Raw genomic sequence first — 56,029 nt, 5'->3', positions numbered from 1 at the left:
GGACGCTGACGCCGAGGCCGACGGTGAGCCGGACCGCGGCCAGCTCCTCCAGGACCTGGAGGTAGACCTCGTACGGCTGCTCACCACCGCCGAACTCCTCCGGGTACGGCAGCCCGAGCAGCCCGGACTCGGAGAGCAGCCGGAACAGCGGGCGCGGGAACTGGCCGGCGGCCTCCTCCTCGGCCGCCCGCGGTGCGATCTCCCGCTCGGCCAGTTCGCGTACGAGCGAGATCAGGTCCCGGGCTTCCTCGGTGGGCAGCTGGCGTTCCACCGGCTGCCGGCCGTACTCGGTCATAGCGGCGCTCTCCTCCTCGTCGAGGCTTGACGGCGCCCGCCTTGAGGGTGCGGCGGCGCCGGGTCGGCTGCCCAGCCAAGTCTCCTCCCCCTCGGGTCTCGATGGGGGTGACCTGCGGCTGTGGCCGGTTGGAGTATGCCCGATGCGGGGCGTCCCGTCACTGGTCGGCCGATCTTCGACGGTGGCCGGTGCGGGGTGCCCGGGCGAGGCCCGGGCCCCGCCCGCGCGGCCCGGCCGGCGCGCCACCGCCGGGCCGCCGCCACCGGCCGGCGGTCCGCGGCCGCCGGCCCCGCCCTGGGTAGCAGGGCGACGGGGGGCGTGCGAGCCTGAACGTGTCTCCCGGCGCCGGACACGGAGGTCATCCCACCGTGCCGTTCAGGGTTCGTGCCCGCGGCCATGCGAACAGCATCTTCGTGGCGCTGCTCGTGTACATCGCGCTGACCGTGGTCGTCGACCGGCTCACGCCGCAGTCCTTCCGGCTGGACGTCTACGCGGCGGTCGCCCCGCTGGTGGGCGCGGCCCTGTGCAGCTACCGGCAGGCGATCGTGCTCGCCATCATCGACTTCGTGGTCATGGCGGGCCTGGGCGGGGTGGCGCCGGACGACCCGCACGCGCTCAACCGGATCTCCGCCGTCGTCGGCAACGCCCTGCTCACCGGGGCCAGCGTCATCGTCGCCCGGCTGCTGCGGGACCGGGACGCACTGCTGGAACGGCTGAAAGTCACCGGGGAGGCCGCGCAGCGCGCCCTGTTGCGGCAGTTGCCGCTGCGCAGCCGGGACGTGACCGTGGACGGCTTCTACATCTCCTCCCAGCAGGACGCCCTGGTCGGCGGGGACATCTACGAGGTGCTGGAGACCCCGTACGGCACCCGGGTGCTCATCGGTGACGTGCAGGGCAAGGGGCTGCGCACCCTGGGCGCGGGGGCCGCGGTGCTCACCGCCTTCCGTGAGGCGGCGTACTACCTGCCGGGGCTGGTGGACGGGGTGGCCGCGATGGAGCAGGGGCTGCGGCGGTACGGGCTGTCCGGCGCCGGCCCGGGCCCGGACGGCGGCAGCGGGGCCGAGCAGGAGCGCTTCGTCACCGCGCTGGTGCTCGCGGTGCACGGTGACCAGGGGCCCCCGGACGGGCGGAACGTGCCGCTGGCACTGGTGGACTGCGGGCACTGCGCGCCGTACCTCATCAAGGCGGACGGCACCGTCTCGGAGCTGGAACCGGCGGAGCCCGGACTGCCGCTGGGCCTGGGTGAGCTGGCGGACCGGCCGCGGACGGTGCAGCACCTCGTCGTCCCGGCCGACGCGCGGCTGTTCGCCTGCACCGACGGGGTCACCGAGGCCCGCGACCCGGACGGCGGCTTCTATCCACTGGCCGCCCGGCTCGGCAGCTGGGCCGGGCTGTCCACCGCGGAGCTGCTGCACCGGCTCCGCGACGACCTGGAGGCGCACACCGGGGGCCGGCTGCAGGACGACGCGGCGGTCCTGGTCGTGGAGCGGACCGCGCCGGAGGCCACGGACCCCGGCGACGGACCGGGCGGAGCGTACGCCGTCGGCCGCTGACGCCCGCCCGCCGACCTCCACGGCCGGGCGGGGCCGGCGGGCGGTCGGCCGGTCGCCGGATAGCGGGTCGGCGGGGACGCCCGGCGGCGGTCAGCGGCTGAACACCTCGAAGGCCACCGCCGGGCGGCCGCCGAACCGCGCCCCGGCGGAGCCCATCGCGCCCTCCAGGAAGGTCCGGCAGTACTGTTCGGGGTCCTCGTCGGTGAGCGCCTCGATGTACGTCCGGTGGGCCAGCAGCGACCGCACCGCCCGCTCGGCGCCCGCCGACGCGTCGACCGCGTGGGTCGGGTGCGGTGAGCCGGCCACCGCCACATGGCGGACGCCGTCCCAGGGCTCCAGCCCCTCGGCGGTCAGCTCCGGGAAGATCCACCGGTTGCCGGCGTCCCCGACCGCGTCCAGCACCGCCCGCCCCACGGCCCGGTGGTCCGGCGTGTTCCAGGCGACGCCGCCCCAGGTGTCGTGGTGGTTGAGGGTGATCACCAGCTCCGGCCGGTGGCGGCGGATCGCGGCGGCGAAGTCCCGGCGCAGCGCCGTCCCGTACTCGATCACGCCGTCCCGGTGGCCCAGGAACTCGACGCTGGTGACCCCGACCTCCGCCGCGCTCGCCAGCTGCTCCCGGGTGCGCAGCGGACCGCACTCCTCCGGGGCGATGCCGTCGATCCCGGCCTCGCCGACGGTCGCCAGCAGATAGGCGACCTCACGGCCCTGGTCGGTCCAGGCGGCGATCGCCGCGGAGGCCCCGTACTCCAGGTCGTCCGGGTGCGCCACGATCGCCAGCGCGCGCCGCCAGTCGTCCGGCATCGGCTTCAGCGGCTCGGCGCCGCCCTGACCCACCGGACTCGTCCGCTCGGTCGCTCGTTCCGTGCTCATCGCTCCTCCTTCAAGATCCCGACGGCGGCAGCGTAAGCGGTGCGGGGGCGGGCGCCCGCCCCCGCTCCTCCCGGCGGGTCCGCGGGCCGGTCCGCCGAGCCCCGGAAGAGATCGCCGGGGCCCGGGAACCCGGGCCCCGGGCGGCCCGACTACCTGGTCCGGGCCCGCCGCGACGGCGGGCCCGTGGATCGTCGAGTTCTCTGGAGAGTCCCATGCGCCCTCGCGTGTTGTGCGGTGTCCTGGCCGCCGTCGCCCTGTCCGTCACGGCCTGCGGCGGTGGAGGGGACGACGGGGCCGGGGACACCGCCGACGGCACCCGGCCCGGCTTCCCGGTGACGGTGAGCGACTGCGAGGGGAAGAAGACGACGTTCCACCGGCCGCCGGAGAAGATCGTCACCAGCAACGCCTCCGGCCTGGAGATGCTGTTCTGGCTGGGCGTCGGGGACAAGGTGGTCGGCACCGGCTTCCCGCCCGGCGAGGGCACCCTGCCGGCGCGGTTCGCGGACCGGGCCGAGGAGGTCCCGGTGCTCGGCCGCACGGTGATCGCCAAGGAGCGGCTGCTGGGCTCCGGCGCCGACCTGTACGTCGACGCCTTCTCCTCCATGAAGAACATGGGCGGCGCCGCCGAGGGCCCGCGGGCCGAGGAGTTCCAGGCCGCCGGCATCAAGCACGTCTATCTGCGCTCCACCGCCTGCGCCGGCCGGTCGACGGGGAAGCGCGAGGACCTGTCCGGGGTGGAGGAGGACATCACCGAGCTGGGCAGGCTCACCGGCACCTCGGAGCGGGCCGCCGAACTCGTCTCCGGGATGCGGAAGAAGACCGGAGCGGTGCGTTCGGCGATCGCCGGCGTACCGGCGTCGGAGCGGCCGACCTACTTCTTCTTCGACTACGACGCGGGCACCAAGCAGCCGCTGGCGGTGTGCGGCCGGCAGGTCGCCAACGCGGTGATCACGATGGCCGGGGCGCGGAACGTGTTCGCCGGCTGTGACGGCGATTTCAAGCCGGTGGGCTGGGAGGACGTGGTCGCCGCGAATCCCGACTGGATCCAGCTCGGGGTGCGCAACCGGGGCAGCGAGCGGGCCAACGAGGAGGCGTTCGACGAGGCCGCGGACTTCCTGCGCGGCCACCCCGCGACCAAGGGCCTGACCGCCGTGCGGGAGGGCCGGCTGCTGCGGATCGGCTCGGAGCGCACCACGATCGGCGGGGTGCGCAGCGCCGACACGGTCCGCGAGATCGCCCACGCCCTGTACCCGGACCGGGTGAAGCGGTGACCGAGGTGGCGGACGGCCCCCGGGCCGGGATGGGCTCGGGCTCGGGCTCGGGCTCGGAAACGGGCTCGGGGGCGGAAACGGGCGCTGGGACGGGCTCGGGGGCGGCCGGGGACCGGGCCGGCGGTCCGGCCGGCCGGTCCGGGGCGGCCCCGGGCGGCCGGGACGGGACCGCCGGCCGGGACGGCGCCGGTGGCCCGGACGACGCCGGTGGCTCGGACGACGCCGGTGGCAGGGAGAGGGCCGGCGCCCGGGACGGGACCGGTGGCCGGAACCACTCCGGTGGCCAGGTCGACGCCCGTGGCCAGGGAAAAACCGGACGCCGGGAGGAGAGCGGCGCCCGGGACGGCGCCGGTGGCCGGGACGACGCCGGCGTGCCGGTACCCCGCGAGGTACGGCCCGGTCCGGTCGGCGCGGTCCTGGGCGTGGCGCTGCTGGCCGCCCTGACCGCCGCCGTCTCGCTGGGCTCCACCGACGTGCCGCTGGACGAGGTGTGGTCGGCGGTGGCCCGCGGCATGACCGGCGGGGAGCCGGTGCCCGGCACCTCGGACCTGATCGTGTGGCAGCTGCGGCTGCCGCGCGCGCTGCTGGCCGCGGTGGTCGGGGCGGGACTGGGTCTGGTGGGCACCGCCGTCCAGGCGCTGGTGCGCAACCCGCTGGCCGACCCGTATCTGCTCGGCATCTCCTCGGGCGCCTCGCTGGGCGCGGTGGCGGCGATCGTGCTCGGCGCCGGCGTGGGCGGGGCGCTGGGGATCGGGCTGTCCTCGGCGGCCTTCGCCGGGGCGCTCGCGGCCTTCGCCCTGGTGTGGGCGATGGCCCGGCGCGGCGGCGGCTTCTCGCCGCTGCGGCTGGTGCTGGCCGGCGTCGGCATCGGCCAGTTCCTCTCCGGTTTCACCAGCTACCTGGTGTTGCAGGCGGGAGACGAACAGCAGACCCACGGGGTGCTGTTCTGGCTGATGGGCTCGCTGGGCGGCGCCCAGTGGGAGACCCTGCTGGTGCCGGCGGTGGCGGTGGTGGCGGGCCTGGCGGCGCTCCAGGCCCGGGCCCGCGCGCTGAACGCGCTGCTGATGGGCGACGAGACGGCGGCCAGCCTGGGGGTGCGGGTCGCCGGGCTGCGCCGGGAGCTGTTCGTGGTGACCAGTGTGCTGACCGGGGTGCTGGTGGCGGTCTCCGGGGCGATCGGTTTCGTCGGGCTGATGGTGCCGCACGCCTGCCGGCTGGTGGTCGGCGGGGACATGCGGCGGCTGCTGCCGGTGTCCGCGCTCGCCGGGGCGGTGCTGCTGGTGGTGGTCGACCTGGTGGCCCGTACCGCGCTCCCTGACCAGGAGCTGCCGGTCGGGGTGGTCACCTCGCTGATCGGGGCGCCCGCCCTGCTGTATCTGCTCGACCGGCGACTGGAGCGGCCATGAGGATCGATGTGGAGGATCTCGCGGTCGCCCTGTCGGGCCGGACCGTGGTCAGCGGGGTCGGCCTGATCGCCGCGGAGGGCGAGATCGCGGGGCTGGTCGGCCCCAACGGCAGCGGCAAGTCGACCGTGCTGCGCACCGTCTACCGCCATCTGGCCCCGCGCGCCGGCCGGGTGCTGGTGGGCGGTCGTGATCTGCGGGCGCTGTCCGCGGTGGAGTCGGCACGGCGGGTCGCCGCCCTGCCGCAGGAGCGCGGCAGCGACTTCGAGCTGACGGTGCGGGAGGTGGTGGCGATGGGCCGGACCCCTTACAAGCGGGCCTTCGCCGCTGACGACGAGGGCGACAGGGAGGCGATCGGCCGGGCGCTGGAGCAGGTCGGCATGGCCGGCCCGCATCAGCGGCGGCGGTTCTCCGCGCTGTCCGGCGGCGAACGGCAGCGGGTCCTGCTGGCCCGCGCGCTGGCCCAGGCCCCGGACGTCCTGGTGCTGGACGAGCCGACCAACCACCTCGACGTGCTGCACCAGGTGGAGCTGCTCGCGCTGCTGCGCGAGCAGCGCCGTACGACGCTGCTGGCGCTGCACGACCTCAACGCGGCGGCCTCGGTCTGCGACCGGCTGCACGTGCTGCATGACGGCACCGTGGTGGCCTCCGGCACGCCCCGGGAGGTCCTCACCCCGGCGCTGCTGGCCGAGGTCTTCGGGGTGCGGGCGGCGGTGGTGGACCATCCGCTGACCGGTGATCCGCTGATCGCCTTCGACCACCGCTCCCCCGCGCCCTGACGGCCGGTCGGGACCCGGGCCGGGGGCGGCCGGACGGCCCGGGGGGGGCGGGCCGTCCGGCGTGCCGGGGGGACCGGCCGGCGGGCGCCGGGCCCGCCGGCCGCTACCGCGCCTGGAAGTGGCTGGGGCGGCCGTCGCGCAGCACCAGCCGCCCCAGCCGCTCGGCCTCGGCCCGCCGCATCAGTCGGCTGCCGCCGTCGGCCCGGCGCAGCACCGCGGAGTGCCAGGGGGTGACCCAGACGTCCTCGGCGTCCAGCAACCGGATGCCGAACTTCGCCGAGCCGCGCCGCTGCGGGTGGATGGAGAGGCGGACCGAGTGCGGCCGGTGCGCGGCGATCAGCTCCCCCCAGGCGCGGCTGCGCGCGATGACGCCGTAGGCCCGGGAGCGGCACTCGCGCTGCAGGGCGGAGCGGGTGCCTGCGTACCCGGGGGTGTCCTCGACCAGGAAGCGGGTGATGCCCCGGTACAGCCGCAGGGTGTCCTCGTCGGTGCGGACCTCGGCGCGCAGCGCGTCGGCGGCGGGCGCGTACTCGGCCTGCACGAGCGCCCGCTTGTCGTCGTGCCCCAGATCGCCGTAGGCGTCCCGCAGGTCGAAGGTCCGCAGGTGGGTCAGGCCCTCCCGGGCGATCATCGCCCGCAGTTCGTCGGCGTAGGCGTCGATGTGCGCGTCGGGCACCCGGATGAGGTCGCCGAAGACGTGGCCGTCGGAACAGATCACCAGGGTGGCGCCGGGGCGGTGAATTTCCCCGATCCGGGCGCAGAGCCGGTCCAGGAAGGTGAGGGAGAGCCGCTCCCCCTCGTCGGGGAGGTGCCCGAGCACCTTGGCGGGGTTGGGGGACTTGCAGGGGAAGCCCGGCAGGGTGAGGACGATCGGCTCGCCGGCGCGGACGAACCGGCCGACCTGGTCGAGCTGTTCGCCGAAGGCGCCCGGGTCCTCCGGGTCCGGCGGCGTGGAGCCCGGGGCACCGCCGGGGCCGGCCGCCCCGGCGGCGCCGGGTCTGCCGGGAAGGGGGCCGGGCTCCGCCGCCCGGCGGTGCGGCAGCAGCAGTTCCAGCACCTGGGCGCTGATCCGCCGGGCCTCGGTGCCGGTGCGGTTCCGGTCCCCGGTCGCGGCGCGGGGCCCGGGCGCGTCCGGGGCGGGCCGGGCCGGGCGGGCGGCGGGCGGAGCGGCCGGGGAGGCCATGGCGTCAGTCACGGGCGCGCACCGTTTCCGTGTAGTGGACCGGCAGCCGGTCGGTGCCGCGCGCCAGGACGGCGGGGATCCACTCGATCTCCTCGGCGGGTACCGCCAGCCGCAGCCCGGGCAACCGGCGGACCAGCGTCCCGATGGCGATCTGGAGTTCGATCCGGGCGAGCGCCGCGCCGGGGCAGAAGTGGACGCCGTGGCCGAAGGCGAGGTGGTGGTTGGCGGGCCGGTCCAGGTCCAGGGTGCCGGGGTCGGCGAAACGTTCCGGGTCGCGGTTGGCCGCGCACAGCGAGACGATCACCGAGTCACCGGCCGGTACCCGGGTACCGAGCAGGTCCGCGTCCTCGGCGAGGAAGCGCCAGGTGGTGAGCTCGAAGGCGGAGTCGTGGCGCAGCAGTTCCTCGACCGCCCGCGGCAGCACCTCCGGTTCGGCCCGCAGCCGGGCCAGTGCCTCCGGCGCGCGGAACAGGGCGAGCAGTGCGGTGGTGATCTGGTTGGTGACCGGTTCCTGCCCGGCGACCAGCAGTTGGAAGACCATGGAGTCGCGTTCCTCCGGGGTCAGTTCACCCGCCGCGCAGGAGGCGACCAGCCGGCTCAGCAGGTCGTCCGCGGGCTCGGTCCCCTTCGCGGCGACCACCTCGGCGATGTAGCCCTGCAGGCCGTGCAGCAGCGCCTCGTAGGCGGCCCGGCCCGGGTCCTCGGGCCCGACCGGCTGCACGACCTTGCCCCACTCGCGGCGGAAGCCGGCGGCGAGCCGCGGCGGGAGCCCGATGACCTCGGCGAGCACCCGGAACGGGAAGCGGGCGGCGAAGCAGCGCACCAGGTCCACCGGGTCGGCGTCCCCGGCGGCCGGCAGGGCGTCCACCAGCGTGTCCGCGATCCGTTGGAAGCGCGGGCGCAGCGCCGTTATCCGGCGCGGCGCGAAGGCGTCGGTGACCAGACGGCGCATCGTGGTGTGCCGGGGCGGGTCCTGGTGCAGCAGGTGCACCTGAAGCCGGGAGTGCTGGGGTTCGGGCATGATCGAGGCGCGGGCCCGCCAGCGGTCGTTGCCCCGCTCGTGGTTCTTGCCGAGCCTGGGGTCGCCCAGCGCCTGCGCGGCGGCCCGGTATCCGGTGACCAGCCAGGCGTCGACGCCGCTCGGGAAGCGCACCCGGTGGATGGGTCCGGCGGCGCGCAGCCGCTCGTACAGGGGGTACGGATCACGCTTGTAGGCGCGGCCGCACAACGGGATGGGATCGGGCAGGGTCATGCTGCGGTCTCCTCGGTGCTCGGGGTGGCGCACAAGAAGTCGCGGCGCGCCGGGGGCGAGTTCCCCCCGCCCCCGGGGCCGTCGGCGCCGGAGCGGCGGTTCCCCCCGGTTCCGGGGGGCGGCGCGGCCGGGGCGGGCGCGGCGGCGGCGCTCCGGGGAGGTGCCGCGGGAACACCAGGAAGTCGGTTGCGGAGGCCCGCGGGTTCCCGGGCGCGGACGGGAGAATCCTCACGTGCCGGACGGGTTCCCGGGGCCGGGGAAGAGGGCCCCGGCCGTGTCACGATGACCGCTCCCTGCTTCCCCGCCGAGAGTTCTGGAGCGGTGATGACCCCACGTCAGCACAGTCCGGCCGTCGTCCTGACGGGATTCCTCCTGCTGCTCGCCGCGATGTTCGGCGTGGCCTTCGCCGTGGGCGCGGCCGCCGGGCCGGTGGCCCCCGGGCTGCACCGCACGGGCGGTGGCGACGGGCCCGGGAGCGGGTCCGGGGGCGGCGGCATGGGCGGGATGCACGGCATGGGCGGGAGCCGGTGAGCGCCCCCACCGCCGCGGAGCGGGTGGTCACCACCGAGCTGCTGGTGGGCGGCATGACCTGCGCGGCGTGCGTGGGGCGGGTGGAGAAGCGGCTCGGCCGGCTGGACGGCGTGAGCGCCACCGTCAACCTGGCCACCGGTCGCGCCCGGGTGAACCATCCCGCGCACGTCGGGGTCGGCGACCTGGTGGCCGTGGTGGAGGCCGCGGGGTTCACCGCCGCGCCGCCCGCGGCGGACCCCGCCCCGCCGGAGGACGCCGGGTCCGCGGCGGCCGGCGCGGTCCGGCTGCTGGTCACCGCGGTGCTCTCGGTCCCGGTGCTGGTGCTGTCGATGGTCCCGGCACTGCAGTTCCGCACCTGGCAGTGGCTGTGCTTCGGGCTGGCCGCGCCGGTGGCGGTGTGGGGGGCGTGGCCGTTCCACCGGCGGGCGCTGCGCGGCCTCCGGCACGGGGCGGCGACGATGGACACCCTGGTCTCGCTGGGGGTGGTGGCCTCGTTCGGCTGGTCCGCGTACGCGCTGTTCCTCGGCGGGGCGGGCGAGCCGGGCATGACGATGCCGTTCACCCTGCTGCCGTCGGCGTCCGGCGGCGTCGCCCATGTGTATCTGGAGGCGGCGGTCGGGGTGCCGCTGTTCGTGCTGCTGGGGCGGATGCTGGAGGCGCGCGCCCGGCACGGCACCGGTTCCGCGCTGCGGGCGCTCGCCTCGCTCGCCGTCAAGGACGTGGTGGTGCGGGACGCCGACGGCACCGAGCGCCGGATCCCGGTGGAGCTGCTGCGGGTCGGTGACCGTTTCGTGGTGCGGCCCGGTGAGCGGGCGGCCACCGACGGCGTGGTCACCGAGGGCGGTTCCGCGCTGGACCTGTCGCTGGTGACCGGCGAGAGCGCGCCCGTGGAGGTGGGCCCGGGGTCCGCGGTGGTGGGCGGCGCGGTGAACTCCGGCGGACTGCTGGAGGTCCGGGCCGTCGCGGTGGGCGCCGACACCCGGCTGGCGCGGATCACCCGGCTGGTGACGGAGGCCCAGGCGGGCAAGGCGCGGGTGCAGCGGCTGGCCGACACGGTGGCCGGGGTGTTCGTGCCGGCCGTGCTCGCGGTGGCGGTCACCGTGCTCGGCTTCTGGCTGGGCGCCGGCGCCGACCCGCAGGCCGCGGTCACCACGGCGGTGGCGGTGCTGGTGGTGGCCTGCCCCTGCGCGCTCGGCCTGGCCACCCCGACCGCGCTGCTGGCCGCCACCGGCCGCGGTGCCCAGCTCGGCATCCTGGTCCGCGGACCGCGGGCGCTGGAAGGGCTGCGCCGGGTGGACACCGTGGTGCTCGACAAGACCGGGACGCTGACCCACGGGGTGATGGACGTGCACACGGTGACGGTGCGTCCGGACGGGCTCCCCCGGGCGGCGGCGGTGCGGCTGGCGGGGGCGGTGGAACAGGGCTCGGAGCACCCGGTGGGGCGCGCGGTGACCGCCCACGCGCGGGCGGCCGGCGACCAGGCGGCGCTGCCGCCGGTACAGGACTTCCTGGCGACCGCGGGCCTCGGCGTCAGCGGCCGGGTGGCCGGCCACCGGGTGCGGATGACCCGCCCGGACGCGGCCGCCCCCGACGTGGCCGCCCCGGACGGCGGGGCAGCCCCGGGCGGGCCCGCCGGCCCGGCGGCCACCGGCGCCGCCGCGGCCGCCCGGCGGACGGCGGACGACCCTGCCGGGGACGCGCTGCCGCGGGAGCTGGCCGGGGCGGTACGGGAGGCCGAGGCGGCCGGGCGGACGGCCGTCGTGCTGTGGGTGGACGGCCGGGCCGAGGCGGTCTTCGCGCTCGGCGACACGCTCCGCTCCGGGAGCTACCGCGCGGTGGACCACCTGCGGCGGCTCGGTGTGCGGCCGGTGCTCGCCACCGGCGACAACCCGGCGGCGGCGCACTTCGTCGCGGAGCGGCTGGGCATCACCGAGGTGCACGCGCGGACCGGGCCGGAGGGCAAGGCGGAACTCGTGGCGGCGCTGCGGGCGCGCGGTCACCGGGTCGCGGTCATCGGCGACGGGGTCAACGACGCCGCCGCGCTGGCCGGGGCGGACCTCGGCATCGCGATGGGCGGGGGCACCGACGCGGCCATCGGCGCGGCCGACGTGACCCTGGTCCGGGAGGACATGGCGGCGGTGGCCGACGCGGTGCGGCTGGCCCGCCGCACCCTGGGCACGGTCCGCGCCAACCTGGTCTGGGCGTTCGGCTACAACCTGGTGACCGTGCCGCTGGCGGCGGTCGGCTGGCTCAATCCGATGGTGGCCGCCGCCGCGATGTCGGTGAGTTCGGTCGTGGTGGTGGTCAACAGCCTGCGGCTGCGCCACTGGCGGCCTTCCCCCTCCAAGGGCCTGGCGCCCCGCGGCCGGCGGCCGCGGGCGCGGGCCGGATCCCCGTGGGAGCGATGATGCCCGACCTGACCGCGGCCCGAGCCGCCCTCGTGCCCGTCGCCGCGGGTGCGCTCACCCTGGCCGGGCTCGTCCTGTGGACCGCGTCCGGCGCGGCCGGCAGCCCCGCCGATCCGGTGGTCACCCGGGCCCGGGTGCTGCTGCCCGCCAACCCGGACACCACGGCCGCCTTCTTCGACGTCCGCAACCGGGGTGGCGCGGACGACGTACTGCTGGAGGTGACCTCGCCCGACACCGGCCGCACCATGCTCAGCCGGGTGGAGGTGCGCGACGGCGCGGGCACCATGCGCATGGTGCCGTCGGTCTCCCTGCCGGCCGGCGCGACGCTGCGCATGTCGACGGCGGGCGTGGACGTGATGATCGACGATCCGCCGGCGGTGCGGGTGGGCGACCGGGTGCCGTTCGTGCTGCGGTTCCGGGACAGCGGCCGGGTGCGGGTCGACGCGCTCGTGGTCCGGGCCGGGGATCTGTGAGCGCCCCGGTCCCGCCCGGCCGGGCCCGGCCCGCGCCGGCGGCGGCCGGGTGAGGACGGCCCCCGCCGGCCCCGGACGGGGCCGGCGGGGGCCGTCGGTGCTCAGCCCGCCGGGCGGACCCCGGCGAGCGCCGGGACCCGTTCCCCGGGCTCCGGACCGGAGGTCCACCCGGCGGGCGGCGGCCCCGCCGCGTCGCGTTCGGCCGTGGCGAGCTGTTCGATCAGCGCCTCCCGGGCCCGGGCGACCCGGGACCGGACGGTGCCCACCGGGCACCCCATGACCAGCGCGGCCTCGGCGTACGGCAGGTCCAGCAGCTGGGTCAGCACGAACGCCTCCCGCCGCGCGCAGGGCAGCGCGGCCAGCAGCTGGGAGAGCGCCACGCCCTCGTCGAAACCGAGGTCCGGCAGCGCGCGGTACTGCGTGCGCTCGGCCACCGCCTGCCAGTCGTCGGTGTCCGACAGCCGGGGCCGGGCGGCGTTGCGGCGCAGCCGGTCCACCACCACGCGGCGGGCGATGGACAGCAGCCAGGTGCGCGCCGAGGACCGGCCCTCGAAGCGCGGGAGGCCGCGCAGCGCCCGCAGATAGGTCTCCTGGACCAGATCGTCGGCCGCCTGCGGATCGGCACTCAGCCGGGAGACGTACCGCCACACATCGGTGCGGGTGGCCCGGATGAAGTGGTCCACCGCCTCGGTGTCGCCGGCGCCGGCGGCCAGCGCCCAGGCGGTCAGCGTCTCGTCGTCACGGTCAGGCACCGGCACCTCCGGTTGAAGCGACAACCGTTCGAGGGGCGACCATAGGAGCGTGGACTGCTCTGAATTCCGTACCGCGATCTCCGCTCGGATCGACGGGGAGGCTCCGCCGCCGGACGTTCCGGACGGCGTCCTCGACGCGCATCTGCGGGAGTGCGCCGACTGCCGCGCCTGGGACGAACGGGCACGGGAACTGCGCCGCCTCACCGACCGGCTGCGGGGGCGGTGAGACGGAGGCCGGCCGGCGTGGTGGCACGGCCAGGGTGCGGGCAGGGGTCATCGCCTGCGGTCCTTCCTGGATCCGGAGGCCGCGCCGCGGCGCTCCGGTGACGTCATCGATGGCCTGGGTCGGGCAGCCGTGGTCAGACGGCTGCCGCCCGTGGCGGGCCCCTGGTGACGATCGCGTGGACCAGCAGCAGCCGGCGCGGCCGCCGCTCCGCGTGGTGCCGGACGACGCGCACCCGGGGCGCCCCGGCACCCACCGGGCGCACCCGGAACAGGAGGGTCAGCGGCGCGAAGAGCCGGACGGCCAGGGTGCGGCCGAGACGGTGCACCGCGTGTTCCCCGCCGGACAGCCAGATCCCGCACAGCAGCGCCACCACCACGTGCACCGACCACATGCCGAGGCCGCCGTGGCCGTGGTGCATAGCGTCCATCCCCGGCAGGGTGCCCGGCAGTTCGGCCGCCGCCCCGGCGTCCGGCGTGCCGCCGTGGTGGTGATGGTGCCCGCCGCCCGGGGGCACGTCCGGGTGGACGAAGGACCCGCAGTGCGTGCCGGGGGCGCCGCCCACCGGCGCCGGGCGGGCGACGACGGGTCCGGTCGCGGCCCGCTGTGCCAGCGAGAAGACGTTGTGGAGCACCAGCTGCGCGCCCACCGTGGCGGCGGTGACCAGCAGCGGGCCGCGTTCGCGCCCGGCCAGTGCCCAGGCGGCCCCGCCGGTGACGCCGAACGCCGCGGCGACGGTCCACCAGGGGACGGCCGTCCCGGACATCAGCGCATGGCCCAGCGTCGCGGGCAGCACGCAGACCGCTGCGAACACCGCGGCCCGCAGCGCCCGCAGTACCTGCCCGGTGTGCCGCGTCTCCATGACGTCCTCATGGTTGCACCCGGGCCGCGGTCGCCGACGCCGGGGGGCGCAAGACGCCCGAATTCGCATCCCGGGCCCGCCGGGCGTCCGCCGCACCGGACCTGACGGCTTGTCGGTCGACGCACGGTGAGGCGTGGGCCATCGGTCCGGTGGAGGAGTGCCGGGCGGCCGGGCCACGGTGATCCGAACAGGCCGCATTGGGCTTGTTCCCACGGTTGCGGGCCGTCCGCCGGGCACGGGAATGTGGACGGCGCAGGGGCGGTTTCCGCGCGCGGCACGCCCGCGGGCGCCGGCGCCGGGCCCGGACGCCGGTGGGGCCCGCCGGGGCCGCGGGCGGCCGGATGGCGGGGCGGAGGGGGCGGTGTGGGGTTCGGTGGTGGTCCGCGGCCGCTCGCACGGCCCCGCGCCGGCCCGGCCGGGGGCGCGTTCCGCACCCGGGTGCGGAACCGGCCACGCCCCGCGCCGGCGCGCCCGGCGGTCCGCCCCCGCAGCGAGCAGTCCGACCTACGAAGCGAGGCCGTGTGGTCAATCCCTGGCTGGCGATGGCACCGGGCACCGAGCCCGCCGAGCGTTCCCGCGCCGTGCGCCGCGCCCACGAGGCGTTCCTGCGGGACGGCTCGGTGGGCCCCGCCGTCCGTCCGGTGGTCGCCGAGTCCTGGCGCCGTTCGGCACACGCCCGGGTCCCCCTGGAGTCCGCGGTGCCCATCGATCTGGCCGGTACCGAACTGGAGGAGTACCGCGACGGGCACCCGCTGGCCGGGGTGATGCCACTGGTCCGCGAACTCCTGGGCAGCATCGCCCAGGACGGCGCGCACCTGCTCACCGTCTGCGACGAGCAGGGCCGGCTGCTGTGGGTGGAGGGGCACACCGGACTGCGGCGCCGGGCCGAGCGGATGAACTTCGTGGCCGGGGCCCGCTGGGACGAGCGCCACGCCGGGACCAACGCCCCGGGCACCTCGCTCACCGTCGGGCACGCCGTGCAGATCTTCACCACCGAGCACTACAACCGCCGGGTGCAGCCCTGGAGCTGCGCCGCGGCACCGGTCCACGACCCGCTCACCGGGCGGCTGCTGGGCGCGGTGGACCTCACCGGCGGCGACCACCTGGCCGGCCCGCACAGCCTGGCCCTGGTCCGGGCGACCGCCCGGGCCGCCGAAGCCCAGCTGACCACCGCCGCCCCGCCCGCCGCCGGTCCGCGGACCGTGCTGACCGCCCTGGGCCGGGACGAGGCACTGCTGGTCACCGAGGGGCGACGGCTGCGGCTGGGCCGCCGGCACAGCGAGATCATGGTGCTGCTCGCCGCGCACCCCGAGGGGCTCACCGGGGACCGGCTGGCGACCGAGCTGTACGGCGAGCGGGCCGACCTGCGGTCCCCGGTCACCCTGCGCGCGGAACTCTCCCGGCTGCGGCGGCTGGTGGGCCCGCTGCTCGCCTCGCGCCCGTACCGGCTGTGCGCCCCGGTGCTGGCCGACGCGCAGGCGGTGGCCGACGAACTGGCCGCCGGGAACGTGCACACCGCGGTACGTGCCTACCGCGGCCCGCTGCTGCCGCTGTCCGAGGCGCCCGGCGTACGGCGGCTCCGGCGGACGCTGGAGGACGGGCTGCGGCGCGCGGTACTGACCTGCCGGGACGGCGGCCTGCTCCGGCTCTGGGTGGACTCGCCCTGGGGTGAGCACGACCTGGAGGTGTGCGAGGCGCTGCTCGCGGTCTCCCCCGGCGACACGCCGGGCGGGCCGTCGCTGGCGCACCGCGCCGAGCGACTCCGCGCCGCGTACGGCCTGGACGGCCCCCCGGGCGGGACCCGCTGCCCCGCCGGGACGTGCGGAGCCACGGGTGCCTACGGGCCCACCGAGACGTGCGGGCCCACCGGGGCCCACGGGGTCACAGGGACGGGCGGGACCACCGGAGCATGCGGGGCCACGGGGACGTGCAGGACCACCGGGGCTTGCAGAACCACCGGAACGTGCGGGGCCACCGGGACGTGCGGGGCCCCGGAGACGTACGGGGCCACCGGGGCTTGCGGGGCCACGGGGACGTGCGGGCCGGGCCCGGCCCGCCCCGGCCCGGGCGGCGGCGGTGGACCAGGCGGCGGCCCGGGCGGCGGCGGACCCGCCGGGCGGCCCGCCGTCCGCGCCGCGTTCCCCGCCGGCCCGGGCGGAACCGCCCCCGGCCGCGGCGGGGAGGCAACGTCCGCGCAACGTGCCCGTCACTAGCCTCGCCTCGCCGCCGTACGCCCGCGCCGACGGCGGGCGGCGGTGCGGACGCGCATCGACGAGCATGGGAGGCCGCATGACCCGGTACGCAGAGCCCAACAGCGAGGGTTCGGTCGTCAGTTACCGGCCGCGTTACGACCACTGGATCGGCGGGACGTACGTGCCGCCGAAGCAGGGCGGCTACTTCGAGAACCCGTCCCCGGTCACCGGCCGGCCGTTCACCGAGATCGCCCGGGGCACCGCCGAGGACGTGGAGCGGGCCCTGGACGCGGCCCACGCCGCCGCGCCCGCGTGGGGCCGGACCGCGCCCCACGAGCGCGCCAACGTGCTCAACCGGATCGCCGACCGGATGGAGGCCAACCTCGAAGCACTCGCGGTCGCCGAGTCCTGGGAGAACGGCAAGCCGGTCCGGGAGACGCTGGCGGCCGACATCCCGCTCGCCATCGACCACTTCCGCTACTTCGCGGGCGCGCTGCGGGCCCAGGAGGGCGGCCTCTCCGAGATCGACGAGGACACCGTCGCGTACCACTTCCACGAGCCGCTGGGCGTGGTCGCCCAGATCATCCCGTGGAACTTCCCCATCCTGATGGCCGCCTGGAAGCTGGCACCGGCGCTGGCGGCCGGCAACGCCGTGGTGCTCAAGCCCGCCGAGCAGACCCCGGCCTCGATCCACGTGTGGCTGGACCTCGTCGCCGACCTGCTGCCGCCGGGGGTACTCAACATCGTCAACGGCTTCGGAGTGGAGGCCGGCAAACCGCTGGCGTCGAGCCCCCGGGTGGCGAAGATCGCGTTCACCGGGGAGACCACCACCGGCCGGCTGATCATGCAGTACGCCAGCGAGAACCTGAAGCCGGTGACGCTGGAGCTGGGCGGGAAGAGCCCCAACATCTTCTTCGACGACGTGTCCTCGGCCGACGACGACTTCCTGGACAAGGCGCTGGAAGGCTTCACCATGTTCGCCTTCAACCAGGGCGAGGTGTGCACCTGCCCGTCCCGGGCGCTGGTCCAGGGCGGCCACTACCGGGACTTCATGGACGCGGCGGTCGCCCGCACCGAGCGGATCGTGCAGGGCCACCCGCTGGACACCACGACCATGGTCGGCGCCCAGGCGTCCAACGACCAGTTGGAGAAGATCCTGTCCTACCTGGACATCGGCCGGCAGGAGGGCGCGCAGGTGCTCACCGGCGGCGGGCGCGCCGAACTCGACGGCGACCTGGCGGGCGGCTACTACGTGCAGCCCACCGTCCTGGAGGGCGAGAACGGGATGCGGGTGTTCCAGGAGGAGATCTTCGGCCCGGTGGTGGCCGTGACCCCCTTCGAGGACTTCGACGACGCCATCGAGATCGCCAACGACACGCTCTACGGGCTGGGCGCCGGGGTGTGGACCCGCAACGGCACCACCGCCTACCGCGCGGGCCGCGCCATCCAGGCGGGCCGGGTGTGGACCAACTGCTACCACGCCTACCCCGCCCACGCGGCGTTCGGCGGCTACAAGCAGTCCGGGATCGGCCGCGAGAACCACAAGGTGATGCTGGACCACTACCAGCAGACGAAGAACCTGCTGGTGTCCTACTCCCCGAAGAAGCTCGGCTTCTTCTAGTTCTTCCAGGGCCACCCAAAGGGGGCGCCTGGCCTGGGTTCTCGCCCGCCGGGCGCCCCCTGCCGGGCGCACCCGTGGCCCGGGCGTCCGGACCGGCGTCGGCCACGGCACGTACGCCGGGCAGATCACCATCGGTCGGCAGGTGTCCACGGACGGAGAGCAGGCACGAGCCGCCGTGATCACGGAGTGCTCAAGGCTCGGCGGTCACCGGGAAACTCGTGGCTGTCCTGCCGCCGGAGGCCGGGGCGGCCCTTGACACCGGCGCGGAGCCGTCGACGTCGTCGACCGGCCCCTGCGTGACGGTCCGGACCGGACCGATGCGTGAGGGCCGATGACCGGCACGAGGCGGCCCCGGCACGGGCGACCGCACCCGTCCGGCGGGGCCGGCTGGAGCCGTCCCCCGCAGGCGGGCGGTCAGGCGAGGAGTTCGACGAGTCGGGCCATCTCGGCGGGCGGGTCCACCACCGGCTGGATGAGGAGCTCGTCGACGCCTGCCTGCTCCAGGGCGGTGACGCGGGTGCGGAGGTCGTCGCGGGTGCCGACGAGGGCCACGCTGTTCATCAGCGAGGGCAGGATCAGGTCCCGGTCCTGCGGTGCGATGCGTCCGAGGTAGTTGGGGTAGAGCCTGGTGTACCGGTCCGGCGCGGTAGCGGTGGTGCCACGCCGGTGGAGGAGTCGTCGCACCGCCTCGCGCTGGTCGGGGCCGAGTCGTGCGGCGAAGTCCGGTGTGTCGGCGGCGAAGTCCAGCAGCGACATCACGAGGTGACCTGTCGTGTCCCGGGCCGCGTCGCTGTCGCGGTCCTCGTCACCGCGCAGCAGGTGGAGCGCGGTGACCACATAGGAGCCCGGGTGGGAGTCGGGGTCGCGGAGCGTGCCGTGGGCGGCCTGACTGCGGGCGTCGTGCAGCGTGCGCCAGGAGCTGGGGTCGAGCAGGCCGAAGGAGATGAGGCCGGCGCCGCGGCGGCCGGCGACGGCGGCGGCTTCGGGTCCGTGCAGCGCGGCCACGACGAACTCGATCGGATCGGTGGTGTTCACGTGCGCCCCGGCGTGCAGGAACCGGATGTCGCGGACCCGGTCTCCTTCGCGGTACTCGGTCGAGCGCCCGGCACACAGATCCTGCAGTGCCGCGGTGAAGCCCTCCAGCGCGGCCGCCGTGGCCGGCCGCATGCCCAGCGTGCGCCGAGCGGTGTTCCCGGTGCCGACCCCGCAGATGATCCGGCCCGGTGCCAGGGCGTTGAGGCTGGCGAACCCGCTCGCCGCGGCCGGGGCCGAGCGCAACGCCGGTGAGGTCACGCCGATACCGAGCCGGATGCGACGGGTGGCCTTGGCACACAGGCTCAACGCGACGAAGGGGTCACCGTGGACCATCGGGCTGTCGTTGACCCAGAAGCTGCGCAGGCCCAGCTCCTCGGCCCGCACGGCGAGGTCCTCCACGCCGGGGTGCGCGGCGACCACGACGCCTGCACGCATCAGACCTCCACCGTACGGGGACCGGATCGAGCCTGCCCATGCTGGCAGGCCCCCGGGCCGAAGCCCATGGCCGTGACACCATCGGCGGAACCACCGGGACGGCTCGCGGCGGCCCGCACGGGGAAGGACGGCTTCCAGCCCGGCGTTCCCGGCCCACCCCGCCGGTGCCGCGACCGCGGCGCCACGGGACGGCGGTGGCCGCCCCGTCAGGAGGGGGATCGTCCGGCCGGGCCGGGCAGCCACGGGTGGCGGCCGGCGGGCGGGCGGCACCGCCCGGTGTCACGCTGGGGTCAGACAGGACCCGCGGAAGGGAATCATCACCATGATCACCTCGGACTTCGCCCCCGGTTCCCCTTGCTGGCTCGACCTCGGCGCTCCGGACGTCCGCGCCGCCGCGAGCTTCTACGGCGCCGTGCTCGGATGGGACTACGAGTCCATGGGCGAGGGGGAGGACATGGAAGGCGGCATGTTCCGCAAGGACGGCAAGATGGTCGCCGGGCTCGGCAAGCTCACCGAGGAGGGCGCACGCCCGGCGTGGATGATCTACTACAGCGTCTCCGACGCGGACGCGACGACCCAGGCCGTGGAGCGCGCGGGCGGCACCGTGCGGGTGGCGCCGATGGACCTCGACGAATGGGGCCGGATGGCCCAGTACAGCGACCCGCTGGGGGGCCAGTTCGCCGTCTGGCAGCCGGGGACGAACAAGGGCGTCGAGCTGGTGGACCAGCCGGGCTCGCTGTCCTGGACCGAGCTGTACACCAGCGACGCCGCGGCGGCGAAGGAGTTCTACGGCGGCGTCTTCGGCTGGCAGTTCAGCGACACGGAGCTGCCCGGCGGCGGAGGCACCTACTCCCTCATCACCCCCGCCGGGCTTCCCGAGGAGCGGATGCACGGCGGCCTCATGGAACTCCCCGCGGAGAACCTCGCCCTGGCGGATGGGCGGCCGTACTGGCACCCGGTCTTCAACGTCACCGACTGCGACGGCACGGTCGCCAAGGTCACCGGGAACGGCGGCAGCGTGCAGATGGGACCGGAGGACGCCGAGGGCGTGGGCCGGCTGGCCGTCTGCCTCGACCCGTCGAACGCGGACTTCGTGGTGCTCACCCCGGCCCCCAGCTGAGCCCCGGCGGGCGGAGCCGACGGCCGGTCGACCTGCCCGGCGGGCTCCCCGAAGAGGCTCGGCTTGTTCCGGAGGCCCTCACGAACGGCGCCCGGCCCGCTCCTCCGCGGGCCGGGCGCCGTCTCGTCGGCTCCGCCGGCCACTGCCGCCGGGCGGGCCCCGGCCCGGCGCACCGGGACCGGCACACCGAGCCCCGCCGCCTCGGCCTCCGCCGTCTCCGGAGCCGGCACCGGCATGGGCACCGCACCGGCACCGGCACCGGTGCGTCCTCGCCCGCCCGCTGCCGTCTGCCCGCACCCGCAGCCGTCTGCTCTCCCCCGCTGCCGTCTGCCCGCCCCCGCCGCCGGGGCCCGCGGCGCCGCCCGGGACGGGCCGGCGGCGCCGCGGCGGCACGGGCCCCGTGGTGCCGGGGACCGCGACACGGTTACTCGCCGTGGCGCGCTTTGCGGTATGTCTGGTCCGGGGCGACGTCGTCGGGTCCCCGCGCGTCCGGACCGGTGTCCGGGGACGCGGGTCCCGCCCGGAGGGAGCGCAGCACGACCACCGGGCGTTGTACCCCTTGGACGGAGCGCTCCGGGTACGCGCGCCGCACCCTTGCGAGGAGGAGGACGACCCCATGGACGCCGCCGAAGAAGGACGGCAGCAGCTGGACGCGGTCAGCGTCCTCAACGCCAAGCAGACGCTCCTGCAGCTCCTGGGCCGGGCGGGGGTCTTCGCCGGCGACGCGGAGGAGCTGATCGGGCTCGTCGAGGCCGGTGCCCTCGCCCTCGCTCACGAGCAGCTCACCGAGGTCGGGCGGAGCGCGCCGGCGGAGAAGGGTGAGCTCTACGAGGCCGGCTGGCTGGACGGCACCCAGGCGGTCGGCGACGAACTCGGCGACCTCGCCGCTCGGGCGCTGCGGCAGGCCGTCGCCTCCGATCCGCGGGCGCCGGCTCCGGGCACCCGGGCTCCCGTCCGGAAGATGCAGGTGGAGCGGGCGAAGGTGGCCGTGGTGCCGCTCTACCTGTCGTTCACCACCCTTTCCGATCTCGACCCCGAGGTGTCCGAGCAGGTGCTCACCGCGGTCCTCGGCACCATGGACTCCAGACAGCGGGCCGGATACCCGGGGCGGCTGGCGGAGTTCGCCGCGGCCGACCGGGAGCGACTGGAGCGGCTGTACGCGGAGTACGGCCCGGGCAGCAGCATCGCGATCCACGGCCGCTACTCCCTGGTCCACTCCCCCACCAGCGTCGCCGTACTGGAACGGCTCGCCAACGCACCCGCGGCGCTGTGGGAGAGGTGGGACGTCGCGGAGCTGCCGCCCGCGTGGCTGGAGGGACTCACCACCGCTTGGGGCTCACCGGCCTGACCGGCGGCCGCCCGGGCGCGCGCATCGGCACGGCCCACGCACCGGCCGGGGCGGGCCCGCCGCCCCGGCACCCCGGCCGGGCCGCGACCCGTCAGGCACGGCGGCGCCTGCTTCACGCACGGCAGCGCCGTTTCACGCGCGGCGGCGCCCCGGGAACAGCCACCACAGGGCCCAGGCGCCGGTGGCCAGGAGCAGCATGTTGCCGGCCATCTCGGCCGGCGCCTCCCCGAATCCGGTGGCGGTGGACCCGTTCTGCAGCCGGGGCAGCACGGTTTCCCTGGTGATGAAGTACAGCGCCAGGTCGAGGCCGACGAAGGCCAGCCAGGCCGCCCCGGGGTGCCGGAGGGGCAGCGGCACCGCGTTGAGCAGCGCGAGCACACCCGTGATCAGCAGTACGACCGGGACGAACTCCTGGTCCACCTGGTCCAGGTAGTTCCACGGCAGCATCACGCCGACGCCCCACAGCAGCGCCAGGCACCCGATGAACCGCAGCGTCATCGCCGCGAAGGGCCCGACGGACGTTCGCGCGCCGGTCCCGCCCGGGGCCGGTATGCCGGCCGTCGGCCACCCGTGGAGTGCGGCGGCCGGCCCCGGCGGGACGGGGGCACCGGCCGGCGGCGCGGACGGCGGAAGGGGCGGCCTCGGCGGAAACCACGCGCCGCCCGGCCCGGCGGCGGCCTCCGTCGGCGGGCCCACCACCTCCGTCGGGGTCGGCGCCGCCGGGCCCGGGACCGCGACCGGCCCGGCGGCCCCGGTACGCGCCAGCTCCTCCAGGGCCGCGCGGGTCTGCCCGGCGGTGGCGCGCCGGGCCGGGTCCTTCGTCAGCAGTGCGGTGAGCAGCGGCGTCAGGGAGCCGGCCCGCACCGCGGGGCGCGGCTCCTTGGTGGCGACGGCGACGACCAGCGCGCCGAAGGTGTCGCCGTGGAACGCCGCCTCGCCCTCGACCGCGCAGTACAGCGTCGCGCCCAGCGACCACAGGTCGTTGGCGGGGGTCGGGGGCCTGCCCTCCAGCTGTTCCGGGGCCATGTAGGCGGGGGTGCCGATGACCCCGCCGGTACGGGTGAGCGCCGTGGTCGCGTCCGCCATGTGCGCGATGCCGAAGTCGGTGATGATGACCCGGTCGTCCATCAGCAGGACGTTGTCCGGCTTGAGGTCGCGGTGGACGATGCCGGCCGCGTGGGCCTGTTCGAGCGCTTTCAGCATCGCCAGGCCGATCCCGGCGACCCGGCCGGCCGGCAGCGCGCCGTCCCGGGCGATCAGGGCGGCCAGCGACTCGCCGGTGGCGAGTTCCATCACGATGACCGGCGCGCCCTCGTGTTCGACCACGTCGTGCACGGTGATGATGCCGGGGTGGTTGAGCCGCGCCGCGGCGCGCGCCTCACGCGCCACGCGCTGCAGCAGATGGTCGCGTTCGGCTTCGCCGAGACTCTGCGGGAGCAGTACCTGCTTCACCGCCACGTCCCGTTCCAGGGCCGTGTCCCGGCCGCGCCAGACCTGCCCCATGCCGCCCCGGCCGATCAGCTCCATCAGCTGATAACGGCCCCCGACCAGTGCCCCGTTCACTGCTGTCACGGCGGACACCCTAGTACTCGGCGCGGCCGTTGTCGGAGCGGTGTTCGCATCCTGGCGATCTTCGACTCGGCGGGGCGTACGGCCGTTGCGCGGTCGGTCCGCGCCACCGCGCAGCCGCGCGCCGGCCGGCGGCCGATCCTCGGGGGCGCCCCGCCCGGGAACGCGGAAGGGGCCCGACCGCCGGGCGGTCGGGCCCCTTCGTCACCGTGGGCGGGAGCGGCCGGCCGGGGCGGGGCGGCCGGGTGCCGTGCGGCACCGGTCGCCCCGCCCCTCCACCGGGCTGTCCGAACGGACGCTGCGCCGTGGTCAGGCCACCGGGGCCGGGTAGGTCGGGTACTCCACCCCGGAGACGTGCTGGACGACCCGGATGACCTGGCAGGAGTAGCCGAACTCGTTGTCGTACCACAGGTAGAGGATCGCGTTGTCACCGTCGACCTTGGTGGCGCCGGCGTCGACGATCGACGCGTGGCGCGAGCCGACGAAGTCCATCGAGACGGCGTCGGGGGCCGTGGTGAAGTCGATCTGGCGCTTCAGCGGAGAGTGCAGCGAGACGTCGCGGAGGTAGTCGAGGACCTCCTCGCGGGTGGTCTCGCGGCCCAGGCGCAGGCTCAGGATCGCGATCGAGACGTCCGGCACGGGGACGCGGATCGAGCTGCCGGTGATCGGGGCCTTGAGGTCCGGCAGCGCCTTGGCGACGGCGGACGCGGCACCGGTCTCGGTGATCACCATGTTGAGCGGCGCGGACCGGCCGCGACGGTCGGCCTTGTGGTAGTTGTCCAGCAGGTTCTGGTCGTTGGTGAACGAGTGGACGGTCTCCACGTGACCGCGCAGCACGCCGTACTCGTCGTCCATCGCCTTCAGCGGCGGGACGATGGCGTTGGTGGTGCAGGAGGCGCAGGACAGGATCTGCTCGTCCGGCTTGATGGTGTCGTGGTTGACGCCGTGCACGATGTTGGGGACGTCGCCCTTGCCCGGCGCGGTCAGCACGACCTTGTCGATACCGGGGCGCAGGTGCTGCGACAGGCCCTCCCGGTCGCGCCACTTGCCCGTGTTGTCGATGAGGATGGCGTTCTTGATGCCGTACGCCGTGTAGTCGATCTCCGACGGGTCGTTGGCGTAGATCACCTTGATCTCGTTGCCGTTGGCGGTGATCGTGCTGTTCGCCTCGTCGACGGTGATCGTGCCCTGGAACTGGCCGTGGATGGAGTCCCGGCGCAGCAGCGAGGCGCGCTTGACGAGGTCCTGGTCGCCACCCCGGCGGACCACGATGGCGCGCAGCCGCAGCCCGTTGCCGGAGCCGGACTTCTCGATGAGCAGCCGGGCGACCAGGCGGCCGATGCGGCCGAAGCCGTAGAGCACGGTGTCCCGCGGCTCACGGCACTCGATCTTGTTGGCACCGGTGGCACCGGCGACGGCCTCGGCGGTGAACGCCTCCACCGTCAGGCCGCGGTCGTCGGACCGGTACGTGGCGGCCAGCATGCCGAGGTCGATCTGCGAAGGCCCGAGGTCGAGAGTGGTCAGGGCCTGCAGGAAGGGCATCGTCTCGGTGACCGACAGCTCCTCACCGGCGATCTGCCGGGCGAACCGGTGGGTCTTGAGGATGCTGACCACCGACTTGTTCACCAGGGAGCGGCTGTGCAGCAGGACGGTGACGTCCCGCTCACGGTGCAGCTTCCCGATGATCGGGATCATCGCCTCCGCGATCTCCTCGCGGTGCTTCCAGCTTGTGAACGAGTCCTCATTGACAGTCACAGATTTATCTTTCGAGCTAGGGGGCGCTCACATGCTAACCCCCCGCTCCTTTCATCATTCAAGCGGTGGTGCCTACACGCGGTCCGGCGAGCGGCCGCCCGGGCCGGACCGGGCACGGGGAACGGACCGCGGCAGCGGTGCCGCGGCGCTCCTGCCGCACCGGCTGCGGTTGCCGGCGAACCGCCCCTGACCGGCGCTTTCCTTCCGGCTCCGGGGCGGAACCGGTCCGCGGTCGCCGGGCCCGGCGGTCAGCCGCCGACACTCCAGGCGGCCCCGTTGTCCGCGGCCATGACGAGACCGAGGACGAGAAGGTCGGCGATGCCCAGGCCGAGACCGGCCCAGGCCCGGCCCGGGCGCTCGGTGCCGCGCCACAGCGCGATGAGCGCGAGCACGACGGCCAGCGGGCCGAAGAAGATGTTGAAGACCAGCAACCCGACGAGACCGAAGACGAACGCGGCGACGGCCATGCCGTCCGCCTCCCGGAGGAAGCGGCGCCGCGAGGTCCCGGCGGGCGCGTGTTCGGTACGCGGCTTGGTGAGGGTCACGATCGGCTCCTTACGGATCGGCTGACGGCGAGCGGCAGGGGTCAGCGGGCCCGTCGGCGCGCGTGCCGTTCCCGCAGCGTGAAGACGGCCAGCCAGGCGGCGATCAGGGCCGCGCCGACCAGCGTGACGGGGACCGGGACGTGCGCGACGGTCCCCAGCACGACGCCCATCAGGAGCAGGGCGACGAGGAGGAACACCATGGGACACACCTCTCGTGTGGTCGTTGCGGACGCGCCGGTCGGGACCCGGACGCGTCGGTCGCTCCGGCTGCTGCCGTCACCGTGAAGGTCTCGGGACCCACGGGCCTCGGAGGCCTCGGCGACTCCGGCGGCTCCGCTCCGGCGAGCAGTCACGGAACAGTCGTTCACTGAACTGCTTGTGACCGCTCCCCCGCTTTCCAACCCCGCACTTCCCCCTTTTTCCTCTGTTTTTTCGTCTGCTTTTCGGTCGCTTTTCGTCCCCCTCGGCATCCGCTGCGGCCGCAGAGGACCGGCCCGCTCCGGCCCGTCCGGCCGGAGCGGTGCCGCGCGGGGCGCACCCGGGGGCCCGAACATGCCGAGGGGCCGCACACCCTTCGGTGTGCGGCCCCTCGGGGCGCATCCCGCCGGCCCCGGCCCGGCCCGTGCCCGGCGGCGGGGGTCAGCCGGGGCGGACGCCGGTGAGGCGCCGGACCGCCACCGCGCCGCCGCGGTCGACGGTGGCCTTGACCACCGCGAAGATCGCTCCCTGGAGCGCCGAGGTGAGCAGCACCTCCGACCACCGGCGGTCCTCGTCCAGCGGGTCCGGTGCGTCCCCCTGGCCGCCGAGCAGCTTCCAGGTCTGCCGGAACAGTGCGCCCGCCACCATGCCGCCCGCGGCCCCCAGCAGCAGCCCCACCGGCCGGTACGCGACTCCGGCAGCGTTCACCCGTTCCTCCTCGCACGGCCCACCGCGACCAGGACGACCAGTCCGACGACCCCCGCGACCAGCAGCGGCCCGCGACCGCGGCGTACCGCCGAGGCGGCCTTCTCCGCGCCCTCCACCACCGGCTCCGGCGCCTTCTCCTGGGCCTGCCGCACCATCTGCGCCGCTGTCTGCCGGACCTGGTCGCCGGTCTGCGCGGCCGTCTCCTTCAGCCGGTCACCGACCTGGGCGGCCTTCTCCCTGACCCGGTCCTTGGCGTCCGCGGTGGCCGGTTCCACCGTCCCCTCCAGCTGCTCGCGGGTGGCCGCGGCCTGCTCGCGCAGCTCCGCGGGGGTGGGCGTGTCCCCGTCGTCCTGGGGTGTCCTGGTCATCGCTCTCGCTCTCCTCGGTCTGGTGCCGACCCGGTCCGGGCGGCGGGGATTCCGGTGCCGCCCACCGCCGGGGTGGTGGGCGGTGCGGCGACGCGGCCCCGCCCCGGCCCCGGGGCGGGCCTGCCGGGCGCCGCGGCCGTTCCGCCGGGTCGGGCCCGGGGAACCCGGCCCGGCCCGACTACCCCGGCCCCGCCCGGTCATGCCCCGGCCCGGACGGGGGCGTGACCGGCCGGCGGTGGTTTGCCGGGCCGGAATCCGCGTGAGCCGCGGCACGGTGGGCAACCGGGAACTCATACACCGGGCAGAGAGGTTGCGGGGCGGATGCGAAGCGTGGGCGTGGAGGAAGAACTGCTGCTGGTACACCCGGAGACGGGGGAACCGCAGGCGGTGTCCGGAGCCATCCTGGCGGCCGCCGACCGGGACGGCGCCTTCGAGGCGGAGCTCCACCGCGAACAACTGGAGTTCGCCACCGAGCCGCACACCGCGATGGCGGAGCTGGCAGGCGAGATCCGGCGGTGGCGGCGGGCGGCCGCGGAACGGGCCGGGGAGGTCGGGGCGCGGGTGGCGGCACTGGCCACCTCACCGCTGGCGGTGGACCCCACCATCGGCACGGGCGAACGCTACCGCTGGCTCGCGAAGGAGTTCGGCCTCACCACCCAGGAGCAGCTGACCTGCGGCTGCCACATCCACGTCGAGGTCGGGTCGGACGAGGAGGGCGTGGCGGTCATCGACCGGATCCGTCCCTGGCTGCCCCCACTTCTCGCGCTGAGTGCGAATTCCCCGTTCTGGCAGGGGCGGGACAGCGGCTACAGCAGCTACCGCAGCCGGGTCTGGAGCCGCTGGCCGTCGGCCGGCCCGGTGGAGGTCTTCGGCTCCGCGGAGCGGTACCACCGGCAGGTACGGGCGATGCTCGCCACCGGCGCGCTGCTGGACAAGGGCATGATCTATTTCGACGCGCGGCTCTCCCACCACTATCCGACCGTGGAGGTGCGGGTGGCCGACGTGTGTCTGGAGGCCGACGACACGGTGCTCGTGGCGGCGCTGGTGCGCGGCCTGGTGGAGACGGCGGCCCGCGGCGCGCGGGCCGGGGAGCCGCCACAGGAGATCGGCGTCGGGGAACTGCGGCTGGCCGCGTGGCGCGCCGGCCGTTCGGGGCTCACCGGTGATCTGGTGCATCCGCGGACCTGGCGGCCTGCCCCGGCCGAAACCGTGCTCGAGGCGCTGCTGGACCACACCGCGGACGCGCTCGCGGAGACCGGTGACCTGGCGCTGGTCCGGGACCGCCTCGGGGAGGTGCTGTCCCGGGGCAACGGGGCCCGGCGGCAGCGCGAGACCTTCGCCCGGACGGGCGACCCCCGGGCCGTGGTCGCGGACGCGGTGGCGCGGACGGCGGTCTGACGGCAGGGCCGCCGGGCAACCGGCCGGCGCGGCGGGCGGGCCGCGGACCCGCTGTCGCACCGGGCGCCGGGTGGCCGGGATGCGTCCACCGGGGCCAGGGCCGAAGCTGGTGGCACCGCCGGCCCGGTCCCGGGCCGGCCGGACCGGCGCGGGAGGACACGACCATGGCGAAGGGCGACGAGCCGCGCAAGGGCGACGAGGTCACCTGGCGCAGCCACGGGCAGACGGTGCCCGGCAAGGTCAAGAAGAAGATCACCAAGCGCACCGAGGCGGCCGGCCGTACCGTCGACGCCTCGCCGGACGAGCCCCAGTACGAGGTGGAGAGCGACAAGTCCGGCCGGACCGCGGTCCACAAGCCGCAGGCACTCGGCAGGAAGAAGAAGCGTTCGTGACCGGCACGGACCGCGAGGAGACCATCGCCGAGTTCCACCGGGCGGTCACCATGACGGCGGGCGACCTGGAGAAGTGGCTGGACACCGAGGAGTCCCGGAACACCGGCCAGTCCTCCGGCGGGGGCGAGAGCGTGGGCCACGCCTCGGGACGGAGGATCGTGGAGCTGCTGCGGACGAAGCGGGACGACCTCACCGACGACGACGTCGCGCACATGCGCAAGGTCGTCGGCTATGTGCACCGGCACCTCGCCCAGCGGCCGCAGGGCGACGTCACGGACACCCGGTGGCGGTACTCGCTGATGAACTGGGGCCACGACCCGGCCTGACCGGCCCTACGGCCCCGCCTGTGTCCCTACGGCCCCTACCGGGCCGGCGGCGTCCGGGCGTGGGCCGTCCGGAAGCCGGGGGCGCCGGAGGCCGGAGGGGCGCCCGGCGGCTTCCGTGCGGAGCGGCGGGGCTTCGTGCACACCGTGACCGTGCGGCGCGCGGTGGTGCGGCCGCGGCCCCGTGTCAGCGGCGGCCGCCCCGGACCCGGGCGAGCACGAGGACCGTGTCGTCGTCCGGCGGGCCGGGCAGCAGCCGGGCGAGGATCCGGTCGGCGGCCTCCTCCAGCGGCCCGGGAGCCCGGCGCAGCTCGGCGCGGAGCCGGCGGCCGCCCTCGTCGATGTCCCGGCCGCGGGCTTCGATCAGCCCGTCGGTGTACAGGGCGAGGGTGGCGCCCTCCGGGAGGCCGACCTCGGTGGTGGTGAACGGCACGCCGCCGACCCCGAGCGGCACGCCCAGCACCTCGTCGATCGCGGTCACCGTGCCGTCGGGGTGGAGTACCAGCGGCGGCGGGTGCCCGGCGCTGGCGACGCGGGCCCGCCCGGTCCCGGCGTCGTAGAGCAGGTAGAGGCAGGTGGCGAGTTCGATGCCGGCCTCGGCTGCGCAGGCGTCGAGTTCCGCGAGCAGTGCGTGCGGTTCCCGGTGGTGGCCCGCGAGGGCCTTGGCGGTGATGCGGAGTCTGCCCATCGCCGCGGCAGCCGGCACACCGTGCCCCATGACGTCGCCGACCACGAGCGCGACCCGGTCCCCGGGGAGGTCGATGACGTCGTACCAGTCGCCGCCGACCTCGGAGATGCGGCTGCCCGGGACGTAGCGGTGGGCGACGTCGAGGTGCGCGCTGGTCACCGGGGCGGTGGGCAGCAGCGCGCGCTGGAGGGTGAGGGCGATGTCCTGCACCCGGCTGTACAGGCGCGCGTTGTCCAGGCACAGGGCCGCGCGGGAGGCGAGTTCACCGGCGAGGCTCAGGTCGTCCTCGGTGAAGCCGGGGCGGGATCCGGAGCGGCCGAACATGGCCAGCCCCTGAATGGTGCCCCGGGCGACGAGCGGGGCGATGAGGATGGCGGTCACCCCGCTGTCGAGCAGCAGCCGGGCTCGGGCCCGGTGCACCACGGTGGAGGCCACGAAGTCCTCGTCCACCGGCACCCACAGCGGGCGGCGGGTCTCCATCATCCGGTGGATCCGCGAACCCGGCGGGTAGGTCACCCTCCGCAGACCGCTCACCAGCTCGGTCGCCGGCGGGGGCAGTACGGTCCCGGCGGCGATGCGGCGGGTGACCAGCGGCAGCGCAGGGTCGAAGGCCTCGGCCGCGTTCATCCACTCGACGGTCTCCACGACGGACGCGTCGCAGAAGCCGGGGACCGCGACGTCGACCAGCTCGCCGGCGGTCACATCGACCTCCAGCGTGGTGCCGATCCGGGCCGCGGCCCGGTCGAGCAGCGCCAGCCGCCGGCGGGCGGCGGTGGCCTCGACGATGGCCCGCTCCCGGTCGGTCACGTCCACCAGCAGACCGCCCACCCCCGGACGGGTGCCGACCGCCCCGGTCAGCGGGAAGAAGCTCACCGACCGGACCTGGTCGCGGTCCGGGTGGCCCGGCGTGCGGAGTCCCACCAGGGCGCCGACGACCGGCCGCTCCTCCGCGGCGACGGCGCGCAGCATGTCCAGGTACGCTCCGCCGTCCTCGGTGATCATGATCTCGTCGGCGCGCCGACCGAGGTGCTCCTCGACGGAGAGGCCGTCCATCTCGGCGAGGGCCCGGTTGAGGTGGACGTAGCGCAGTTCCTCGTCGAGCATCACCAGGCCGATGGGGCAGGTGGCGAAGAGCGCGTCGAGGAAGGCCAGGTTGGTCTTGACCCGGTCGAGCTCGGCATCCCGGCTGGCCAGGCCCAGGACGACGGGGCAACCGGCCGCCCCGGTCACCGGGAAGACCCGGACCCCGCACCCGAAGACCGTGCCGTCCCGGTGCAGCGCCGACATCCCGCCCCGCCAGTAGCCCAGGCGGCCGCGCCGCGCCAGGCCCGCCGCCGGGTCCGGCCCGCCCCCCGGCGGGCCGGGGAAGAGCACCGCGGCGGGCGAGGACAGCACGGCCGCCGCGTCGTGCCCGAACAGGTCGCGCGCGCCGGGGCCCCAGAAGCAGATCCGGTCGTCGGCGTCGATGCCGAAGACGGCCACCGGGACCCGCTCCAGCAGGGTTCCCGGTTCCGACCACACCGGGCCGCGAACCTCGTCGTCTTCGGGCCGGTCTGCTGGCACCGGATGGTCCTTCCCGCCGGGGCGCGCGGCGCCGCGTCCTGCTCCCATTGTGCGGACACCGGGGCCGCGCCGCCGCGTCACCGGGGTGCGTCCGGGGGGCGGGCGTCCTCCGCCGCGGGAGCGGCGCGCCCCGGCGGCGTGCCCGGCCACCCGGTGCCGGTGGGGCTCGGCACGGCCTGGGAACGGACGGTGCCGGGCGCGGCTCGGCAGGGCCGGGAGCGGACGGTGCCGGGCGGACCACGGGGCGCGGCGTCACAGCGGGTCGCCGTCGTCCGGACGGCGGTCCCAGCGGGTCGCCGCCGCCCTGGACGACGGGCGAGCTTCGCGAACGCCCGTTCGCTGATCATGGTCCGCGGGGGCCTCGGCGTACCGCGAGGGGTCCGGCCTGCCCGCGGCGCGACCCGCGGGTCCGGCTGCCGCACCCGGCGCTCACCGGCGCGCGCCCGACTCGGTGCCGAACGGCCCACTCTGCCGGGGGCCTTCACCGGCGCCGGGGACAAACGTTCCGTCACGATGGCGTTCACATGCGTTTGGTGACGCCGTGACAGGACAGTGCCCCGACCACCGAGCGGGGCGTCTCGGTGGCCGGGTCCGCACTGCCGCGAGGGCCTGCCCGGGTGGTCGAAGAGGGGATTTCGCCACCCGGGCCGTGCTCCCCGCCACCATCCCGTCTCACCCGACACCGGGCGAATAAACCAGAAAAGTGGTGAGGCGTCACATTAGGCCGGGTTGGCTCCTCCGGCCGAGCGGGAGACGCCGGGGGCAGGACGGCTCCGGACACCGTCGGACCTGGGACTCAACCCGGGGACGCGCGGCGGCCGCCCGGTCCGGATCGCCGCCCGGGCGGGGGGCCGCCGGGCCCGCCCGGGCGCCGGGCCGAGACGGGACAGGGGGTGATGCCATCGGGCTATCGCCGGATGACATAGTCCCCAACCGGCCTGCCGTCACCGACGATTCGGGGTGCCGAACCCGTTCTCGGACGAGTAGGAGCCCCCCATGGAGATCCGTAGATCCGCGCTGTCCGCCGTCGTCGGACTGGGCCTGGCCGCCGCCACCCTGGCCGCCGTACCGGCCCAGGCGGCCACAGCACAGAGCACCACCACGGCGAGCGCCCCGACCTCCTCGTACGCGGCGTACGAGAAGTCGAAGGAGAACGCCGCCGCCACCAAGGCCTTCCACGAGGCCGTGATGGAGTCGGTGGCGAAGAAGCGTGCGGCCAACCCCGGCGCGGCGTCGGTCACCGTCGTCTACAGCGCGGCCAGCGCCCCCACCTTCCGCACCCAGATAGCCCGCAGCACCCAGATCTGGAACTCCTCCGTCACCAACGTCAAGCTGGTGGAGGGTTCCAACCCCGACTTCCGGTACTACGAGGGCAACGACTCGCGCGGCTCGTACGCCTCGACGGACGGCCACGGCCGGGGGTACATCTTCCTGGACTACCGGCAGAACCAGACCTACAACTCGACGCGGGTCACCGCCCACGAGACCGGGCACGTCCTGGGCCTGCCGGACCACTACTCCGGACCGTGCAGCGAGCTGATGTCCGGTGGCGGCCCCGGCCCGTCCTGCACCAACGCCTACCCGAACTCCGCCGAGCGGACGCGGGTCGACTCGCTCTGGCGCTGAGGCTTCGCGGCACGCTGACCCGGTCCGCCCCCGGGCCGGCGACGGGGACCGCGACCGGCGCCGGGTGAACCACCGGTACGGCCCCGCCACCCCCGGCGGGAGGTCCGCGGGGCGGCCCCCGGCGGGACTTCCCGCACGCACGCCGGGAGCCCGCGACGGACCTCCGTCGGGGAAGCGTCAGGAAGCAGGCGTCCGGCCCGGGCTCATGCCCGGGCCGGACGCCTTCCGCGCACCCGGGCCCCACCGCACGCCCCCCCTGCGCGCGAGCCGGTCCCGCCGCGTGCTCCCGCCCCGCACCTCGCCCACCGCACGAGCCGGTCCCACGGCGCGCACCGGCCCCCACCGCGCACACCGACCACTGCCGCGCGAGCCGGCCCCGCACCTCGCCCCACCACGAAAGCCGGCCCCACCGCGCCGACCGGCTCGCCGCGCGCACCGGCTCCGGTGCCGGGTGGCGGCCGACCGGGCCGGGCCCGGTACCGCCGGCGGCGTGGGACCGTCCGCGACGGCGGTGCCTGCGGTAGGGATCGGGGATGGCCGTTCTTCTCGTCGGGACGTCGGGCTGGCAGTACCGGGACTGGCGCGGTGTCCTCTACCCCGCCGACCGCCCGCAGCGCCTGTGGCTGGAGGAGTACGCCCGGCACTTCGCCACCGTGGAGAGCAACGCCGCCTTCTACCGGCTGCCCACGGCCGAGCAGTTCGCCCTGTGGCGGGACCGCACCCCGGCCGGGTTCGTCATGGCGGTCAAGGCGAGCCGCTACCTCACCCACGTGAGACGGCTGAGCGAGCCCCGCGAACCCGTGCACCGGCTCCTGGCCCACGCGGCCGGCCTCGGCGACCGGCTGGGCCCGGTCCTGCTGCAACTGCCGCCCACGCTGCGGGCGGACACCGGTCTGCTCGACACCTGCCTGGCCTGCTTCCCCGCCGCCGTCCGGGTGGCCGTCGAGCCCCGTCATGACTCCTGGTGGACCGCCGAGGTGCGGGCGGTCCTGGAGCGGCACGGCGCGGCGCTGTGCTGGGCCGACCGGGGGTCCCGCCCGGTCGGACCGCTGTGGCGCACGGCCTCCTTCGGGTACCTGCGGTGCCACGCCGGACGCGCCCGGCCGTGGCCCCGCTACGGCCGCCGGGCACTCACCGGGTGGGCGGACCGGGTGCGGGACACCTGGCCCGCGGACGCGGAGGTTCATGTGTACTTCAACAACGACCCGGGCGGCGCGGCCGTCCTCGACGCGGTCGCCTTCGCCCGCGCCGCGGCGGCGCTGGGCCACACCGTGACCCGCACCCCCGCGCTGCCGGGTGGCGGGGCGCGGTAGCCGGGGCGTACCGGGCGGCGGGACACGTCCGCCCCGGGCCGCCGGGGCGGGCGGTCCGGGGCGGGCGCGGGAGTGCCCGGGGTCAGCGGCCCTGGAGCGACCGCACGTTGTCGCCGAACGTCCAGTTCCGCGATCCGTCCCAGTTGATCGACCAGGTCATCAGGCCCTTGAGGGCGCCGCCGTACCTGTTCCACGCCTGGGAGACCAGGCCCGGCGACATATGGCCGCCCCCGGCGCCCGGTTGGGCGGGCAGGCCCGGGACCTGCTTGTCGTAGGGCACCCGGATGGTGGTGCCCTGGACCACGAGCCCCCTGTCGAGGCAGTCGGTCTGCGCGGTGAACCCGGCGACGGTTCCGGCCTGGTAGGAGTCGCCCGAGCAGCCGTACATGCTGCCGTTGTAGTACTGCATGTTGAGCCACCACAGGCGGCCGTTGTCCGCGTACTTCTTGACGATGGGCAGATAGGCGCCCCAGATCGAACCGTAAACCACGCTTCCGCCGGTGACGTAGGCCGTCTCGGGGGCCATGGTGAGACCGAAGTTCGACGGCATCCGGGCCAGTACGCCGTCGATGATGCGGATGAGGTTGGCCTGCGAGGTGGACAGCTGGTTGATGTTCCCGCTGCCGACGAGGCCGGTCTCGATGTCGATGTCGATGCCGTCGAAGTTGTACTTCTTCAGGATCGGCACCACCGTCTCGACGAACCGGTCGGCCACCTTGGCGGAGCTGAGGTCGATCCCGGCGGCGGCGCCGCCGATGGACAGCAGGAGGGTGGCGCCGTTCGCCTTGGCGTCGCACATCTCGGCCGGTGTCGACACCTTCACCGTCGAGTCCATCCCGTCCTCCCACAGGACGGTGCCGTCCGAGCGGATGACCGGGAAGGCCGCGTTGATGACGTTGTAGCCGTGGTCGCGGATGCGCTTGTCGTTGATCGGCACCCAGCCGAACGGCGGGTGCACGCCGTTCGCCGCGCCGTCCCAGTTCTCCCAGTACCCCTGGAGCACCTTGCCGGCGGGCCTGGACTTGACCGCACAGGTGTCGTCCCGCGGAGCGCTCGTGCCGTCCGGGGCGCCAGGCGCCGCCGCGGCCGGTGCCTGCACGAGGAACGCCGTCGCCAGCGCGACCCCCAGCAGACGTACCATCCGACTGATCATCAGGTGCTCCTTCCGTCCGCCGCCGGCGGCGCGCGGCGGGCGCGTCCGGCCGGCGGCCGAGATTGGGCGTGAGCATGACAGTTATGGGCCCGAGTCGACGCCCGCCTCGTCGACCGCCGCCGGAAGTCGGGGGCACGGGGGGCGCGACGCGCCACACCGTAAGGTGGTCCAGACCTCTCGTCAATAGGTCTGGACCAAGTCTCCCGCCACCCTGCCGCACACCCCGGTCACCCGGCCGCACACCCCCGGCCGACCGGGTGACGGGCACCCACCGGGCGGCCACCTCCCGGCGGCGCCGAAGCGGCTGGTAAAATGGAAGTGACCGGCCTTCAGGTGTGCCCGTGCGTGCACCCGGAGGCTTTTTTCATGCCTTCTTCCACGCCTTCCACGCCTGCCACGCCTGCCACGCCTGCCACGCCTTCTTCCATACCTTCCGGCACCTCTCCCCCGGCCTCGCCGCCCCGCGCCCCCGGCTACCGCACCCTGCTCCGCAACCGCGAGTTCGCGGGACTGTACGCCGGGTTCACGCTGACCGTCGCCGCCTCCACGCTGTCCGGCTGCGCGCTCGGCACACTCGTCCAGCACCGGACCGGCTCCCCGTTCCTGACCGCCGTGAGCATGTACGGCGCCACCTTCGCCACGGTGTTCGGAGCGCTGACCCTGATGTCCGTCGCCGACGGGAGCCGTCCGCGCCGGACACTCCTCACGCTCCAGTGCGTCTCGCTGGCGGGCGTCGCCGCCCAGGCGATCCCCGGCCTGCCGCTGACCGCGCGGTTCGGTCTGCTGCTGGCCCTGGGGTTCTTCCAGTCCCTGGGCACCGGCACCCGGCTGGGACTGCTCGCCGAGACGGTCCCGGCCGCCGGCTACGCCCCGGCCCGGTCACTGATGAACATCACCTCCGGGGGCGCGGCGGTGCTGGGCTACGCCGCCTCCACCCTGCTGCTGCGCCGGCTGGGCCCATCCGAGATCTTCCTCCTGGCCGCGGTTCTCACCGGCCTCGCGGTGGCCGTCCTGGCCGCCACGGTCCGGGAACGTCCGGTCCGCTCCGCCCACCGCCCCGGACTGCGCCGGACCTGGACGACGAACGCCGCACTCTTCTCCGACCCCGGGGCTCGGGCGCTGCTGCTGAACCTGTGGGTGCCCAACGGTCTGGTCGTCGGCTGCGAGGCGCTGTTCATCCCCTACGCCCCGGAGCACGCCGGCACCCTGCTGGCCGCCGCGGCGGCGGGCATGCTCCTGGGGGACCTGGCCGTCGGGCGGCTGCTCGGCCCGGACCGCCGGCGGCGCTGCGCGTTCGCGCTGCGGCTGCTGCTCGCCGCCCCGTACCTGCTGTTCGCCTGGCACCCGCCGGTACCCGTGCTGGTGGCCGCTGTCTTCGTCTCCGGCGCCGGATTCGCCGCCACCCTCCCGCTGCAGGAGCAGTTGCTGGCGCTGACCCCCCGGCCGGTCCGCGGCCAGGTCCAGGGCGTGGAGTCGGCCGGCCGGATGACCTGGCAGGGCATCGGCGCCGCCGTCGCGGGCGGCCTCGCCCAGTTCTTCGGCCCGGCCGTCGCGATCACCGCCCTGACGGTGGCCTCCCTCGCGGTCACGGCCGGCTCCCGGCCGTTCGTGGCCGGCGCCGGTGCGATCGGCGCCGGAAGCCCGCACCGGCCGCCGATCACCCCCGGGAAAGGTCTGCACCTGTGAAGAACAGACGGGACGACCTCCGGAAAACGGGGTGCCGACCCGGCGAAGGTGGCTTGAAACATACGCTCCACTCCGGCGCCGGACGCTCCTCGTTCCGGTCGCCGGACTCCGCCGCGGGCGACGGGTGTCGTCCGGTCCGGCCCGGGAAGACAATCCGGTGGCGGAGCCGCGGCTCCCCGCACGGCCCCATCGGTGCCCGGCCGGGCAGCCGGTCCGCCGACCACCGGTCGGTCCGTCCGCCCCGGCCCCGGCGAAGGAGCAGCTCATGGCAGAGGTCTCCCGCGTCTCCCTGACCCCCGAGGCCGCACGGCTGGTCAGACGGCTGACCGACAGGCACGGACCGCTGATGTTCCACCAGTCCGGCGGCTGCTGCGACGGCAGCGCACCGATGTGCTACCCGCGCGGCGAGTTCCGCACCGGGGCCTCCGATGTGCTGCTGGCGGCGCCGGAGGTGGACGGGGTGGCGGAGCCGGTGGAGTTCTGGATGTCCGCATCCCAGTTCGAGCGCTGGCGGCACACCCGGCTCACGGTCGACGTGGTGCCGGGCCGGGGCAGCGGCTTCTCCCTGGAAGCGCCCGAAGGGGTGCGGTTCCTGATCCGTTCGCAGCTGCTGACCGACGCCGAGCGGCAGCGCCTGGACGGTCCGGCCTGTCCCGCCGACCGCGGCCGGTAGTCCGCGGCCCGGCCCGGCCGGCCACCGGCGCCCGGTCCGGCCGGAGCCCGGGCGGCCGCGGCCGGGCCGCCCCGGGGGCGGGCGTCAGCTGGCGTCCGCCAGCGCCAGCGTGTGCAGCCGCTCGGGCGGGCCGGGCCGGGCGTAGTACCAGCCCTGGGCCGTGTCGCAGCCGAGCAGCCGCAGGTGCTCCGCCTGCACCCCGGTCTCCACCCCCTCCACGGTGACCGCGAGGTCCAGGGTGTGGGCGAGCGACACGATGCCCTCGACGATCTTCACATCGACCGGGTCGGCCGGAGCGCGCTGCATGCCGCGGGTGAAGGAGCGGTCCAGCTTGAGCGTGCTCACCGGCAGTCTGCGCAGGTAGGACAGGTTCGAGTAGCCGGTGCCGAAGTCGTCGAGGGCGATGTCCACGCCGAGGTCGGCGAGCTGCCGGAGCGGACGCAGGGCGTCCTCGTCGGCGCCGATGAGGTCGGTCTCGGTGACCTCCAGGCACAGGGCGCTGGGGCACAGTCCGGCCTCTTCCAGGACCGCCACCGTGTCCGCGACCAGGCTCTTGTGCTGGAGCTGGCACGGCGACAGGTTGACGTTGACCCGCAGTCGGGGGTCGGCCGTCTCGTTGCGCCAGGTGTAGGCCTGCCGGGCGGCCTCCTGGAGCACCCAGCGGCCGAGCGGGACGATCAGCCCGGTCTTCTCGGCGAGCGGGATGAACTGGTCGGGGCCGAGCACCCCGTGCACCGGGTGCAGCCAGCGGACCAGCGCCTCCGCGCCGCGCACGCTGCCGTCGGCGAGCCGCACCAGCGGCTGGTACTCGATGAAGAACTCCCCGTTCTCCAGGGCGAGCGGCAGCCGGTTGGTGAGGCTGTGCCGGGCGATGACCCGGGCGTCGGAGTCCGCGTCGGCGCGCACGTACTGGTTGCCGCCCGCGGCCTTCGCCCGGTACATGGTGATGTCGGCGCTGCGCAGCACCTCGGCCGGGCCCATCTCCCCGGCCAGCCCGTCGACCACCCCGATGCTGACCCGGACCAGCAGCTCGCGGCCGTCGACGCGGACCGGCTCGGCGAGCGCGGCGAGCATCCGGTCGGCCAGCGCGGCGACGTCGGTGTGGGCGGTCGGCCCGGCCACCAGGGCGACGAACTCGTCGCCGCCGGCCCGGGCGACCAGTTCGCCGGGGGAGGTCACGCACGCCCGCAGCCGCTCGGCGACGGAGACCAGCAGCTGGTCGCCGACGGCGTGGCCGAGGCTGTCGTTGACCGCCTTGAAGCCGTCCAGGTCCAGGTAGCACACGCCGAACCGCTCGGTCCCGGCGCCCGCCGCGAGGGCCTGCTCCAGGCGCTCGGAGAACAGCGTGCGGTTGGGGAGTCCGGTCAGCGCGTCGTGGGTGGCCTCGTAGCGCAGCCGCTCCTCCAGCAGCCGCTGCTCGGTGATGTCCTCCATCAGGGTGAGCTGGTACTGCGGCCGGCCGGTGGAGTCACGCAGCAGCGAGACGGTCAGGTTGGTCCACAGCACACCGCCGTCGGGACGCGGGTGGGGCTTCTGGATCCGGTAGAAGTCCCGCTTGCCGGTGACCAGCTCGTGGTAGAGGTCGAGGATGCCCGGGGCGTCGTCCGGGTGCACCCAGTCGAGCACGTTGCGGCTGGTCTGGAAGTACTCCCGGCCGCCGAACATGCGGGCCACCGCGTCGTTGACGACGAGCACCCGGCCGTCCAGGTCGGCGATGCCGACGCCGATCACCGCGCCCTCGAAGACCGCCTGGAACTTCGCCTCGCTGGCGTGCAGCGCCACCTCGGCCTCGGTCCGGGCCTCCAGCGCCGCGCGGGAGATGGCCTCCTGCTCGCTGCGGGTGCGCTCCCGCAGCTCGCGGACGAACCCGGCGGCCAGGGCGTGCTGCAGCCGGCTGCACCGGGCGCGGCTCTCCTCCTGCGGCATGGACGTGTCCGGGGGGAAGTACCGCACCAGGTTCGCCTCGATCGTGCCGAGGATGTGCGGCAGCGCCTCCGGTTCGGTGCAATGCGCGTCCACCAGCGCCGCGCCGACCTCGTAGGCCGACTGGGTGTCGAAGACCGGGGCGCGCAGCGCCTCACCGAGGCGCTGCGCCAGGGGTATCAGGAAACGCTCGAACTCCGGGAGGGTCATCCCGGTCGCCGTGGCGGGGTGGATCGCTTCGGCCCACAGGGCCGCGAACCGATCGGGCCGCGTCTCGAAGCACTCGGGTGTTCTCTCCGCGCCGTCTGTGGCCGAACTCATATCTTCCGTCCTGTGCCCGCGAAACCGATGCCCGCGAAACCGATGTGGCCCACCGGGTCGCCGTCGGCGCCGTGGCGAATCCCCGGGCGCCGGGGCGCCGGGGCCGCCGGGCCCCCGGCGGACCGTGCGCCGCTGTGGCGGAGCCGCGCCGCGCCGCGGCATGGCCGCGGTGGCGACGGCGGTACCGTCCGCCGGTACACGTCCCGTACCTCCTCGCGCTCCCCCGCCTTCCGGAGGCCGACGTCGACCGGAGCGCGGGTCGGCGCGGGCGGGCCGCCCGGCACCCGTGCGCCCCGCGGCGGAGCCACCGCCTGCCGCGGGCCGTCCGCGTCCCCGAGGAAGTGGAGCACGGCGGGGAGCGGCACGGCAACCGGTTGGTCCCGATCGGGGAGCGGCTCGACCTGCGCGCGACCGCGAGTACCGGGGCAGCTCGGCCGCGCGCCGGGCCGGCCCTCCGCCGGTCCGGCGCCCCGGGCCGGGGCCCGGCCGTCCCCGGAGCCGGGCGATGCACCGAGGACGTGGTCGTACGGTCGGGACACACTCGGCACCTGGGTCGCGGTGCCGTGGGGGGCCCTGGAGGGACGCTCCATCAGTCAGTGTCTCCAGCTCATCGGTTGCGCTCGCTCCGGCGGTGCGAACGCCGGTGATGAGGCGAGATTACTGATCGCCCGTTCGAATGGAAGAAGCAAACGGAAAACAACGGCCCGCAATCGGCCACGGGTTACGAAACGGCAACCCGCGATTACGTTACGTACCGCGTTTCCGCTGCCCCGTCAGGTGATGCCGACGGAGGCCAGCGCCCGCTTCTGGGTGAGAGTCGGTCGCGCCGGGAAATACAGATAGCAAACTCCGCCCGTCCCGGAGACGACCTTGCCGCTCGCGTTGTACCGCTTTGTCCGAAGCCAGATGTTCTCGAACTGACGCCGCTTGTAGACCCGCCGGACCGCCTCGTTGCTGTCGCTCGCCGGATCGTTGGCGACCACGTCGCCGCCCGGAGTGAAGCCGATCACCGTCATGAGGTGGCCGGCCGTGCCGTAGCCGGCTCCGTCGAGTTCGCTCGCCAGGAAGGACTGCGAGGTGATCAGCGGGATGCCGGCGGCGATCAGCCGTTCGGCCTCGGTCAGCGAGTTCAGCCGGGTGACCACGGACTGCAGGTCCCGGTAGGTGGCGGCGTAGGCGGCGTTGAAGGGCCAGTTGCCGCAGCCCTCGTACTGGTGGTCGTAGGTGAAGCGGGCCGCGTGGCAGACCTGGGGGTCGGCGAAGGCCGGGTCGACCCAGCCCAGGTCCTCCGCCGTCGGCCGGCGGCCCCAGTACTCGATGATCATCTGCGAGGAGGTGGGGCTGCACCACGCCTCCCCGCCGTTGTCGTACTCGGGGTACTGGCCCACGTGGATGTTCTGCGAGTAGCTCGGCACCACCAGCTCGCGGCCGGCGGCGGTGCCGGGCACCGACGCGGGCACCTCGAAGCGGTCCGGGACGTCGGACCCCATGACCCCCAGCCGCCACACCTTGGGCGTCAGCGAGCTGCCCGGCCGCCGGTAGAGGGTCAGCCGGAGCCGGTAGGCGGCCAGGCGCAGGCCGCCGGTGGTGTCGTCGATGGCGAGGGTGTCGGTCCACACCGAGCTCCTGCCGTCGCGCTGGCCGTCCAGCGAGGTCCGCTTGATCGAGGCGGGGCCGTCGTCGGCGGCCCAGCGGCCCATCACGTACCAGGGGGTCGCGGTGCCGTCGGTGTAGCTGCCCTGGAGCTCGGCCTGCAGCCAGGTGCCGACCGGGGTGCGGGCGTTCCAGGAGACGATGACCTCGCCGGCCGGGGTGGCCGCGCGGTGGACCGGGGAGGTCCACGTCGCGTACTCCCAGCGCGCGGTGGTCCCGGTGTGCGGGTCGGTGTAGTCGGTGGTGCCGGCCGGCCGGGCGATGACCAGGCCGGGGCGCGAGCCGGTGACGGCCCGGGTGCCGTCGGCGGTGCCGCCGCGCCAGTCGGCGTAGCGGGTCCAGGCGCGGTACTCCACCGGGCCGGCCGCGGCCCGGGCCTGCGGGGGGCCCGGCACGGCGCGGGCCGGGGTGGTGGTCGCGGCGAGGCCGGCCGCCGCACCGACGGCGGCGGCGAGCACGGTACGGCGGGGCGTGGGGCCGGTTCCGGTTCCGGTCATCTCGGGGGCTCCCCCCAGTCGTGGTCCAGTGGGGCAAGGTGCGCGACAGTTGCACAACTATGGACGCTGCGAGTGGTTTCAGGCCAGTGATTCCCCACCGTGGCGCGGGGCAATATTGGTGTGGACCACTGATGCCGCACCGGGGCCGGGAGGCCCCGCGCCACCGGCACCGCCCGGCGCCGAGCAGGATGGAGACGATGGAAACGCTGCACGCGCTCGCCCGCCGGCTCACGGCCCTCCCCCCGTCCTGCGGCCCGGTGCGCCTGGTCGCCGTCGACGGGCACGCCGGCTCGGGCAAGTCGACCTTCGCCTCGCTGCTGGCCGCGGCGCTCGGGGACGCGCCCGTGGTGCACACCGACGACCTCGCGAGCCACCAGGAGCTCTTCGGGTGGTCCGGACGGCTCACCGAGCGGGTGCTGGATCCGCTGGCCCGGGGGACCACCGCGCGGTTCGCCGCCTACGACTGGGTGGCGGGCCGCTTCACCGACCCGCGGCAGGTGCCGCCCGCCCCGGTCGTCCTCGTCGAGGGGGTGGGCAGCGGGCGGCGGGCGGTCCGCCCCCGGCTGGCCGCGCTGCTCTGGATGGACGTGCCGGACAGGACGTCCTGGGGGCGCGGGCAACTCCGCGACGGGCCCGCCCAGTCCGCGTTCTGGGACGTCTGGCGGCCGGCCGAGCGGGCGCACTTCGCGGCCGACCCCTCCCGCCCGTACGCCGACTGGCTGGTACGACAGGGTCCCACGGGGTACGAGATGCTGCCGGGACCGGCCGCCGGCGAGTGAGGTCTACGGGCGTCACCCAGCGTGACCCGCCCGGCGCGGCGGCACCGGTGAGGTGTCCGACGCGCCACGAGTGTCCCAACTCGGCTTGACCTAGGCCCCATACAGGTCTTACGTTCTCAATGTGCGGCTCGCCGGAGTCGCCCGACAGCCCGAAGCCCCCGGTCGTTCCCCCGTGACCGGGGGCTTCGTTTCTTCCTGGGCAGCCGATTCCCGAGCTTTGTCCCGATCATCCCTCACCCAGAGTCATCGCCGGCGCGGCACCGGCCGCCCGTCGGCCGGACCCAACCCCGTACGGCACCCTCGGCCCATGCCGCCTGCGCAGGTACGATGCGCATCGGGACGGTCACCGGAGACGGCGGGCGTACCGGCACTGGCCGATCCCCGGCCACAGCACGGCGGTTCAGGCAGTACGGCGGCCCGGCACTCGCCCGGCGGCACACCACGGGGGCACGGTTTGTGGGGGACGTGATGGACTTCGGCACGCAGGGCTCACATGCCCCCGCCGATCTCGCATGGCTGCGGGGGGTCGACGCCTACACGATGGGCGCCTACGCGCAGGCCGAGGACGAGTTCCGCACCGCGGTACGGCACGATCCCGGCATGGCCGACGCCTGGCTCGGGCTGCACGCGCTGCGGGCCGACACCGCGACCGCGCTGCTGCGCATGTACCGCCACCGGGACCGGTTCGGCGAACAGCGCACCCGTCACCGGCGACCGCTCAACTCCTGGTACTGGCTGGGCTGGTGGGTGCAACCGGTGCTGGAGAGCGGCCGCGACCTGCTGCTCGCGCACGCCTCGCACTGGCTCGACGGGCGGCACGTGCCGGAACTCGACCGGGCCCTCGCGGGCTGCCCGCCGGTCGAGGCCGACCCGCAGGCCCGCTTCCTGCACGCCTGCCGCTCCTATCTGGTCAAGGACTGGGAGCAGTTGGTGCGGCACACCGAACCGCTGCTGGACGATCCGCTGCTGGGCATCGAGGCCGGGCTGTTCGGCGGCATGGCCCGGGTGCGGCTGGAGATGTACAACCAGGCCGAGCCGCTGCTCTCGGCGGCCCTGATGCGCTGCCGCAGCGAGCAGCCGCAGCGCAAGGAGCTGCGGTACTGGCTGGCCCGCGCCCACGAGGGGACCGGGCGGTCGGCCGCCGCGCTGCCGCTGTACCGGGCCGTGCACCGGATCGACGCCGCGTTCATGGACACCGCGGCCCGGCTGGCCGCGATATCCGAGGACGGCCTGGACGAGCCCGCGGACCTGGCCGCCGTGTCCTCGCTGGCCGGGGTCGGCCAGGACCTGCCGGAGAACCGGGAGAGCGGCGTCCCGGTGACGGAACCCGAGCCCCCGGCGGCGGACCCCGCCGACGGCCGCGAGGCCCGCTACCCCGGCGGGCCGGAGCCCACCGCGCCGCTCGGCACCGGGGCCGCCGACAGCCCGCGGGAGAAGCGCGGCGGTCCGCCCCGGCCCGGCCCGTCCGATCCCGTGCTGCTGGCGAGCGCCCTGCGGGAACTGGAGCGCATGGTCGGCCTGGAGCCGGTCAAACGCCAGGTGCGGGCGCTGTCCGCCCAGCTCAACATGGCCCGGCTGCGCGCCGGTGAGGGACTTCCGGTACAGCCCCCGAAGCGGCACTTCGTCTTCTCCGGCCCCTCCGGCACCGGCAAGACCACCGTCGCCCGCATCCTGGGCCGCGTCTTCTACGCGCTCGGGCTGCTCACCGGTGACCATCTGGTGGAGGCCGGCCGGGCGGACCTGGTCGGCGAGTACCTCGGCCAGACGGCGGTGAAGGCCAACGAGCTGATCGACTCCGCGCTCGGCGGGGTGCTCTTCGTCGACGAGGCGTACAGCCTGTCCAACTCCGGCTACACCAAGGGCGACGCCTACGGCGACGAGGCGCTCCAGGTGCTGCTCAAGCGCGCCGAGGACAACCGGGACCGGCTGGTGGTGATCCTGGCCGGCTATCCGGAGGGCATGGACCGGCTGCTCGCCGCCAACCCCGGTCTGGGCTCCCGGTTCACCACCCGGGTGGACTTCCCCAGCTACCGTCCCCTGGAACTCACCCGGATCGGCGAGGTGCTGGCCGCCGAGAACGGCGACCGGTGGGACGACGAGGCGGTCGAGGAACTGCGCAGTATCAGCGGCCACGTGGTCGAGCAGGGCTGGATCGACGAGCTGGGGAACGGCCGCTTCCTGCGCACCCTGTACGAGAAGAGCTGCGCCTACCGCGATCTGCGGCTGTCCGGCTGGACCGGTATCCCGACCCGGGACGACCTGGCCACGCTGCGGCTGGCGGACCTGATGCAGGCGTACGGCGAGGTGCTCTCCGGGCGCGGGCCGCTGGACCCGCCGCTGGGCCAGGGCCTGTCCGACGGCTGACCGGGGGCCGCCCGGGCCGGGCCGCACCACCGCCCCGCGCGGCCCGGTACGGCCGGCGGAGCGGGCGGGCCCAGGGGCCCGGCCGGCTCCACCGGCTCCCGCTCAGCCGACCATCTCCCGGTCCCCCGACGGGGCGGGTGGTGCCGCGGACGGCTCGCCGGCCGCCGGGGCGGCCGCGGCCGGGGCCCCGGTCGCCCCGGTGGCGGTGGCAGTGGCGGTGCCGGTGGCGGGTTTCTCCGCGTCCCGGCGCGGCGGCACCCGGTGTGCGGGGTCGCGCACCTCGCCGACCAGCTTCTCCAGCACGTCCTCCAGCGCCACCAGCCCGAGCACCCGGCCGGAGGCGTCGGCGACCGCGGCCAGGTGGGAGGCCGCGCGGCGCATCACGGTCAGCGCGTCGTCCAGCGGGAGTTCGGCGCGCAGGGTGCCGATCGGCCGCCACACGTGCTGCGGCACCGCCCGGTCCGGGTCCTCCAGGTCCAGCACGTCCTTGACGTGCAGGTACCCCATGAAGGCGCCGCCGGGGCCGCGCACCGGGAAGCGGGAGTACCCGGTGGTGACGGTCAGCTCCTCGATCCGCCGGGGGGTGACCGACGGGTCGACGGTGACCAGGCCCGCGGAGTCCAGCAGCACATCGGTGACCGGACGGCTGCCCAGTTCCAGGGCGTCCGCCAGGCGTGCGTGCTCCCCCGGCTCCAGCAGTCCGGCCTGGTGGGAGTCCGCCACCAGGTGGGTGAGCTGTTCGCTGGTGAAGACCGCCTCCACCTCGTCCTTGGGGTCGACCCGGAACACCCGGAGCACCAGCCGGGAGCAGGCGCCGAGTCCGGCCGTGACGGGGCGGCACAGCCGGGCGAAGGCGACCAGGGCGGGTGCCAGCCACAGGGCGGTCCGCTCCGGCGCGGCCATGGCGAGGTTCTTGGGCACCATCTCGCCGATGACCAGGTGCAGGCAGACCACGGCGGCCAGCGCGATGGCGTAGCCGAGCGGGTGCACCAGCGGGCCGGGCAGGTGGACGGCGTGGAAGCCCGGTTCCAGGAGCCGGGCGACGGTGGGTTCGGCCACCGCCCCCAGGGTCAGCGAGCAGATGGTGATGCCGAACTGGGCGGCGGCCATCATCTGGGGCAGGTTCTCCAGCCCCACCAGCACCGTACGGGCACGGGCGGAGGTCCCGGCGTACTGCTCGATCTGGCTGCGCCGCACCGAGACCAGGGCGAACTCGGCGCCCACGAAGAACCCGTTGGCCAGTACCAGCAGGAGTGCGAAGAGCAGTTGGACTGCGGTCATCGGTCCGCTCCCACCGGGGCCGGGGCGGCGGCGGTGCGGACGATCCGCACCCGCTCCGCGCGATGGTGGCCGACCTGCCGGACGGCCAGCTTCCAGCCGGGCAGTTCGGCGGTGTCGCCGGGGGCCGGGATGCGGGCCAGCAGGTCGGCGACGAGGCCGGCGAGGGTCTCGTAGGGACCGTCGGGGGCCTCCAGGCCGATGTGCCGCAGGGTGTCCACCCGGCAGCTGCCGTCCGCCTCCCAGATGACGCGGCCGTCCTCGGTCGGGAGCTGGGTCAGGTCGGGGCTGTCGGCGGACTCGTCGTCGTGCTCGTCGCGCACCTCGCCGACCAGTTCCTCGACGATGTCCTCTAGGGTGACGACCCCGGCGGTGCCGCCGTACTCGTCGACGACCACCGCTATCGGCTGCTCGCTGCGCAGCCGCTCCAGCAGCGGCTGGACCGGCAGGGTCTCGGGGACCAGCAGCGGCGGCCGGGCGATCCGCCCGGCGGGGGTGCGCAGCCGCATCGGCGCGGGCACCGCCAGGGCGTCCTTGAGGTGGACCATGCCGATGACCTCGTCGAGCCGCTCGCGGTAGACGGGGAACCGGGACAGTCCGGTGGCCCGGGTCAGGTTGAGCACGTCGGCGGCGGTGGCGGTGGACTGCAGGGCGCTGACCCGCACCCGCGGGGTCATCACGTGCTGGGCGGTCAGGTCGCCGAGCGAGAGGGTCCGGACGAACAGGTCCGCGGTGTCCTGCTCGATGGCCCCGGCCTGGGCCGAGTGGCGGGCGAGCGAGACGAGTTCGCCGGGGGTGCGGGCGGAGGCCAGTTCCTCGGTGGGTTCCACGCCCAGTGCGCGGACCAGCCGGTTGGCGACGGCGTTCAGGGCGGCGATCATCGGCCGGAAGAAACGGGCGAAGGCGTACTGCGGGCCGGCCACGAAGCGGGCCACCTGCATCGGCCGGGAGACCGCCCAGTTCTTGGGGACGAGTTCGCCGAGGACCATCTGGGCCGCGGCGGCCAGCAGCATGCCGATCACCACGGCCACCCCGGGCACCGCCTGGCCCGGCAGGCCGGTGGCGGTCAGCGGCGCGGTCAGCAGCGAGCCGAGCGCGGGCTCGGCGAGCATGCCGATCACCAGGGAGGTGATGGTGATGCCGAGTTGGGTGCCGGACAGCTGGAAGGACAGCTCGCGCAGCGCGCGGGTGACGGTCCGGGCCCGGCGGTCGCCGGCCGCGGCGGCCCGTTCGGCGTCCGCCCGCTCCACGGTGACCAGGCCGAACTCGGCGGCCACGAAGAATCCGTTGGCGAGGATGAGGACGAGTGCCGTCAGAAGCAGCAGAAGGGAGAGCGTGGGACTCATGCCGCCGCCCGGGAACGAGGGGCGGCGCAGGTACTACAGGACGATCCGTCCATCGCTGGAGGGAGTCACTCCTCTTGGTCGCAGGGAACCCGGTGCCGGGCGGGGCGCGGTGGGCACCCCGCCCAACAGAGTAATCACGACGATCAGCCGCGCGAAGACGTGCCGTATTCCTCGGCGAGGGCGCGCAGCGTCTTCGCGTCGCGGACGGCCTGCTCCTTGGCGATGCCGGGCTGGATGCCCATGGCCGGGTAACTGGTGCCGTCGGCGAGGTCGAGGTAGACCCACGGGTCGCCGGCCCGGAGGTTGACCCGGAGCACCTCCGCCCAGGCGAGGCGGCGGGTGGTGGTCAGGTTGACGACCGTCACCCCCTCCCGGTCGGCGGTGATCCGGGGCCGGCTCAGCACCACCAGGGCACCGAGGAACAGCCCTCCGGTGACGACGAAGCTGATCCGCTCCCCGGGGCTGAGCCGTTCGAGCATCATGGCGACCGCCGCGAGCACGACGAAGAGCAGGACACCGATGGTCAGCAGGACGGCCCGGGTGCGGGTGGGCCGGAAGGTGACCGGGAGATCGGGCAGCGGGGTGCGCTCGGGCACGGCGTCGGGTCTTTCGTCGGCGGCTGGGGTGGTGGAGGTCACAGTCGGCAGGCGTGGATGCCGGTGGTGAGGATCGCTCGGGCACCCAGCTCGTACAGCTCGTCCATGATCCGCTGGGCTTCCTTGGCGGGCACCATGGACCGGACCGCGACCCAGCCCTCGTGGTGCAGCGGGGAGACGGTCGGGGACTCCAGACCGGGGGTGAGCGCGACCGCGCGCTCGACCTGCTCGACCCGGATGTCGTAGTCCATCATCACGTAGCGGCGGGCGACCAGGACGCCCTGCATGCGGCGGAGGAACTGCTGGACCTTCGGGTCGTCCGCCGGGGCGCCGGTGCGCCGGATCACGACCGCCTCGGACTCCAGGATCGGCTCGCCGATGATCTCCAGGCCGGCGTTGCGCAGGGTGGTGCCGGTCTCCACCACGTCCGCGATGATCTCGGCGACGCCGAGCTGGATGGCCGTCTCCACGGCCCCGTCGAGCCGGACCACGGAGGCGTCCACGCCGTTGTCGGCGAGGTGCTTGGAGACCAGGCCGGAGAACGAGGTGGCCACCGTCATGCCGCCGAAGTCCTGCACGCCCTTGGCGGTGCCGGGCCGGGTGGCGTAGCGGAAGGTGGAGCCGGCGAAGCCCAGCTGCATGATCTCCTCGGCCTGGGAGCCGGAGTCGAGCAGCAGGTCGCGGCCGGTGATGCCGATGTCCAGGCGCCCGGAGCCGACGTACACGGCGATGTCGCGCGGGCGGAGGAAGAAGAACTCGACCTCGTTGCCGGAGTCGACCAGGACGAGTTCCCTGCGGTCCTTGCGCTGCCGGTAGCCGGCCTCATGGAGCATCGCCGACGCAGGCTCGGACAGTGAACCCTTGTTGGGGACGGCGATGCGCAGCATGGAGGCGTCTTCCTTCGTACGTCGGGGTGTCGGGGTGGTGCGTGGTCGGGTCCGGCGGGCAACCGGGCCCGCGGGGGCGGGCGGTGGAGCTGCCGGGATCAGAGATGAGCGTATACGTCGTCCAGGGAGATGCCCCGGGCGACCATCATCACCTGAAGGTGGTACAGCAGCTGGGAGATCTCCTCGGCGGTGCGGTCGGCGCCCTCGTGTTCGGCGGCCATCCACACCTCCGCCGCCTCTTCGACGACCTTCTTGCCGATCGCGTGCACGCCCTTGCCCACCAGCTCGGCGGTGCGGGAGGTGCTGGGGTCGCCGGTGGCGGCCTTCTGCTGGAGCTCGGTGAAGAGCTCCTCGAATGTCTTGTTGGCCATGGTGGTCCTAGCCTACTTCGGTCCCGGACGCGCTCAGCGCCAGGGCTCCGAGACCGTGCGCAGCGTGGCGGCGGTGGCGACCGCGGCGGTGACCGCCTCGTGGCCCTTGTCCTCGTTGGAGCCGGGCAGCCCGGCCCGGTCCAGGGCCTGCTCCTCGGTGTCGCAGGTCAGTACGCCGAAGCCGATGGGGACCCCGGTGTCGATGCTGACCTGGGTCAGGCCCTGGGTGACGCCCTGGCAGACGTATTCGAAGTGCGGGGTGCCGCCGCGGATGACGACGCCGAGGGCGACCACCGCGTCGTAGCCGCGGTCGGCCAGCACCTTGGCCACCACCGGCAGCTCGAAGCTGCCCGGGACGCGCAGCACGGTGGGCTCGTCGATGCCGAGTTCGCCGAGCGCGCGCAGCGCACCGGCCATCAGTCCGTCCATCACCTCGGTGTGCCACTGCGCGGCGATCACGGCCACGCGCAGGTCGCCGCAGTTCCGCACGGTCAGCTCGGGGGCGCCCTTACCGCTCATGTCTCTCCTCAGTACTGGTTGGTGCCGGTGTTGCCGGTGGTGCTGGATGTGCTGGTGTTTGCCGGTGGTGCTGGGTGTGCTGGTGTTTGCCGGTGCGGCCGGCGGTCCGGGCCGTCAGGGCCGGCGGGCCGCGGACACCGGGACGTCGTGCTCGCCGTGCCCGGCGCGCTCGGCGCGTCCGCCGTCCAGCCAGGGCAGGTCGTGCCCCATCCGGTCCCGCTTGGTCCGCAGGTAGCGCAGGTTGTGCTCACCGGCCTGGACCGGCATCGGCTCCCGGCCGGTGACCCGCAGCCCGTACCGGACCATGGCGGAGGTCTTCTCCGGGTTGTTGGTCATCAGCCGCATCGAGCGCACCCCGAGGTCGGCGAGCATCTGGGCGCCCGCCGCGTAGTCCCGGGCGTCCGCGGGCAGGCCGAGTTCCAGGTTGGCGTCGAGGGTGTCCCGGCCGAGTTCCTGCAGCTCGTAGGCGCGCAGCTTGGACAGCAGCCCGATGCCGCGGCCCTCGTGGCCACGGAGGTAGAGCACCACGCCCCGGCCCTCGGCGGCGATCCGCTCCAGTGCGGTGTTCAACTGCGGTCCGCAGTCGCAGCGCAGGGATCCGAAGATGTCTCCGGTCAGGCACTCGGAGTGGACCCGGACCAGTACGTCCTCGCCGTCCCCGAGGTCGCCCGCGACCAGCGCGACGTGCTCGACCCCGTCGGTGGTGGAGCGGTAGCCGTACGCGCGGAACTCGCCGGCGGCGGTGGGCAGCCGGGTCTCGGCCTCGCGGCGCACGGTGGGCTCGGAGGACCGGCGGTAGGCGATCAGGTCCTCGATGGAGATGATGGCCAGCCCGTGCCTGCGGGCGAACGCCACCAGCTCCGGCAGGCGCAGCATGACCCCGTCCTCGCCCGCGATCTCCACGATCGCGGCCGCCGGGCGCAGCCCGGCGAGCCGGGCGAGGTCCACTCCGGCCTCGGTGTGCCCGTTGCGGACCAGGACCCCGCCGGGCCGGGCGCGCAGCGGGAAGATGTGGCCGGGCCGGGCGAAGTCGCCGGGCACGCTCGCCGGGTCGGCGAGCAGCCGCAGGGTGGTGGCGCGGTCCGCGGCGGAGATGCCGGTGCTCACCCCGTGCGCGGCGGTGGCGTCGACCGAGACGGTGAACGCGGTGCGCATGCTCTCGGTGTTCTGCCGCACCATCTGGGGCAGCTCCAGCCGGTCGAGGTCGGTGCCCTCGAGGGTGGCGCAGACCAGGCCGCGGCACTCGCTCATCATGAAGGCGACGATCTCGGGGGTCACCTTCTCGGCGGCGACGATCAGGTCGCCCTCGTTCTCCCGGTCCTCGTCGTCCACGACCACCACGGGCCGGCCGGCGGCGATCTCCGCGATCGCGCGCTCCACGGGGTCGAGGACCAGGTCGTCGGTCCAGTTCCGTACATGCGGCAGGACGGTCATGCCCGGCCTCCTTCGTTGACGTGCGAGTGGCGCTCGGCAGCGCCCTTTCCGGCGCGGGGGCGCGCGGGCCGGTGCCCGGCGCCCCGTCGCGGCCCGCCGCTCACTCGACCGGATCCTTCTTCTCGGTGCCGTACGCGCCCTGGCCCATGAGCCGTTCCACGTACTTGGCGATGACGTCGACCTCCAGGTTGACCGGGTCTCCGGCCTGCTTGGTGCCGAGGGTGGTGAGCGCGAGGGTGGTCGGGATGAGGCTGACGGTGAAGTACTCGTCGGTCGCCTCGACGACCGTCAGGCTGATGCCGTCGACGGTGATCGAGCCCTTCTCCACCACGTACCGCGCGAGGGCGGGCGGCAGCGAGATCTTGACGATCTCCCAGTGCTCGGCCGGGGTCCGGTCGAGGATGGCGCCGGTGCCGTCCACATGGCCCTGGACGAGGTGGCCGCCGAGCCGCCCGCCCAGCTCCATCGGGCGCTCCAGGTTGACCCGGGAGCCCGGGACCAGCGCGCCCAGGCTGGAGCGCTTGAGCGTCTCGGCCATCACATCGGCGGTGAACTCGCCGTCGGCGGTGTCCACGACGGTCAGGCAGACGCCGTTGACGGCGATGGAGTCACCGTGGCCGGCGCCCTGGGTGACGAGGGGGCCGCGGAGCCGGAAGCGGGAAGCGTCCGCGAGCTCCTCGACGGCGACGACTTCACCCAGTTCTTCAACGATGCCCGTGAACACGTCAGTTCTCCTCGGAGTCGGTCGGTACGGCGGGTACGGCGGGTACGGCGGTGACACGCAGGTCCGGGCCGAGCCGGACGGTGTCGGTCACGTCCAGGCGCAACGCCTGGGTGATGGTGCTGATTCCGGCGCCGGTGAGCGCGGCGGGGCCGTCGCCGAGGAGCACCGGAGCGAGGTAGCCCACGACCTTGTCGACGGCGCCGGCGGCCAGGAAGGCGCCGGCGAGCGCGGGGCCGCCCTCCAGCAGCAGGGACCGTACGCCGCGTTCGTGGAGCGCGCCCAGGAGGGCGGCCAGGTCCAGGCCGCGGCCGTCGGCGGCGCGGGGCAGCCGCAGGATCCCCGCCGGGGTGCCCGCCAGGTGGCTGGTGTCGGTGTCCCGGGCGACCGCGATCAGGGTCGGCGCGGTGTCGTCCAGCACCCGGGCGCCCGGGTGCACCGCGGTGCCGCCGGAGTCCAGCACCACCCGGAGGGGCTGGGCCACCCCGGGGTCACCGGTCCTGGCCGACAGCTGCGGGTCGTCGGCGCGCGCGGTGCCCGAGCCGACCAGTACCGCGTCGGCCTCGGCGCGCAGCCGGTGCACGTCGGCGCGGGACTCGGGGGAGGTGATCCAGCGGCTGGTGCCGTCGGCCGCGGCGCTGCGCCCGTCCAGGGTCGCGGCGTACTTCCAGAGCACGAAGGGGCGGTGGCGCAGTACCGAGGTCAGCCACGCCTCGTTGCCGGCGGCCGCCTCGTCGGCGAGCACCCCGCCCTCCACCTCGACCCCGGCGGCCAGCAGGGTGCCGGCGCCGCCGGTGGCGACGGGCGTCGGGTCGGCGACGGCGTAGACCACCCGGGTCACACCGGCCGCGATCAGCGCCTGCGAGCAGGGGCCGGTGCGTCCGGTGTGGTCACAGGGTTCGAGGGTGACGACGGCGGTGCCCCCGCGGGCCCGTTCGCCGGCCGCGCGGAGCGCCTCCACCTCGGCGTGCGGGCCGCCCGCGCGCCGGTGCCAGCCCTCGCCGGCCGCCTCGCCGCGCGCGTCGAGGACGACGCAGCCGACGACCGGGTTGGGGCTGGTGTGGCCGAGGCCGCGGGCGGCCAGCTCGATGGCACGGCGCATCGCGCGCGTTTCGGCTGCGGTGGCCACCGGGTCCTCCTGCCTCTTCGGGCACGGACTCCGGGGCTGTCGGACACGACAGAAGCGGGAACACGGCACCGCGGGTACGCCACGGCCTTCGGGTACGGCGCATCCCGAGAACGGGGACGGGCCGCCGACGGAGCGGCGCACCGGTGCTTCGCCCGCCGCGCACTGCCTCCCATCCGGACTTTAACCGTCGGTCCAGGAGTTTCACCTGGTCAACCGGCCGCTGGCGGCGGACGGGTCGCGGACTGTAACCGCCGGTTCGGATTTTCACCGACCCCGGAGTGCGCTGACGTCACTGGTACGCCACCAGTGTGCCATGGGCGGTCGAGACGGGTGGCGCGGCCCTGGTGTGGCCTCTCTCACCCGTGCGGCCGGCCGGCGCGGTCGCCCGGGCCGGCCGGCCCGGGGCCACGGCCGGGTGTCGTGCGCGAGTGCCGGCCGCGGGGACAAAGGTGCGGGGGTTCCGCGCCGTCCCCCCGGTGGCGCAGCCTGCGGCACCCCGACCACCACGGAGGTCCCGTTGTCGAGCCGTCCCACGCGGCGGCGCAGCCACCACCACCCCGCCCATCGGGGTCGCGGCCTAGAGCCGTCCCGCACGGTGGCGGAGTCGGTGCGACCCCGACCACCACGGAGGTCCCGGCGTGAAGCCCTCCCGCAGGGCGGCGCAGCCAGTGGCACCCCGACCACCGGGGCTCGCGCGTAGAGCGGTCCCGCACGGTGACGCAGTCGACGGCACCCCGGCCACTGGGGGGGTCGCAGCGTAGAGCGGTCCCGCACGGCGGCGCAGCCTGCACCACCCCGACCAGCGGAGAGGCCCCGACGGTGAAGCCCTCCCGCAGGGTGACGCAGCCAGTGGCACCCCAACTACCACGGAGGTCCCGGCGGCGAGCCGTCCCGCACGGTGGCGGAGCCGGTTGCGGGGAAGGGTCTGTCAGGCAAGGTTCCTGATAGTTTCGCGCGGGCGCCGGCGCGAACGCCTCGCCGCGCCCCGCCCGGGGCCCGGGCGAACGGCGGAGTCCCGGTGGACGGGGAGGGTGACGGGCATGGCGGACGGCGACGGCTCGGTGCGCGGACCGGGGGCGGCGGTACGGCGGGCACGGATCGCGGTCGCCGCGGTCTTCGCCGTGCACGGCGCCGTCACCGGCAGCTTCGCCACCCGCATCCCCTGGATCTCCGAGCGGCTGGACATCAGCGCCGGCCAGCTGGGGCTGGCCCTCGCCTTCCCGGCGATCGGCGCCTCCGTCGCGATGCCGCTGGCCGGCCGGATCAGCCACCGGTTCGGTGCCCGCACCGCGCTGCGCGGGCTGCTGGCCCTGTGGTGCGCGTCGCTGGCGCTGCCGGCGGCCGCCCCCGGCCTGGTGTGGCTGTGCGGGGCGCTGCTGCTGTTCGGCGCCACCGCCGGGATGTCGGACGTCGCGATGAACGCGCTCGGGGTGGACATCGAGCAGCGGCTGGGCCGGCCGATCATGTCGGGCCTGCACGGCATGTGGAGCGTCGGCGCCCTGCTGGGCTCCGCGGCGGGCACGGTCGCCGCGCACGCCGGGACCGACGCCCGGGTGCACCTGTCCGCCACCGCCGTCGTCCTGGTGGCCCTCGGGGCGGTCGCCTGCCGGTGGGTGCTGGACCCGGGCGCGGACGGCGCCGGGCCGGGGGCGGGCGCCGAGGAGGAGCCGCCGCCGCACTTCGCGTTGCCGCCCCGCTCCGCGCTGGCCATCGGCGCGGTCGGGTTCTGCGCGGTCTTCGCCGAGGGCGCGAGTCTGGACTGGTCGGCGGTGTACCTGCGGGAGGTGCTCGACTCCTCCCCGGGGCTGGCCGCCGCCTGCACCACGGCGTTCGCCTGCACCATGGCCGCCGCGCGGCTGGTCGGCGACGCGGTGGTGGCCCGGCTGGGGCCGGTGCGCACGGTCCGCGCGGGCGGCGTGCTCGCCACCGCCGGCGGGCTGCTGGTGGTCACGGCGCCGGGCGTCGGGTTCGCCATCGGCGGCTTCGGGCTGATCGGGCTGGGCATCGCGGTGGTGGTGCCGCTGGCGTTCGCCGCCGCCGGCCGCAGAGGCCCGTCACCCAGCCAGTCCATCGCGGGCGTGGCCACCATCACCTACACCTCGGGGCTGATCGCCCCGGCCGCCATCGGGTCGATCGCCGACCGGACTTCGCTGACGGTCTCCTTCGCCCTGGTGACGGTGCTGGCCGTGGGGCTGATCGGCGGGGCCGGGGTGCTGCGGACCGGCGGTGGCCGGGACGTGCGGGGCGGCCCCGAGCCGGACCGGCGGGACGAAACGGATGACGGCGGGCGGGACCCGGCCGGCCGGTCCGCACCCTTCGGCGAGTCCCGAAACGTCCCGGGCGGATGATGGCCGGATGACGCACCCCGAGCACAGTGGACCGCAGCTCGCCCGGCTGGCGGGACTGCTGGCCGACGACACCCGCGCCCGGTTCTGCCTCGCCCTGCTGGACGGGCGGGCCTGGACGGCGGGCGAACTCGCCCGGCACGCCGGCATCGCCCCCTCCACGGCCAGCGAACACCTCAGCCGGCTGGTCGACGGCGGCCTGCTGGCCGAGGAGCGGCAGGGCCGCCACCGCTATCTGCGGCTGGCCGGTCCGCACATCGCGCAGCTGATCGAGGACCTGTCCGCGCACGCCGCCCCCGCTC

General features: G+C 75.1%; 48 protein-coding genes, 1 pseudogene and 1 riboswitch (2 of these 50 running past the window's edge). Of the genes and pseudogenes, 23 read left to right on the top strand and 26 right to left on the bottom strand.

The window, feature by feature from the left end:
• Positions 1 to 295, bottom strand: the beginning of a protein-coding gene (locus ACH4B3_RS10025; protein WP_398462258.1) for an acyl-CoA dehydrogenase family protein. 878 nt of this gene lie to the left of the window's left edge; 295 of the gene's 1,173 nt are visible here — the first part of the coding sequence; its start codon is at positions 293 to 295; its stop codon lies off the left edge, out of view.
• A 368-nt stretch (positions 296 to 663) separates the two neighbouring features.
• Here ACH4B3_RS10025 and ACH4B3_RS10020 point away from each other — a divergent pair, with 368 nt between their 5' ends.
• Positions 664 to 1,848, top strand: a complete 1,185-nt coding sequence (locus ACH4B3_RS10020; protein WP_398462257.1) for a PP2C family protein-serine/threonine phosphatase — start codon at positions 664 to 666, stop codon at positions 1,846 to 1,848.
• A gap of 90 nt (positions 1,849 to 1,938) precedes the next feature.
• Here the strand turns inward: ACH4B3_RS10020 and ACH4B3_RS10015 are convergent, their stop codons facing one another.
• On the bottom strand, positions 1,939 to 2,718 hold the full coding sequence (locus tag ACH4B3_RS10015; RefSeq protein WP_398462256.1) for a PIG-L deacetylase family protein: 780 nt from the start codon (positions 2,716 to 2,718) through the stop codon (positions 1,939 to 1,941).
• Between the two features lie 212 nt (positions 2,719 to 2,930).
• On the opposite strand from ACH4B3_RS10015, the gene ACH4B3_RS10010 reads away from it, so the two are divergent.
• The 3 genes from ACH4B3_RS10010 to ACH4B3_RS10000 all read left to right on the top strand — a co-directional run bounded on the left by ACH4B3_RS10010 (position 2,931) and on the right by ACH4B3_RS10000 (position 6,171).
• A complete protein-coding gene (locus ACH4B3_RS10010; protein WP_398462255.1) occupies positions 2,931 to 3,989 on the top strand; it encodes an ABC transporter substrate-binding protein in 1,059 nt (352 codons plus the stop codon).
• 371 nt (positions 3,990 to 4,360) lie between these two features.
• The gene (locus ACH4B3_RS10005; protein WP_398462254.1) at positions 4,361 to 5,395 is read left to right on the top strand and encodes a FecCD family ABC transporter permease; all 1,035 of its coding nucleotides are present in this window, start codon (positions 4,361 to 4,363) and stop codon (positions 5,393 to 5,395) included.
• A complete protein-coding gene (locus tag ACH4B3_RS10000; protein WP_398462253.1) occupies positions 5,392 to 6,171 on the top strand; it encodes an ABC transporter ATP-binding protein in 780 nt (259 codons plus the stop codon). Before ACH4B3_RS10005 ends, ACH4B3_RS10000 begins: the two co-directional genes overlap by 4 nt.
• Before the next feature lie 103 nt (positions 6,172 to 6,274).
• Here the strand turns inward: ACH4B3_RS10000 and ACH4B3_RS09995 are convergent, their stop codons facing one another.
• Together ACH4B3_RS09995 and ACH4B3_RS09990 are read right to left on the bottom strand one after the other, a co-directional pair.
• Complete coding sequence (locus ACH4B3_RS09995) at positions 6,275 to 7,366, bottom strand: L-tyrosine/L-tryptophan isonitrile synthase family protein (RefSeq protein WP_398462252.1); 1,092 nt, start codon at positions 7,364 to 7,366, stop codon at positions 6,275 to 6,277.
• Positions 7,359 to 8,606 carry a cytochrome P450 gene (locus ACH4B3_RS09990; RefSeq protein ID WP_398462251.1) on the bottom strand — a complete coding sequence of 416 codons (1,248 nt, stop codon included), beginning with the start codon at positions 8,604 to 8,606 and terminating at the stop codon, positions 7,359 to 7,361. Before ACH4B3_RS09990 ends, ACH4B3_RS09995 begins: the two co-directional genes overlap by 8 nt.
• 324 nt (positions 8,607 to 8,930) lie before the next feature.
• Here ACH4B3_RS09990 and ACH4B3_RS09985 point away from each other — a divergent pair, with 324 nt between their 5' ends.
• From ACH4B3_RS09985 to ACH4B3_RS09975, 3 genes are read left to right on the top strand one after another with little or no spacing between them, the layout of a single operon-like run.
• On the top strand, positions 8,931 to 9,137 hold the full coding sequence (locus ACH4B3_RS09985) for a hypothetical protein (protein WP_398462250.1): 207 nt from the start codon (positions 8,931 to 8,933) through the stop codon (positions 9,135 to 9,137).
• A gap of 53 nt (positions 9,138 to 9,190) precedes the next feature.
• Entirely contained in the window at positions 9,191 to 11,545 is a 2,355-nt protein-coding gene (locus ACH4B3_RS09980) for a heavy metal translocating P-type ATPase (protein ID WP_398462345.1), read from the top strand.
• The gene (locus ACH4B3_RS09975; protein WP_398462249.1) at positions 11,545 to 12,018 is read left to right on the top strand and encodes a copper chaperone PCu(A)C; all 474 of its coding nucleotides are present in this window, start codon (positions 11,545 to 11,547) and stop codon (positions 12,016 to 12,018) included. Before ACH4B3_RS09980 ends, ACH4B3_RS09975 begins: the two co-directional genes overlap by 1 nt.
• 101 nt (positions 12,019 to 12,119) lie before the next feature.
• On the opposite strand, the gene ACH4B3_RS09970 is transcribed toward ACH4B3_RS09975, so the two are convergent.
• Positions 12,120 to 12,770, bottom strand: a complete 651-nt coding sequence (locus ACH4B3_RS09970) for a sigma-70 family RNA polymerase sigma factor (RefSeq protein ID WP_398462248.1) — start codon at positions 12,768 to 12,770, stop codon at positions 12,120 to 12,122.
• Positions 12,771 to 12,819: 49 nt separating this feature from the next.
• Here ACH4B3_RS09970 and ACH4B3_RS09965 point away from each other — a divergent pair, with 49 nt between their 5' ends.
• Positions 12,820 to 12,996: a zf-HC2 domain-containing protein gene (locus ACH4B3_RS09965; RefSeq protein ID WP_398462247.1), complete on the top strand. Its 177-nt coding sequence runs from the start codon at positions 12,820 to 12,822 to the stop codon at positions 12,994 to 12,996.
• Between the two features lie 133 nt (positions 12,997 to 13,129).
• Here the strand turns inward: ACH4B3_RS09965 and ACH4B3_RS09960 are convergent, their stop codons facing one another.
• Positions 13,130 to 13,855, bottom strand: a complete 726-nt coding sequence (locus ACH4B3_RS09960) for a hypothetical protein (protein WP_398462246.1) — start codon at positions 13,853 to 13,855, stop codon at positions 13,130 to 13,132.
• A gap of 521 nt (positions 13,856 to 14,376) precedes the next feature.
• Between ACH4B3_RS09960 and ACH4B3_RS09955 the strand changes: the two are divergent.
• Positions 14,377 to 15,648, top strand: a pseudogene (locus tag ACH4B3_RS09955) (GAF domain-containing protein); the annotation flags it as partial.
• A 496-nt stretch (positions 15,649 to 16,144) separates the two neighbouring features.
• Positions 16,145 to 17,668, top strand: a complete 1,524-nt coding sequence (locus ACH4B3_RS09950; protein ID WP_398462245.1) for an aldehyde dehydrogenase family protein — start codon at positions 16,145 to 16,147, stop codon at positions 17,666 to 17,668.
• Between the two features lie 414 nt (positions 17,669 to 18,082).
• Here ACH4B3_RS09950 and ACH4B3_RS09945 read toward each other — a convergent pair whose 3' ends face one another.
• On the bottom strand, positions 18,083 to 19,138 hold the full coding sequence (locus tag ACH4B3_RS09945; protein ID WP_398462244.1) for an LLM class flavin-dependent oxidoreductase: 1,056 nt from the start codon (positions 19,136 to 19,138) through the stop codon (positions 18,083 to 18,085).
• 322 nt (positions 19,139 to 19,460) lie between these two features.
• On the opposite strand from ACH4B3_RS09945, the gene ACH4B3_RS09940 reads away from it, so the two are divergent.
• Together ACH4B3_RS09940 and ACH4B3_RS09935 are read left to right on the top strand one after the other, a co-directional pair.
• Entirely contained in the window at positions 19,461 to 20,258 is a 798-nt protein-coding gene (locus ACH4B3_RS09940) for a VOC family protein (RefSeq protein ID WP_398462243.1), read from the top strand.
• A 616-nt stretch (positions 20,259 to 20,874) separates the two neighbouring features.
• Positions 20,875 to 21,606 carry a hypothetical protein gene (locus ACH4B3_RS09935; RefSeq protein WP_398462242.1) on the top strand — a complete coding sequence of 244 codons (732 nt, stop codon included), beginning with the start codon at positions 20,875 to 20,877 and terminating at the stop codon, positions 21,604 to 21,606.
• Positions 21,607 to 21,738: 132 nt separating this feature from the next.
• Here ACH4B3_RS09935 and ACH4B3_RS09930 read toward each other — a convergent pair whose 3' ends face one another.
• The 6 genes from ACH4B3_RS09930 to ACH4B3_RS09905 all read right to left on the bottom strand — a co-directional run bounded on the left by ACH4B3_RS09930 (position 21,739) and on the right by ACH4B3_RS09905 (position 26,749).
• A complete protein-coding gene (locus ACH4B3_RS09930) occupies positions 21,739 to 23,178 on the bottom strand; it encodes a serine/threonine-protein kinase (protein WP_398462241.1) in 1,440 nt (479 codons plus the stop codon).
• 306 nt (positions 23,179 to 23,484) lie between these two features.
• Complete coding sequence (locus tag ACH4B3_RS09925) at positions 23,485 to 24,930, bottom strand: glyceraldehyde-3-phosphate dehydrogenase (RefSeq protein WP_398462240.1); 1,446 nt, start codon at positions 24,928 to 24,930, stop codon at positions 23,485 to 23,487.
• 248 nt (positions 24,931 to 25,178) lie between these two features.
• Positions 25,179 to 25,475, bottom strand: coding sequence for a twin-arginine translocation signal domain-containing protein (locus ACH4B3_RS09920; RefSeq protein ID WP_398462239.1), 297 nt, complete (start codon positions 25,473 to 25,475; stop codon positions 25,179 to 25,181).
• Between the two features lie 41 nt (positions 25,476 to 25,516).
• Positions 25,517 to 25,675, bottom strand: coding sequence for a hypothetical protein (locus ACH4B3_RS09915; RefSeq protein WP_398462238.1), 159 nt, complete (start codon positions 25,673 to 25,675; stop codon positions 25,517 to 25,519).
• Between the two features lie 439 nt (positions 25,676 to 26,114).
• Positions 26,115 to 26,381, bottom strand: a complete 267-nt coding sequence (locus tag ACH4B3_RS09910; RefSeq protein WP_398462237.1) for a DUF4235 domain-containing protein — start codon at positions 26,379 to 26,381, stop codon at positions 26,115 to 26,117.
• A complete protein-coding gene (locus ACH4B3_RS09905; RefSeq protein WP_398462236.1) occupies positions 26,378 to 26,749 on the bottom strand; it encodes a DUF6781 family protein in 372 nt (123 codons plus the stop codon). Before ACH4B3_RS09905 ends, ACH4B3_RS09910 begins: the two co-directional genes overlap by 4 nt.
• A 321-nt stretch (positions 26,750 to 27,070) precedes the next feature.
• On the opposite strand from ACH4B3_RS09905, the gene ACH4B3_RS09900 reads away from it, so the two are divergent.
• The 3 genes from ACH4B3_RS09900 (at position 27,071) to ACH4B3_RS09890 (ending at position 28,865) form a co-directional block, all read left to right on the top strand.
• Positions 27,071 to 28,147, top strand: coding sequence for a glutamate--cysteine ligase (locus ACH4B3_RS09900; RefSeq protein ID WP_398462235.1), 1,077 nt, complete (start codon positions 27,071 to 27,073; stop codon positions 28,145 to 28,147).
• 164 nt (positions 28,148 to 28,311) lie between these two features.
• Positions 28,312 to 28,539 carry a DUF2945 domain-containing protein gene (locus ACH4B3_RS09895; protein ID WP_398462234.1) on the top strand — a complete coding sequence of 76 codons (228 nt, stop codon included), beginning with the start codon at positions 28,312 to 28,314 and terminating at the stop codon, positions 28,537 to 28,539.
• Positions 28,536 to 28,865 carry a DUF3140 domain-containing protein gene (locus tag ACH4B3_RS09890; protein ID WP_398462233.1) on the top strand — a complete coding sequence of 110 codons (330 nt, stop codon included), beginning with the start codon at positions 28,536 to 28,538 and terminating at the stop codon, positions 28,863 to 28,865. The genes ACH4B3_RS09895 and ACH4B3_RS09890 overlap by 4 nt, the downstream gene beginning before the upstream one ends.
• Positions 28,866 to 29,049: 184 nt before the next feature.
• Here ACH4B3_RS09890 and ACH4B3_RS09885 read toward each other — a convergent pair whose 3' ends face one another.
• Entirely contained in the window at positions 29,050 to 31,113 is a 2,064-nt protein-coding gene (locus ACH4B3_RS09885; RefSeq protein ID WP_398462232.1) for a SpoIIE family protein phosphatase, read from the bottom strand.
• A 996-nt stretch (positions 31,114 to 32,109) separates the two neighbouring features.
• On the opposite strand from ACH4B3_RS09885, the gene snpA reads away from it, so the two are divergent.
• Both snpA and ACH4B3_RS09875 read left to right on the top strand, forming a co-directional pair.
• Complete coding sequence (gene snpA, locus ACH4B3_RS09880; RefSeq protein WP_398462231.1) at positions 32,110 to 32,739, top strand: snapalysin; 630 nt, start codon at positions 32,110 to 32,112, stop codon at positions 32,737 to 32,739.
• A gap of 533 nt (positions 32,740 to 33,272) precedes the next feature.
• On the top strand, positions 33,273 to 34,052 hold the full coding sequence (locus ACH4B3_RS09875) for a DUF72 domain-containing protein (protein ID WP_398462230.1): 780 nt from the start codon (positions 33,273 to 33,275) through the stop codon (positions 34,050 to 34,052).
• Between the two features lie 82 nt (positions 34,053 to 34,134).
• Here the strand turns inward: ACH4B3_RS09875 and ACH4B3_RS09870 are convergent, their stop codons facing one another.
• Positions 34,135 to 35,205, bottom strand: a complete 1,071-nt coding sequence (locus tag ACH4B3_RS09870; RefSeq protein ID WP_398462229.1) for a chitinase — start codon at positions 35,203 to 35,205, stop codon at positions 34,135 to 34,137.
• A 426-nt stretch (positions 35,206 to 35,631) separates the two neighbouring features.
• On the opposite strand from ACH4B3_RS09870, the gene ACH4B3_RS09865 reads away from it, so the two are divergent.
• Positions 35,632 to 36,891: a hypothetical protein gene (locus ACH4B3_RS09865; protein ID WP_398462344.1), complete on the top strand. Its 1,260-nt coding sequence runs from the start codon at positions 35,632 to 35,634 to the stop codon at positions 36,889 to 36,891.
• A 265-nt stretch (positions 36,892 to 37,156) separates the two neighbouring features.
• A complete protein-coding gene (locus tag ACH4B3_RS09860; protein WP_398462228.1) occupies positions 37,157 to 37,564 on the top strand; it encodes a DUF779 domain-containing protein in 408 nt (135 codons plus the stop codon).
• Positions 37,565 to 37,648: 84 nt separating this feature from the next.
• Here ACH4B3_RS09860 and ACH4B3_RS09855 read toward each other — a convergent pair whose 3' ends face one another.
• Together ACH4B3_RS09855 and ACH4B3_RS09850 are read right to left on the bottom strand one after the other, a co-directional pair.
• The gene (locus ACH4B3_RS09855; RefSeq protein ID WP_398462227.1) at positions 37,649 to 39,808 is read right to left on the bottom strand and encodes a putative bifunctional diguanylate cyclase/phosphodiesterase; all 2,160 of its coding nucleotides are present in this window, start codon (positions 39,806 to 39,808) and stop codon (positions 37,649 to 37,651) included.
• 773 nt (positions 39,809 to 40,581) lie between these two features.
• Entirely contained in the window at positions 40,582 to 41,958 is a 1,377-nt protein-coding gene (locus ACH4B3_RS09850; RefSeq protein ID WP_398462226.1) for a peptidase C39 family protein, read from the bottom strand.
• Between the two features lie 197 nt (positions 41,959 to 42,155).
• Here ACH4B3_RS09850 and ACH4B3_RS09845 point away from each other — a divergent pair, with 197 nt between their 5' ends.
• Together ACH4B3_RS09845 and ACH4B3_RS09840 are read left to right on the top strand one after the other, a co-directional pair.
• Positions 42,156 to 42,737, top strand: coding sequence for a uridine kinase (locus ACH4B3_RS09845; protein WP_398462225.1), 582 nt, complete (start codon positions 42,156 to 42,158; stop codon positions 42,735 to 42,737).
• Between the two features lie 468 nt (positions 42,738 to 43,205).
• Entirely contained in the window at positions 43,206 to 45,101 is a 1,896-nt protein-coding gene (locus ACH4B3_RS09840) for an AAA family ATPase (RefSeq protein ID WP_398462224.1), read from the top strand.
• A gap of 102 nt (positions 45,102 to 45,203) precedes the next feature.
• Here ACH4B3_RS09840 and ACH4B3_RS09835 read toward each other — a convergent pair whose 3' ends face one another.
• The 9 genes from ACH4B3_RS09835 to ribD form a co-directional block, all read right to left on the bottom strand.
• The gene (locus ACH4B3_RS09835; protein WP_398462223.1) at positions 45,204 to 46,382 is read right to left on the bottom strand and encodes a hemolysin family protein; all 1,179 of its coding nucleotides are present in this window, start codon (positions 46,380 to 46,382) and stop codon (positions 45,204 to 45,206) included.
• Entirely contained in the window at positions 46,379 to 47,725 is a 1,347-nt protein-coding gene (locus ACH4B3_RS09830) for a hemolysin family protein (RefSeq protein ID WP_398462222.1), read from the bottom strand. Before ACH4B3_RS09830 ends, ACH4B3_RS09835 begins: the two co-directional genes overlap by 4 nt.
• 143 nt (positions 47,726 to 47,868) lie before the next feature.
• Positions 47,869 to 48,321, bottom strand: a complete 453-nt coding sequence (locus ACH4B3_RS09825; RefSeq protein WP_398462221.1) for a PH domain-containing protein — start codon at positions 48,319 to 48,321, stop codon at positions 47,869 to 47,871.
• A 38-nt stretch (positions 48,322 to 48,359) separates the two neighbouring features.
• Positions 48,360 to 49,208, bottom strand: coding sequence for an ATP phosphoribosyltransferase (gene hisG, locus ACH4B3_RS09820; protein WP_398462220.1), 849 nt, complete (start codon positions 49,206 to 49,208; stop codon positions 48,360 to 48,362).
• Positions 49,209 to 49,306: 98 nt separating this feature from the next.
• Entirely contained in the window at positions 49,307 to 49,579 is a 273-nt protein-coding gene (locus ACH4B3_RS09815; protein WP_398462219.1) for a phosphoribosyl-ATP diphosphatase, read from the bottom strand.
• Positions 49,580 to 49,612: 33 nt separating this feature from the next.
• A complete protein-coding gene (ribH, locus tag ACH4B3_RS09810) occupies positions 49,613 to 50,098 on the bottom strand; it encodes a 6,7-dimethyl-8-ribityllumazine synthase (RefSeq protein ID WP_398462218.1) in 486 nt (161 codons plus the stop codon).
• Between the two features lie 114 nt (positions 50,099 to 50,212).
• A complete protein-coding gene (locus ACH4B3_RS09805) occupies positions 50,213 to 51,532 on the bottom strand; it encodes a bifunctional 3,4-dihydroxy-2-butanone-4-phosphate synthase/GTP cyclohydrolase II (protein ID WP_398462217.1) in 1,320 nt (439 codons plus the stop codon).
• A 100-nt stretch (positions 51,533 to 51,632) separates the two neighbouring features.
• A complete protein-coding gene (locus ACH4B3_RS09800) occupies positions 51,633 to 52,256 on the bottom strand; it encodes a riboflavin synthase (RefSeq protein WP_398462216.1) in 624 nt (207 codons plus the stop codon).
• Between the two features lies 1 nt (position 52,257).
• Positions 52,258 to 53,382 carry a bifunctional diaminohydroxyphosphoribosylaminopyrimidine deaminase/5-amino-6-(5-phosphoribosylamino)uracil reductase RibD gene (ribD, locus tag ACH4B3_RS09795; RefSeq protein ID WP_398462215.1) on the bottom strand — a complete coding sequence of 375 codons (1,125 nt, stop codon included), beginning with the start codon at positions 53,380 to 53,382 and terminating at the stop codon, positions 52,258 to 52,260.
• Between the two features lie 155 nt (positions 53,383 to 53,537).
• Positions 53,538 to 53,668: riboswitch (FMN riboswitch) on the bottom strand.
• Between the two features lie 754 nt (positions 53,669 to 54,422).
• Here ribD and ACH4B3_RS09790 point away from each other — a divergent pair.
• Positions 54,423 to 55,730 carry an MFS transporter gene (locus ACH4B3_RS09790; RefSeq protein WP_398462214.1) on the top strand — a complete coding sequence of 436 codons (1,308 nt, stop codon included), beginning with the start codon at positions 54,423 to 54,425 and terminating at the stop codon, positions 55,728 to 55,730.
• Between the two features lie 7 nt (positions 55,731 to 55,737).
• Positions 55,738 to 56,029, top strand: partial view of an ArsR/SmtB family transcription factor gene (locus tag ACH4B3_RS09785; RefSeq protein ID WP_398462213.1) — the 5' end (the start) only. Its footprint extends 410 nt past the window's final position; the window shows 292 of its 702 coding nt (coding positions 1-292); its start codon is at positions 55,738 to 55,740; the stop codon falls past the right edge of the window.

It is taken from the genome of Streptomyces sp. NPDC018031, assembly GCF_044327625.1.
Classification (GTDB): Bacteria; Actinomycetota; Actinomycetes; order Streptomycetales; family Streptomycetaceae; genus Streptomyces.
The sequence above is the reverse complement of the archived record's forward strand: the minus strand, read 5'-3'. Positions and strand labels throughout refer to the sequence as shown.

Excerpts from the sequence above, each read along its gene's own strand:
- ACH4B3_RS10015 (WP_398462256.1), bottom strand. The coding sequence starts at position 2,718 with ATGAGCACGGAACGAGCGACCGAGCGGACGAGTCCGGTGGGTCAGGGC.
- ACH4B3_RS10010 (WP_398462255.1), top strand. The coding sequence starts at position 2,931 with ATGCGCCCTCGCGTGTTGTGCGGTGTCCTGGCCGCCGTCGCCCTGTCC.
- ACH4B3_RS10000 (WP_398462253.1), top strand. The coding sequence starts at position 5,392 with ATGAGGATCGATGTGGAGGATCTCGCGGTCGCCCTGTCGGGCCGGACC.
- ACH4B3_RS09990 (WP_398462251.1), bottom strand. The coding sequence starts at position 8,606 with ATGACCCTGCCCGATCCCATCCCGTTGTGCGGCCGCGCCTACAAGCGT.
- ACH4B3_RS09985 (WP_398462250.1), top strand. The coding sequence starts at position 8,931 with ATGACCCCACGTCAGCACAGTCCGGCCGTCGTCCTGACGGGATTCCTC.
- ACH4B3_RS09980 (WP_398462345.1), top strand. The coding sequence starts at position 9,191 with ATGACCTGCGCGGCGTGCGTGGGGCGGGTGGAGAAGCGGCTCGGCCGG.
- ACH4B3_RS09975 (WP_398462249.1), top strand. The coding sequence starts at position 11,545 with ATGCCCGACCTGACCGCGGCCCGAGCCGCCCTCGTGCCCGTCGCCGCG.
- ACH4B3_RS09960 (WP_398462246.1), bottom strand. The coding sequence starts at position 13,855 with ATGGAGACGCGGCACACCGGGCAGGTACTGCGGGCGCTGCGGGCCGCG.
- ACH4B3_RS09950 (WP_398462245.1), top strand. The coding sequence starts at position 16,145 with ATGACCCGGTACGCAGAGCCCAACAGCGAGGGTTCGGTCGTCAGTTAC.
- ACH4B3_RS09945 (WP_398462244.1), bottom strand. The coding sequence starts at position 19,138 with ATGCGTGCAGGCGTCGTGGTCGCCGCGCACCCCGGCGTGGAGGACCTC.
- ACH4B3_RS09940 (WP_398462243.1), top strand. The coding sequence starts at position 19,461 with ATGATCACCTCGGACTTCGCCCCCGGTTCCCCTTGCTGGCTCGACCTC.
- ACH4B3_RS09935 (WP_398462242.1), top strand. The coding sequence starts at position 20,875 with ATGGACGCCGCCGAAGAAGGACGGCAGCAGCTGGACGCGGTCAGCGTC.
- ACH4B3_RS09915 (WP_398462238.1), bottom strand. The coding sequence starts at position 25,675 with ATGGTGTTCCTCCTCGTCGCCCTGCTCCTGATGGGCGTCGTGCTGGGG.
- ACH4B3_RS09905 (WP_398462236.1), bottom strand. The coding sequence starts at position 26,749 with ATGACCAGGACACCCCAGGACGACGGGGACACGCCCACCCCCGCGGAG.
- ACH4B3_RS09900 (WP_398462235.1), top strand. The coding sequence starts at position 27,071 with ATGCGAAGCGTGGGCGTGGAGGAAGAACTGCTGCTGGTACACCCGGAG.
- ACH4B3_RS09895 (WP_398462234.1), top strand. The coding sequence starts at position 28,312 with ATGGCGAAGGGCGACGAGCCGCGCAAGGGCGACGAGGTCACCTGGCGC.
- snpA (WP_398462231.1), top strand. The coding sequence starts at position 32,110 with ATGGAGATCCGTAGATCCGCGCTGTCCGCCGTCGTCGGACTGGGCCTG.
- ACH4B3_RS09875 (WP_398462230.1), top strand. The coding sequence starts at position 33,273 with ATGGCCGTTCTTCTCGTCGGGACGTCGGGCTGGCAGTACCGGGACTGG.
- ACH4B3_RS09870 (WP_398462229.1), bottom strand. The coding sequence starts at position 35,205 with ATGATCAGTCGGATGGTACGTCTGCTGGGGGTCGCGCTGGCGACGGCG.
- ACH4B3_RS09860 (WP_398462228.1), top strand. The coding sequence starts at position 37,157 with ATGGCAGAGGTCTCCCGCGTCTCCCTGACCCCCGAGGCCGCACGGCTG.
- ACH4B3_RS09855 (WP_398462227.1), bottom strand. The coding sequence starts at position 39,808 with ATGAGTTCGGCCACAGACGGCGCGGAGAGAACACCCGAGTGCTTCGAG.
- ACH4B3_RS09850 (WP_398462226.1), bottom strand. The coding sequence starts at position 41,958 with ATGACCGGAACCGGAACCGGCCCCACGCCCCGCCGTACCGTGCTCGCC.
- ACH4B3_RS09845 (WP_398462225.1), top strand. The coding sequence starts at position 42,156 with ATGGAAACGCTGCACGCGCTCGCCCGCCGGCTCACGGCCCTCCCCCCG.
- ACH4B3_RS09840 (WP_398462224.1), top strand. The coding sequence starts at position 43,206 with ATGGACTTCGGCACGCAGGGCTCACATGCCCCCGCCGATCTCGCATGG.
- ACH4B3_RS09835 (WP_398462223.1), bottom strand. The coding sequence starts at position 46,382 with ATGACCGCAGTCCAACTGCTCTTCGCACTCCTGCTGGTACTGGCCAAC.
- ACH4B3_RS09830 (WP_398462222.1), bottom strand. The coding sequence starts at position 47,725 with ATGAGTCCCACGCTCTCCCTTCTGCTGCTTCTGACGGCACTCGTCCTC.
- hisG (WP_398462220.1), bottom strand. The coding sequence starts at position 49,208 with ATGCTGCGCATCGCCGTCCCCAACAAGGGTTCACTGTCCGAGCCTGCG.
- ACH4B3_RS09815 (WP_398462219.1), bottom strand. The coding sequence starts at position 49,579 with ATGGCCAACAAGACATTCGAGGAGCTCTTCACCGAGCTCCAGCAGAAG.
- ribH (WP_398462218.1), bottom strand. The coding sequence starts at position 50,098 with ATGAGCGGTAAGGGCGCCCCCGAGCTGACCGTGCGGAACTGCGGCGAC.
- ACH4B3_RS09805 (WP_398462217.1), bottom strand. The coding sequence starts at position 51,532 with ATGACCGTCCTGCCGCATGTACGGAACTGGACCGACGACCTGGTCCTC.
- ACH4B3_RS09790 (WP_398462214.1), top strand. The coding sequence starts at position 54,423 with ATGGCGGACGGCGACGGCTCGGTGCGCGGACCGGGGGCGGCGGTACGG.